At 66.2% G+C, this 56724-nt stretch carries 53 protein-coding genes and 2 tRNA genes (2 of these 55 only partly in view); 15 read left to right on the plus strand and 40 right to left on the minus strand.

Features of this window, described 5'->3' with window-relative positions; all coding sequences use genetic code 11:
* The 7 genes from coaD to AB0O71_RS08275 all read right to left on the minus strand — a co-directional run.
* Positions 1 to 332, minus strand: the 5' portion of a protein-coding gene (gene coaD, locus AB0O71_RS08245; RefSeq protein ID WP_363744119.1) for a pantetheine-phosphate adenylyltransferase. The gene continues 160 nt to the left of window position 1, outside the view; only the first 332 of its 492 coding nucleotides appear in the window; the start codon lies at positions 330 to 332; its stop codon lies beyond the left edge, outside the window.
* A 70-nt stretch (positions 333 to 402) separates the two neighbouring features.
* Positions 403 to 1383: a siderophore-interacting protein gene (locus tag AB0O71_RS08250; RefSeq protein ID WP_363744121.1), complete on the minus strand. Its 981-nt coding sequence runs from the start codon at positions 1381 to 1383 to the stop codon at positions 403 to 405.
* 94 nt (positions 1384 to 1477) lie between these two features.
* Positions 1478 to 2167 carry a response regulator transcription factor gene (locus AB0O71_RS08255; protein WP_363744123.1) on the minus strand — a complete coding sequence of 230 codons (690 nt, stop codon included), beginning with the start codon at positions 2165 to 2167 and terminating at the stop codon, positions 1478 to 1480.
* Positions 2164 to 3585, minus strand: a complete 1422-nt coding sequence (locus AB0O71_RS08260; RefSeq protein ID WP_363744125.1) for a histidine kinase — start codon at positions 3583 to 3585, stop codon at positions 2164 to 2166. The genes AB0O71_RS08255 and AB0O71_RS08260 overlap by 4 nt, the downstream gene beginning before the upstream one ends.
* Positions 3586 to 3626: 41 nt before the next feature.
* Complete coding sequence (locus tag AB0O71_RS08265; protein WP_363744127.1) at positions 3627 to 4529, minus strand: ABC transporter permease subunit; 903 nt, start codon at positions 4527 to 4529, stop codon at positions 3627 to 3629.
* Between the two features lie 62 nt (positions 4530 to 4591).
* Complete coding sequence (locus AB0O71_RS08270) at positions 4592 to 5500, minus strand: ABC transporter ATP-binding protein (RefSeq protein WP_363744130.1); 909 nt, start codon at positions 5498 to 5500, stop codon at positions 4592 to 4594.
* 146 nt (positions 5501 to 5646) lie between these two features.
* On the minus strand, positions 5647 to 7860 hold the full coding sequence (locus AB0O71_RS08275) for an ATP-dependent DNA helicase RecG (RefSeq protein WP_363744132.1): 2214 nt from the start codon (positions 7858 to 7860) through the stop codon (positions 5647 to 5649).
* Between the two features lie 43 nt (positions 7861 to 7903).
* Between AB0O71_RS08275 and rsmD the strand changes: the two genes are divergently transcribed.
* Positions 7904 to 8494 (plus strand): 16S rRNA (guanine(966)-N(2))-methyltransferase RsmD, encoded by a 591-nt coding sequence (gene rsmD, locus AB0O71_RS08280; protein WP_363744135.1) that lies wholly within the window; start codon positions 7904 to 7906, stop codon positions 8492 to 8494.
* An 89-nt stretch (positions 8495 to 8583) separates the two neighbouring features.
* Here rsmD and AB0O71_RS08285 read toward each other — a convergent pair whose 3' ends face one another.
* Positions 8584 to 10053, minus strand: a complete 1470-nt coding sequence (locus AB0O71_RS08285) for an NAD-dependent succinate-semialdehyde dehydrogenase (protein ID WP_363744137.1) — start codon at positions 10051 to 10053, stop codon at positions 8584 to 8586.
* 44 nt (positions 10054 to 10097) lie between these two features.
* Positions 10098 to 11435: a 4-aminobutyrate--2-oxoglutarate transaminase gene (gabT, locus tag AB0O71_RS08290; RefSeq protein WP_363744139.1), complete on the minus strand. Its 1338-nt coding sequence runs from the start codon at positions 11433 to 11435 to the stop codon at positions 10098 to 10100.
* A 130-nt stretch (positions 11436 to 11565) separates the two neighbouring features.
* On the opposite strand from gabT, the gene AB0O71_RS08295 reads away from it, so the two are divergent.
* On the plus strand, positions 11566 to 13194 hold the full coding sequence (locus AB0O71_RS08295; RefSeq protein WP_363744141.1) for a PucR family transcriptional regulator: 1629 nt from the start codon (positions 11566 to 11568) through the stop codon (positions 13192 to 13194).
* A gap of 24 nt (positions 13195 to 13218) precedes the next feature.
* Here the strand turns inward: AB0O71_RS08295 and AB0O71_RS08300 are convergent, their stop codons facing one another.
* From AB0O71_RS08300 to AB0O71_RS08335, 8 genes are all read right to left on the minus strand, one after another.
* The gene (locus AB0O71_RS08300; protein WP_363744143.1) at positions 13219 to 14205 is read right to left on the minus strand and encodes an Ig-like domain-containing protein; all 987 of its coding nucleotides are present in this window, start codon (positions 14203 to 14205) and stop codon (positions 13219 to 13221) included.
* A gap of 278 nt (positions 14206 to 14483) precedes the next feature.
* Entirely contained in the window at positions 14484 to 15071 is a 588-nt protein-coding gene (locus tag AB0O71_RS08305) for a signal peptidase I (RefSeq protein ID WP_363744145.1), read from the minus strand.
* 37 nt (positions 15072 to 15108) lie between these two features.
* The gene (locus tag AB0O71_RS08310; protein WP_363744147.1) at positions 15109 to 15780 is read right to left on the minus strand and encodes a hypothetical protein; all 672 of its coding nucleotides are present in this window, start codon (positions 15778 to 15780) and stop codon (positions 15109 to 15111) included.
* Positions 15777 to 16412: a hypothetical protein gene (locus AB0O71_RS08315; RefSeq protein WP_363744149.1), complete on the minus strand. Its 636-nt coding sequence runs from the start codon at positions 16410 to 16412 to the stop codon at positions 15777 to 15779. Before AB0O71_RS08315 ends, AB0O71_RS08310 begins: the two co-directional genes overlap by 4 nt.
* Complete coding sequence (locus AB0O71_RS08320; protein WP_363744151.1) at positions 16409 to 17035, minus strand: hypothetical protein; 627 nt, start codon at positions 17033 to 17035, stop codon at positions 16409 to 16411. The genes AB0O71_RS08315 and AB0O71_RS08320 overlap by 4 nt, the downstream gene beginning before the upstream one ends.
* Positions 17032 to 17655 (minus strand): hypothetical protein, encoded by a 624-nt coding sequence (locus tag AB0O71_RS08325; protein ID WP_363744153.1) that lies wholly within the window; start codon positions 17653 to 17655, stop codon positions 17032 to 17034. The genes AB0O71_RS08320 and AB0O71_RS08325 overlap by 4 nt, the downstream gene beginning before the upstream one ends.
* Positions 17656 to 17700: 45 nt before the next feature.
* Complete coding sequence (locus tag AB0O71_RS08330) at positions 17701 to 18393, minus strand: hypothetical protein (protein WP_363744155.1); 693 nt, start codon at positions 18391 to 18393, stop codon at positions 17701 to 17703.
* A 48-nt stretch (positions 18394 to 18441) separates the two neighbouring features.
* A complete protein-coding gene (locus AB0O71_RS08335; RefSeq protein ID WP_363744157.1) occupies positions 18442 to 20142 on the minus strand; it encodes a hypothetical protein in 1701 nt (566 codons plus the stop codon).
* Positions 20143 to 20588: 446 nt separating this feature from the next.
* Between AB0O71_RS08335 and AB0O71_RS08340 the strand changes: the two genes are divergently transcribed.
* The gene (locus tag AB0O71_RS08340; RefSeq protein ID WP_363744159.1) at positions 20589 to 21293 is read left to right on the plus strand and encodes a lysostaphin resistance A-like protein; all 705 of its coding nucleotides are present in this window, start codon (positions 20589 to 20591) and stop codon (positions 21291 to 21293) included.
* Between the two features lie 29 nt (positions 21294 to 21322).
* Here the strand turns inward: AB0O71_RS08340 and thiL are convergent, their stop codons facing one another.
* Complete coding sequence (thiL, locus tag AB0O71_RS08345) at positions 21323 to 22408, minus strand: thiamine-phosphate kinase (protein ID WP_363744161.1); 1086 nt, start codon at positions 22406 to 22408, stop codon at positions 21323 to 21325.
* 81 nt (positions 22409 to 22489) lie between these two features.
* Here thiL and AB0O71_RS08350 point away from each other — a divergent pair, with 81 nt between their 5' ends.
* On the plus strand, positions 22490 to 22984 hold the full coding sequence (locus AB0O71_RS08350) for a DUF3515 family protein (protein WP_363744163.1): 495 nt from the start codon (positions 22490 to 22492) through the stop codon (positions 22982 to 22984).
* A 30-nt stretch (positions 22985 to 23014) separates the two neighbouring features.
* Here AB0O71_RS08350 and AB0O71_RS08355 read toward each other — a convergent pair whose 3' ends face one another.
* The 7 genes from AB0O71_RS08355 to AB0O71_RS08385 all read right to left on the minus strand — a co-directional run bounded on the left by AB0O71_RS08355 (position 23015) and on the right by AB0O71_RS08385 (position 31039).
* Positions 23015 to 24154 (minus strand): D-alanine--D-alanine ligase family protein, encoded by a 1140-nt coding sequence (locus tag AB0O71_RS08355; protein WP_363744165.1) that lies wholly within the window; start codon positions 24152 to 24154, stop codon positions 23015 to 23017.
* A complete protein-coding gene (locus tag AB0O71_RS08360) occupies positions 24151 to 25272 on the minus strand; it encodes an NAD(P)H-dependent glycerol-3-phosphate dehydrogenase (protein ID WP_363744167.1) in 1122 nt (373 codons plus the stop codon). The genes AB0O71_RS08355 and AB0O71_RS08360 overlap by 4 nt, the downstream gene beginning before the upstream one ends.
* A complete protein-coding gene (locus tag AB0O71_RS08365; RefSeq protein ID WP_363744169.1) occupies positions 25269 to 26045 on the minus strand; it encodes a lysophospholipid acyltransferase family protein in 777 nt (258 codons plus the stop codon). The genes AB0O71_RS08360 and AB0O71_RS08365 overlap by 4 nt, the downstream gene beginning before the upstream one ends.
* Positions 26046 to 26124: 79 nt before the next feature.
* Positions 26125 to 27585: a UDP-N-acetylglucosamine 1-carboxyvinyltransferase gene (gene murA / locus AB0O71_RS08370; protein WP_363744171.1), complete on the minus strand. Its 1461-nt coding sequence runs from the start codon at positions 27583 to 27585 to the stop codon at positions 26125 to 26127.
* Positions 27582 to 28184, minus strand: a complete 603-nt coding sequence (gene leuD, locus AB0O71_RS08375; RefSeq protein WP_363744173.1) for a 3-isopropylmalate dehydratase small subunit — start codon at positions 28182 to 28184, stop codon at positions 27582 to 27584. The genes murA and leuD overlap by 4 nt, the downstream gene beginning before the upstream one ends.
* A 3-nt stretch (positions 28185 to 28187) precedes the next feature.
* On the minus strand, positions 28188 to 29726 hold the full coding sequence (gene leuC, locus AB0O71_RS08380) for a 3-isopropylmalate dehydratase large subunit (RefSeq protein WP_363744175.1): 1539 nt from the start codon (positions 29724 to 29726) through the stop codon (positions 28188 to 28190).
* Between the two features lie 260 nt (positions 29727 to 29986).
* On the minus strand, positions 29987 to 31039 hold the full coding sequence (locus tag AB0O71_RS08385) for a TerC/Alx family metal homeostasis membrane protein (RefSeq protein ID WP_363744177.1): 1053 nt from the start codon (positions 31037 to 31039) through the stop codon (positions 29987 to 29989).
* Positions 31040 to 31363: 324 nt separating this feature from the next.
* Here AB0O71_RS08385 and AB0O71_RS08390 point away from each other — a divergent pair, with 324 nt between their 5' ends.
* From AB0O71_RS08390 to AB0O71_RS08400, 3 genes are all read left to right on the plus strand, one after another.
* Positions 31364 to 32134: a TIGR00645 family protein gene (locus tag AB0O71_RS08390; RefSeq protein ID WP_363744179.1), complete on the plus strand. Its 771-nt coding sequence runs from the start codon at positions 31364 to 31366 to the stop codon at positions 32132 to 32134.
* A 30-nt stretch (positions 32135 to 32164) separates the two neighbouring features.
* A tRNA-Leu gene (locus tag AB0O71_RS08395) sits at positions 32165 to 32246 on the plus strand.
* Positions 32247 to 32309: 63 nt separating this feature from the next.
* Entirely contained in the window at positions 32310 to 32468 is a 159-nt protein-coding gene (locus AB0O71_RS08400; RefSeq protein WP_363744181.1) for a hypothetical protein, read from the plus strand.
* A gap of 307 nt (positions 32469 to 32775) precedes the next feature.
* Here AB0O71_RS08400 and AB0O71_RS08405 read toward each other — a convergent pair whose 3' ends face one another.
* From AB0O71_RS08405 to AB0O71_RS08415, 3 genes are all read right to left on the minus strand, one after another.
* The gene (locus AB0O71_RS08405; protein ID WP_363744183.1) at positions 32776 to 33423 is read right to left on the minus strand and encodes a hypothetical protein; all 648 of its coding nucleotides are present in this window, start codon (positions 33421 to 33423) and stop codon (positions 32776 to 32778) included.
* A 235-nt stretch (positions 33424 to 33658) separates the two neighbouring features.
* Positions 33659 to 35371 (minus strand): ParB/Srx family N-terminal domain-containing protein, encoded by a 1713-nt coding sequence (locus AB0O71_RS08410; RefSeq protein WP_363744185.1) that lies wholly within the window; start codon positions 35369 to 35371, stop codon positions 33659 to 33661.
* 145 nt (positions 35372 to 35516) lie between these two features.
* The gene (locus AB0O71_RS08415) at positions 35517 to 36470 is read right to left on the minus strand and encodes an endonuclease/exonuclease/phosphatase family protein (RefSeq protein ID WP_363744187.1); all 954 of its coding nucleotides are present in this window, start codon (positions 36468 to 36470) and stop codon (positions 35517 to 35519) included.
* A 351-nt stretch (positions 36471 to 36821) separates the two neighbouring features.
* On the opposite strand from AB0O71_RS08415, the gene mgtE reads away from it, so the two are divergent.
* Complete coding sequence (mgtE, locus tag AB0O71_RS08420) at positions 36822 to 38180, plus strand: magnesium transporter (protein WP_363744189.1); 1359 nt, start codon at positions 36822 to 36824, stop codon at positions 38178 to 38180.
* A gap of 107 nt (positions 38181 to 38287) precedes the next feature.
* Here the strand turns inward: mgtE and AB0O71_RS08425 are convergent, their stop codons facing one another.
* The 12 genes from AB0O71_RS08425 to AB0O71_RS08480 all read right to left on the minus strand — a co-directional run bounded on the left by AB0O71_RS08425 (position 38288) and on the right by AB0O71_RS08480 (position 49702).
* Entirely contained in the window at positions 38288 to 41290 is a 3003-nt protein-coding gene (locus tag AB0O71_RS08425) for an aminotransferase (RefSeq protein WP_363744191.1), read from the minus strand.
* A gap of 146 nt (positions 41291 to 41436) precedes the next feature.
* Entirely contained in the window at positions 41437 to 42036 is a 600-nt protein-coding gene (locus AB0O71_RS08430) for a non-canonical purine NTP pyrophosphatase (RefSeq protein WP_363744193.1), read from the minus strand.
* Complete coding sequence (gene rph / locus AB0O71_RS08435; protein ID WP_090148360.1) at positions 42033 to 42779, minus strand: ribonuclease PH; 747 nt, start codon at positions 42777 to 42779, stop codon at positions 42033 to 42035. The genes AB0O71_RS08430 and rph overlap by 4 nt, the downstream gene beginning before the upstream one ends.
* A gap of 55 nt (positions 42780 to 42834) precedes the next feature.
* Positions 42835 to 43674, minus strand: a complete 840-nt coding sequence (gene murI / locus AB0O71_RS08440; RefSeq protein ID WP_363744196.1) for a glutamate racemase — start codon at positions 43672 to 43674, stop codon at positions 42835 to 42837.
* Positions 43671 to 44354: a ribonuclease HII gene (locus AB0O71_RS08445; protein WP_363744198.1), complete on the minus strand. Its 684-nt coding sequence runs from the start codon at positions 44352 to 44354 to the stop codon at positions 43671 to 43673. The genes murI and AB0O71_RS08445 overlap by 4 nt, the downstream gene beginning before the upstream one ends.
* Before the next feature lie 3 nt (positions 44355 to 44357).
* Positions 44358 to 45077, minus strand: coding sequence for a signal peptidase I (lepB, locus tag AB0O71_RS08450; RefSeq protein WP_363744200.1), 720 nt, complete (start codon positions 45075 to 45077; stop codon positions 44358 to 44360).
* A gap of 150 nt (positions 45078 to 45227) precedes the next feature.
* Positions 45228 to 45575 carry a 50S ribosomal protein L19 gene (gene rplS, locus AB0O71_RS08455; RefSeq protein ID WP_363744202.1) on the minus strand — a complete coding sequence of 116 codons (348 nt, stop codon included), beginning with the start codon at positions 45573 to 45575 and terminating at the stop codon, positions 45228 to 45230.
* Positions 45576 to 45701: 126 nt separating this feature from the next.
* Entirely contained in the window at positions 45702 to 46307 is a 606-nt protein-coding gene (locus AB0O71_RS08460; RefSeq protein ID WP_363744204.1) for a dihydrofolate reductase family protein, read from the minus strand.
* A gap of 278 nt (positions 46308 to 46585) precedes the next feature.
* On the minus strand, positions 46586 to 47590 hold the full coding sequence (locus tag AB0O71_RS08465; protein WP_363744206.1) for a DNA-formamidopyrimidine glycosylase family protein: 1005 nt from the start codon (positions 47588 to 47590) through the stop codon (positions 46586 to 46588).
* Positions 47590 to 48081, minus strand: coding sequence for a ribose-5-phosphate isomerase (locus AB0O71_RS08470; RefSeq protein WP_363744208.1), 492 nt, complete (start codon positions 48079 to 48081; stop codon positions 47590 to 47592). Before AB0O71_RS08470 ends, AB0O71_RS08465 begins: the two co-directional genes overlap by 1 nt.
* A 26-nt stretch (positions 48082 to 48107) precedes the next feature.
* On the minus strand, positions 48108 to 48728 hold the full coding sequence (locus AB0O71_RS08475) for a DsbA family protein (RefSeq protein WP_363744211.1): 621 nt from the start codon (positions 48726 to 48728) through the stop codon (positions 48108 to 48110).
* A 17-nt stretch (positions 48729 to 48745) separates the two neighbouring features.
* Positions 48746 to 49702: an aldo/keto reductase gene (locus tag AB0O71_RS08480; protein WP_363744213.1), complete on the minus strand. Its 957-nt coding sequence runs from the start codon at positions 49700 to 49702 to the stop codon at positions 48746 to 48748.
* 141 nt (positions 49703 to 49843) lie between these two features.
* Between AB0O71_RS08480 and pepN the strand changes: the two genes are divergently transcribed.
* The 7 genes from pepN to AB0O71_RS08515 form a co-directional block, all read left to right on the plus strand.
* Complete coding sequence (pepN, locus tag AB0O71_RS08485) at positions 49844 to 52429, plus strand: aminopeptidase N (protein ID WP_363744215.1); 2586 nt, start codon at positions 49844 to 49846, stop codon at positions 52427 to 52429.
* Positions 52430 to 53344, plus strand: a complete 915-nt coding sequence (locus AB0O71_RS08490) for a mechanosensitive ion channel family protein (protein WP_363744217.1) — start codon at positions 52430 to 52432, stop codon at positions 53342 to 53344. It abuts the gene before it with no gap.
* Positions 53341 to 53781, plus strand: coding sequence for a globin (locus AB0O71_RS08495; protein WP_363744219.1), 441 nt, complete (start codon positions 53341 to 53343; stop codon positions 53779 to 53781). Before AB0O71_RS08490 ends, AB0O71_RS08495 begins: the two co-directional genes overlap by 4 nt.
* A 24-nt stretch (positions 53782 to 53805) precedes the next feature.
* On the plus strand, positions 53806 to 54384 hold the full coding sequence (locus AB0O71_RS08500) for an HhH-GPD-type base excision DNA repair protein (protein ID WP_363744221.1): 579 nt from the start codon (positions 53806 to 53808) through the stop codon (positions 54382 to 54384).
* Positions 54385 to 54436: 52 nt separating this feature from the next.
* The gene (locus AB0O71_RS08505; RefSeq protein WP_363744223.1) at positions 54437 to 55369 is read left to right on the plus strand and encodes a GGDEF domain-containing protein; all 933 of its coding nucleotides are present in this window, start codon (positions 54437 to 54439) and stop codon (positions 55367 to 55369) included.
* Positions 55370 to 55482: 113 nt separating this feature from the next.
* Positions 55483 to 55555 (plus strand) — tRNA-Arg (locus AB0O71_RS08510).
* A 47-nt stretch (positions 55556 to 55602) separates the two neighbouring features.
* A protein-coding gene (locus AB0O71_RS08515) for an MFS transporter (RefSeq protein ID WP_363744225.1) crosses the window boundary here: on the plus strand, positions 55603 to 56724 show its 5' portion. Its footprint extends 96 nt past the window's final position; only the first 1122 of its 1218 coding nucleotides appear in the window; the start codon lies at positions 55603 to 55605; its stop codon lies beyond the right edge, outside the window.

The following is a 56724-nucleotide window of genomic DNA, read 5'->3' on the forward strand; positions in this document are numbered from 1 at the left end:
CGGTTCATGATCGCCATGGGCGTCTCGTACGACACATCGATCTGTGAGCGAATACCCTTCACGAGCACCGATGCCCCGACCTCAGTGCAGTAATCCACGAGCAAGCCAACTGACCACGAGGCGACGGTGATGTTCGTCGGTGCTCCGGCCTCCTCGAGCGACTTCTGAATGAGCGTCATGCGTTCGGAAATGGGAAGCATCGCGTGTTTGTTCGGGTTGTGCACCACCAGCACGTGCACTTCATCGAATATGCCAGCGGCTCTGAGAATGACATCGAGATGCCCCATCGTCACCGGATCGAAGGAGCCCGGAACCACAGCGATTTTCGTCATGGCTTCAGCCTAGGGTTCGACACCGCAGGATTTCTTGGGAATGCACCGAACCCGCGCGAACACCGCCCGCTCAGTTCTCCGCGCGCCCGCGGCGCCAGTACCCCATGAAGGCGACTGATTGGCGATCGATACCGCGTTCCTGCACGAGCTGACGGCGGATGAGTTTGATGGCTCCCGCCTCGCCCGCGAGCCAGGCATACCCTTCCGAATGCCGCGAATCAGTGGGGAGCGGCGCGCCGGTGATGGCGTCCATGCCCGGCACCTCCCAGAGGATCTCGCGATCTACATCGATCTCTTGCCACTCAGCGGCGTTGACCTCGTCCGCCTCGCCGGCGGCCTCTCGAATCGGCGCGTCTGCTCCTGGAAACACGTCGGAGAGCGCCCGAACTGCGGCCACGAGAGCAGCCCCGCGATCCGACTCCTCGCGTTCGAGCACGGTGAGCTCCAGGCGCCCTTCGGACTGCATCGCGCCGGCCTCGAGCAGCCCGGCGTCGGCTGCGTCGCTGACTTCGAGTATCACTCGGGCGCAGGCGTCGCGGTCGAGCGACGCGAGGATGCCCGCGATGGCGGGGAGCGCCGTGTCATCGCCAACGATCAGGAAGCGGCGCGCGGCGCGCGGCGGGATCCAGCCGACTGCCGAGTTCGGTCCGTCGTATTCGGCGTCGGGCCCCAGGATCGCGATCGCATCGCCCACGACCGCAGCCTCCGCCCACGCGGAAGCGGGGCCGGGGTGCGCGTCGTGCCGGGCGAAATCGATGGTCAGCCGCGCTCCCCTGGCATCCCTTGAGAACGCTCGCGGCGTGTACGTGCGCATGGGCGGCCGTTCCTCGTCGTCGAGTGCGCACCAAGACTGATACCAGCCGTCGCCGCCTTCGAGCTGGGGAATCGTTCCCCGCCGGTTCGGCAGCAGCAGCTTGACACGCTGGTCGATGCCCACGAAGCCGAATCGCTCGAGGTCGGGGCCAGACAGCACTACCCGCACGAAGCCCGGCGACGGTCGCGACACCTCCGAGGCAACGACGTCGAAGAGGCGATATGCGGACGTGCTCATAAAGAACTCCCTGTGGCGAACGGGGCGGGTGGGACAAGGTGGCAGATCGGTATGGTGCGGGGACCCCGGTGCGGCGGACAGCTCCGGTTTCAGCTCACAGACCGTGCTGCTTGGCGAAGATGACCGCGTGCACACGATCGCGCAATTGCAGCTTCGCGAGCACGCGACCGACGTGCGTCTTCACCGTCGACTCTGACAGATACAGCTCGGCGCTGATTTCGGCGTTGTTCATTCCGTCAGCGATGAGCCGCAACACGTCCAGCTCCCGTTCAGTGAGCGCGTCGAGAGCCGCATCGGTCACCGGTGCAGCCCCGGCCGCAACTCCGCCAAGCCCGGCCGAGCCCCCGGTGCGCAACTGATCGAGCAAACGACGAGTCACACTGGGCGCCATCGCGGCATCGCCAGCGGCGACCCTGCGGATCGCGTCGACCAATTCGGTCGGGCGCGCGTCTTTCAACAGGAAGCCGCTCGCTCCAGCCTGGATGGCTCCAGTCGCGTACTCGTCGAGATCGAAGGTGGTGAGCACGACGACGCGCACATCGGGAAACCGACGCACGATCTCCGCTGTCGCGTCGATGCCGTTCATGCCCGGCATGCGCACATCCATGAGCACGAGGTCGCACCCGTCGGCCCCGAGCGCATCGAGACGCTGCAGGGCGGCGGCGCCGTCCGCGGCTTCAGCGATGACGTCGATCCCGGGTTCTCCCAGCAGTACCAGCTTGAAACCGGTGCGGATCAGCTCTTGATCATCGACCAGCATCACGCGGATCGCATCGGCGCTCATCGGCGCTCCTCTCCTCGAAGTGTTGGGTGTTCTGCGCGTGGCGCGGGCGCGGTTTCGACAGACCCGTCGGCACCACTGGCTTCGGCGCTCACCGGCAGCGCGGCCCAGAGCCGCCACCCCCCGCCTTCGCTCGACGGAACCGGACCCGACTCGATCTCGCCGCCGAATACGCGGGCTCGCTCGGCGAGACCGGCGAGGCCGCGGCCGGATCCCAAGCCGGCGACCGGCTGCATGGTGTTCGGGGCCGGACCGAAGTCGCGCACCAGCACCGTCGTGCGATCGATCTCGCGCTGCACTTTCACGCGTGCACGAGCACCCGTCCCCGCGTAACGCAGCACGTTCGTGAGGCCTTCTTGGACGACGCGATAGACCGCGAGATCCTGCCCGCGATCCCCCGTCGCCTCTCCCGTCACCTCGAGGGCGACGTCGAGGCCTGCATCGACGAACCCGCTGACGAGCTGGGGCAGATCTTCGACGCCGGGCTGCGGCAGCAGGTCTGCCTGATCACCCGTGGAATGCAGGGCTCCGAGCAGTCGACGCATCTCCGCGAGCGCGGTGCGGCCGGTCTCTGCACTGCGTCGCATCGCGTCCGCCGCTGCATCGGGGGCCCGCTCGGAGGCACGCGCTGCTCCTTCGGAAAGGGCGATCATCACCGAGACGGAGTGAGCCACGATGTCGTGCATCTCCCGAGCGATGCGCGATCGCTCCTCTGCGACTGCGAGCTGCGCGAGCTGGTCGCGTTCGCGCACCAACTGATGCGCTCGGTCGATCACCGCTTCGATGTATCTGCGCCGATTGCCGAGATTGATACCGAGCATGAGGATCGCCAGCAGCCAGACCGAGCTGACGACGTTGATCGTGATGAGATCGCCGATGCTCTGCACCGCGCTCCCATCAGCTGCGAAGAGATTCGCGGGGCTTCCCGCCTCGAACGCCGACGAGCCCCGCCACAGTGACAGTGCGGACTGCAGCAGGCCGCCTCCGACTGCGATGCCGTACGCCACCCATCCCGCAGCAACGCTGCGGTACACCGGCACGGCGTAGAGCAGGAACAGGAGGGCGACGCCATTGGCCCCTCCTTGCAGGCCCTGCTCGCCGAACGTCACGACGACGATCACGATGAGGCCGAGCAGCGGGAAGCGGCGGCGGAACAACAGGACCACGGCGATGATGAGCGATCGTACGATCGCGATCAGCACCCAGGGCCAGGTGAGGTGCTCGGGCACACCGAGCCACGTGGTCGACCCGGTCGCCTCATCCCAGGTCGCCGTGGTGGCGATATCGAAGGCCGCCCCCAGCGCGCTGCCGATGAAGTACCAGACCACGATAGTGATGTCGACGGCGCGAGGGTGCGCGGCGAACGCCCGCCGGATCACTCCGGGCGGGCGAGGGAGGCGCACCTCGGCGTCCGGCGTCATACCGTTCACTGTACTGGCACGCCTCCTCGTGGGCAGGGAGATTACTGCGCGTCCCGGCGCTTGAACACGACGGAGGCGGGCACCAGAACGACTGCGACCCAGATGACCATTGCGACCGTTGCGACCGCAAAGCCCGGGCCGCTCGCGAGCTCGATCGCGCCCTGCGACATGATCGTGCCCAACTGTGCGGGAAGGTACTCACCGACGGTCGGCACCCATTCCCAACCGGTCATCGCCAGCATCTGGAAGGCGATCGGCAGCACGAACGTCACGCCCGCAACCACGGCGATGCCCCCGGCGGTGGATCGCAGCAGCACCGAGACGCCGAATGCGAAGAGCGAGATCAGCACGAGGTAGGCGATCGTTCCCAGTGCGCCCGAGATCACTACGGAGGTGGCGAGCTGCGACGCGCTTTCGGGATAGCAGAGCACGGCGACGATGAGCCCACCTGCGACGAGCACCAGCGCGGTCAGCGCAGCGACGATGCCGAGCACGACCGCTTTGCCCGCGAACACGGGCGTGCGCTTGGGGACCGCCGTGAGCGTGGAGAGAATCATGCCGCTCGAGTACTCGCTCGAGATCGTCAGTACGCCGAGTACCCCGAATATGAGCGCGAGAAATGGCGCCGCGAAGGTCGAGACCGTCAGCAGGTAGTACTGCAGACCGTCGTCTCCGCCGCCGAAGATCGGCTCGCTCACTCCGGCTGCAGCGTCTCGCATGTTGCTGCTGAACAGCAGTCCGATCATGGCACTCAAGCCGATCCCGACCACGACCGTGATGAGGAGGGTGAGCTTGATGCTTCTGAGCGACGAGAGCTTGATGCGCTCAGAACGGAGGATGCCGGCGAAGCCGACCCCGCGTCGGGCTGCGCCTCCTGCCGCGCGAGCCTGCGCGGGCGGTGGCGTCGCAGCTGCGTTGGCGTCGATAGTGATAGTGGAAGTCATGGGAGTCTCTTTTCTGCGTGGAACAGTCGGGTCGAAGTCTGGTGGGCGCGTCTCCGGCGCCGTCACGACGTGGCGTATTCGACCTCGCCCCGGGTGAGTTCGAGGTACGCGTCCTCAAGACTCGCCGTCTGCGGGCTCAATTCATGGAGCTCGATCTGGTGGGCCGCCGCAATCGCTCCGATGTCTGCAGCGGTGAATCCGCGAGCCGTGAAGCCCTCGTCGCCGAGTGGCTCGAGAGCCGCGTCCTCTCGGTGAGCGTTCATCAAGAGTGAAGCGAGCTTGGTCGCTTGCGGGCTGCGCACCACGACGCCGGCGGTGACCCCGCCGATGAATTCCGCGATGGGGGCATCGGCGACCACGCGCCCTCGTCCGAGCACGATCACGTGATCGGCGGTCTGAGCCATCTCACTCATGAGGTGGCTCGAGAGCAGTACCGTGCGCCCCTCTGAGGCGAGATGGCGCAGCAGCTGCCGCACCCAGAGCACCCCGTCAGGGTCGAGACCGTTGACCGGCTCGTCGAGAATCAGGATCCTCGGGTCGCCGAGCAGTGCCCCCGCGATACCGAGGCGCTGCCCCATCCCGAGCGAGAATCCGCCGACCCGCCGATTGGCAACGGCCGACAGCCCGGTCTGCTCGAGCACCTCCGAGACCCGGCGATCCGAAATGCCGTGGGTCGCAGCGAGCGCGCGCAGGTGGCTTCGCGCACTCCGCCCCGGGTGCACGCCCTTCGCGTCGAGCAAGGCGCCGACCTCGGCCAACGGCGCCGCCGTATCGGCGTAACGCGACCCGTTCACGGTCACCGTGCCCGAGGTGGGTCGGTCGAGCCCGACCATCAATCGCATGCTCGTCGATTTGCCGGCGCCGTTCGGGCCGAGGAAGCCGGTGACCTGCCCCGGCTTGATGCTGAAGCTGACGTCGTCGACCGCCGTCTTGCTGCCGTACTGCTTCGTGAGTCCGCGCGCTTCGATCATGATGTCTCCGTTTCTGCCGCCGCCGTTCTTCGGCGATAGATCAACGGTAGGTTCGGTCGATCGCGCGCACATCCGTCGCGAGTGCCGAGCCGCGTGGTACCCGAGTACCGTCGGCGATCAGCCGCACAGCGGAGGATCGCGCAGCGCTAGGATTTCGCAAGGTTGTCGAGCAGGCCCGCCTCGTGCTCTCTTGCGAGCAGCGCGGCCAGTCCCGGCGCGCTGGTGAGTGCGGGATCACGATCGAGGAGATCTCCTGCGACCTCCCTCGCATGAGCGATGAGCGGGCCGTGCTCGGCGACGCGCAGCAGCCGGAGCGTCGAGCGCCCGCCCGACTGGGCAGTGCCGAGAATGTCACCCTCCCGGCGCAGTTCGAGGTCGATCTCGGCGAGGGCGAACCCGTCTGCGGTCGCAGCCACCGCCTCGATGCGCTCTCGCGCCACGCTGCCGGCCTCGGCCGTCGTCATGAGGAGACAGAGACCCGCATGCTCGCCGCGGCCGACACGACCGCGCAACTGGTGCAGCTGAGAGATGCCGAAGCGGTCGGCGTCGCGCACGATCATGATCGAGGCGTTGGGCACGTTCACGCCGACCTCGATGACCGTCGTCGCCACGAGCACCCCGATCGCACCCGACGCGAAGCCGCGCATCACTCGTTCTTTCTCGTCTGAGGCCATGCCGCCGTGCAGGGCCTCGATCGTCACACCCGCGAATGCGGGGTGCCCGCGCAGTTCTTCGACCGTCTCTGCGACGTTGGCGAGGCGACGCGTCTCGCCGCTTCCGCTCGCCGCGCCACGCGCACGAGTCGAATCGGCGCCGTCAGGGTTCTCGAGCCCGTCTTCGACCTCGCCGGGCGCGATCGCCGGACACACCACGTAGATCTGCCGGCCCGCCGCGAGATCCTCACCCGAACGCGCCCACACGCGCGCGGCACGATTGGGCATCTCGATCTCGGGGACAGCGAACGTGGAGATGCCCTGTCGGCCGGGCGGCAACTCCCGAATCGTGGTGATCTCGAGGTCCCCGAACGCAGTGAGCGCGACGGTTCTCGGAATCGGCGTCGCGGTCATCGCCAGCACGTGCGGCTGCGCGCCCTTCTGGCGGAGCGCCTCGCGCTGTTCGACGCCGAACCGGTGCTGTTCGTCGACGACGATCAGCCCGAGGTCGAGGAACGTGACGCCTGCGCTGAGGAGCGCATGGGTCCCCACGGCGATGCGTGAGGCCCCCGACACCAGGGCGAGCAGCACGCGTTTGCGCTCTGCCGCGGGCATGCGACCGGTCACGAGCACCGGTCGCAACTCGTCCGTGAGCTTCGGCCCGAGGGCCTCGACGATCGAGCGGTAGTGCTGCGAGGCGAGCACCTCGGTCGGTGCGAGCAGCGCGCTCTGCCCCTCGCCGTCGGCCACCTGCAGCATTGCGCGCAGCGCGACGAGCGTCTTGCCCGATCCGACCTCTCCTTGCAACAGCCGATGCATGGGGTGAGCTTCGGCGAGCTCGGCAGAGATCGTTGCGCCGGCACGCTGCTGGTCTCCCGTCAGCTCGAACGGCAGCGCAGCATCGAACCGCGCCGAGGGGCCATCTGGAGCGCCGCCTGGTCTCGGAGTGCTGGACTCGAGTCCGGCTCGTCGCCGCCGGTCAAGGAGGGCGAGCTGCAGCTCGAACGCCTCGCGAAACCGGAAGCTGTCTCGCGCGGCTCGCCAGTCGGCGTCGTGCTGCGGCCGATGGATCTGCTCGAATGCCCGACCGAGACGCTCGACACCTTCCGACGCCCTGATGTCTTCGGGGAGCGGATCGGGCACGTCCCCCAGCGCGTCCAAGGCGAGCTCGACCGTGCGCTGCAGATTCCACGTCGGCAGCTGCGCCGTTGCCGGGTAAATCGGAACAGGCGTTTCCGACCAGGCCTTGGCAGCAGCCTCATCGAGCTGCTCCCCGCCCGGCGCATCGTCTCGATTCTCGAACAGCTCGTACTCGGGGTGCTGCAGTTGCAGTTGGTTGCGGTACTCGCTGACCTTGCCGGCGAACAGCCCGCGCTTGCCGGGAAGCAGTTCGCGGCCGCGCCACTGCTGATTGAAGAACGTAAGGGTGAGTGAACCAGTGCCATCGGTGATGCGCACCTCGAGCAGCTTGCCGTTGCGTCGCTGCATCTGGCGCTCGCGCACGTCGAGCACCTGCGCCACCACCGCGATCTGCTCGCCCACGGGCAGGTCGTTCAGCGGCGTGAGCTCACCCCTGCGCGAGTAGCGACGTGGAAAGTGGTACAGCAGGTCGCCGACGGTGCGCATCTCGAATGCGCGTTCGAGCGGCTTCGCGGTGCGGTCGCCCACCACTCCGGCGAGAGGCGTATCGAGGGTCGCGCGCGTCATGCTTCCAGCGTATCGCCGACCTCCGACGCGCTACGCTCGAACCGTGACGAGAATCATCTCCGGAGCAGCCGGATCCCTTCGGCTCGAGGTTCCCAAGTCGGGCACGCGACCCACGAGCGATCGCGTGCGCGAGGCGATCTTCTCGACGCTCACGTCGTGGGATCTCATCGAGGGCGTGCGCGTGCTCGACCTGTACGCGGGATCTGGCGCGCTCGGCCTTGAATCGGCGAGCCGAGGCGCCGCTACGGTCACCCTCGTCGAGAAGCACGCGCAGGCCGCCGAGATCGCGAAGCGCAACACGCGCATCGTTCTCGGCGCGTTCTCACGGTCGTCAGACGAAGCGCCGCGGATCGACGTTGCTCGGCAATCGGTGCAGGCGTTTCTGGCGGCCGAGGGCGAACGCTCGGTGACGCCGACCTGGGACGTTGTGATGATCGATCCGCCCTACGATCACTCCGAGGCAGAGATCGCGGACGTGCTCACCGCTGTGGTGCCCCTGCTCGCCCCAGGCGGCGCTGTGCTTGTCGAACGCAGCACGCGCTCCCCCGAGCCATCGTGGCCGTCGGGAATCGAACGGATTCGGGAGAAGCGCTACGGTGAGACCGCCCTCTGGTGGGCCGAGCCTGCTGAGTAGCAGCTCCGCTGGTCGCTCGTACCGCTCGCGTCATGCACGAACGGGCCCGGGATCTCGCGACCCCGGGCCCGTTCAGCGAACTGCGGCGCTCAGGAGCGCGGCAGCAGGGTGTACTTCGACGAGAGGAACTCGTGGATGCCCTCGAACCCGCCCTCACGGCCGATGCCCGACTGCTTGACGCCGCCGAACGGCGCCGCCGCATTCGAGACGAGGCCGGTGTTCAGGCCCATCATGCCGGTTTCGAGCTTCTCGATCATGCGGTGACCGCGACCGATGTTCTCGGTGAACACGTAGCTCACGAGACCGTACTCGGTGTTGTTGGCGATCTCGACCGCCTCCTCCTCGGTGGAGAAGCGGATGATGCCGAGCACCGGCCCGAAGATCTCCTCGCGCATGATCGCAGCCTGCGGGCTGATGTGGTCGATGACGGTGGGCTGGAAGAAGTGCCCCGGCCCGTCGACGACTTCGCCGCCCGTGACGATCGTCGCACCGGTCTCGACCGCGTCGGCGACGAGACGCGCCGTGTTGGTCACGGCCTTCTCCTCGACGAGTGCGCCGATGTCGTTGCCCTCGTCGGCGCCGCGACCGATAGTCATGGCGGCGACCTTCTCACCTACGCGGCGCGCGAACTCGTCGGCGACCGACTCGTGCACGATGATGCGGTTCGCTGCGGTGCACGCCTGGCCAATGTTGCGGAACTTCGCGAGCATCGCCCCTTCGACGGCCTTATCGAGATCCGCGTCCTCGAAGACGACGAACGGTGCGTTGCCGCCGAGCTCCATCGAGGTACGGAGCACGTTCTGCGCCGCGGCCTGCAGCAGCTTCACGCCGACCGGCGTCGAGCCGGTGAAGGAGAGCTTGCGCAGACGCGGATCGGAGAGCAGGGCGCTCGACTGGGCGCTCGACTTGGAGGTGGCCACGACGTTCACGACGCCCGCCGGCAGGCCCGCTTCTTCGAGCAGCTGCGCGAAGAAGATCGTGGTCAGCGGAGTGAGCGCCGCCGGCTTGATGACGACGGTGCAACCCGCAGCGAGCGCGGGAGCGATCTTGCGGGTGGCCATGGCGAGCGGGAAGTTCCAGGGCGTGATGAAGTAGCAGGGGCCCACAGGCATCTGCGAGACGATCATCGTGCCGGTGCCCTCGGGGTTCTGGCGGTAGTCGCCCGGAACCCGCACGGCCTCTTCCGAGAACCAGCGGAGGAACTCGCCGCCGTAGACGACCTCGCCCCGAGCCTCGGCGATGGGCTTGCCCATCTCCATGCTCATGAGAAGCGCGAACTCCTCCTTGCGCTCCATCAGCAGGTCGAATGCGCGACGCAGAATGTTCGAGCGTTCGCGACTCGAGGTCGCCGCCCACTCGGCCTGAGCATCGACGGCGGCGTCGAGCGCGCGAACCGCGTCCTCGACCGTCGCGTCGGCGATCGACTTGATGACGGCGCCGGTGGCCGGGTCGTGCACATCGAGCGTCGCACCGGAGGTCGACGGCTCCCAGGTGCCGCCGATGCCGAGGCCGGAGGCGACACGGTCGAGCAGATCCTGCTCGTTGGGCTTCAAAGCCATATTCGGTGTCCTTTCAGAGAATTCTGGATCGGAGTGTGCGCGCGTCAGTTCGCTGCGAGAGCATCGGCGACGACCTGCAGGCCTTCGCGCAGCAGCTCGTCGGAGATCGAGAGCGGCGGGAGGAAGCGGATGACGTTTCCGAAGGTGCCGCAGGTGAGCACGACCACTGCCTGCTCGCCTGCCGCCTTGGCGATCGCGCCGGTGAGCGCGGCCGCGGGCTTCTGCGAACCTGACTCGACGAGCTCGATGGCCTTCATCGCACCGCGTCCGCGGATGTCGCCGATGCGGTCATCGGACTTCTGCAGTTCTCCGAAGAAGTCGTCGATGATCGCGCCGATCTCGCGGGCGCGCTCGGTGAGGTTCTCGCGCTCGTAGGTGTCGATCGTCGCGAGTGCCGCGGCGCAGGCGATCGGGCTGCCGGCGTAGGTGCCGCCGAGGCCGCCCGCGTGCGCCGAATCCATGATCTCGGCGCGGCCGGTCACAGCCGACAGCGGCAGGCCGCCGGCGATGCCCTTCGCCGTGGTGACGAGATCGGGCACGACGCCTTCGTGGTTCGCGGCGAAGAGGTCGCCGGTGCGGGCGAAGCCGGTCTGCACCTCGTCGAGGATGAAGACGACGTTGTTCGCGGTCGCCCACTCCTGCAGCGCGGGAAGGAATCCCTCGGCCGGAGCGATGAAGCCGCCCTCGCCCTGGATGGGCTCGATGATGATCGCGGCGAGGTTGCCGGCACCGACCTGCTTCTCGATCTGGCTCAGCGCGACCGACGCGGCGTCGGCGCCCGAGAGGCCGTCACGGAACGGGTACGACGTCGGCACGCGGTACACCTCTGGAGCGAACGGACCGAAGCCGTCCTTGTACGGGATGTTCTTCGCGGTCATGCCCATGGTCAGGTTGGTGCGACCGTGGTACGCGTGATCGAAGACGACGACGGCGTTCTTCTTCGTGTAGTGGCGCGCGATCTTGATCGCGTTCTCGACGGCTTCTGCGCCCGAGTTGAAGAGTGCTGAGCGCTTCTCATGGTCGCCAGGGGTGACCTCGTTGAGCTTCTCGGCAACGGCGACGTAGCCCTCGTAGGGAGTCACGGTGAAGCACGTGTGCGTGAACTGCTGCACCTGCTGGGTCACGGCCTCGACGACGGCTGGCGCCGAGTTGCCCACACCGGTCACTGCGATGCCGGACCCGAGGTCGATCAGTGAGTTTCCGTCGACGTCGACCATGACGCCGCCGCCCGCTGCGACGATGGAAACGGGCAGTGCGACGCCGACGCCGGCGGCCACAGCGGCGTTCTTGCGTGCGAGCATCTCCTGCGACTTCGGGCCGGGGATGCTGGTGACGAGCTTGCGCTCCTGCGGAAGCGAGGGACCGCCGGTGACTGCTGTCATGACTGATTCTCCTTATGAGTCTCGGTGTGCCCGCCGTGGCGGGTTCGTGGTGATTCGGGATCAGCCTACGGCCTGCGCCCCGTTTCACAATCTGCCAGAATGGTGTTTAGGCACCTGAAGTTTCACCAGCATGGCACTACCGATCGGAGACGTCATGGAGAAGTCCGCTCGCCACGCTCCGGCGGCCCCGCCCCTCCTCAGTTCTCCCGGAGTCGTGCAGGCGCCCACGATCGAGCTGGGCGAGTTGTTGCACCAGTACCAACTCGAACTCTCGCTCATCGCCGGCGCCAGTCGCGCTGCTTCGACGCGCCCCGTGCAGTGGGTGCACGTGAGCGAGCTCGAGGATCCGGCACCTTTTCTCACTCCGCGCACCGTGCTGCTCACCACCGGCGCTCGATTCGGTTCGATGCAGTCAGATCAGGATGCCGGCGACTATATTCAGCGCCTGGTCGACGCCGGCGTGACGGCGCTGGGCGTCGCCGTCGGGCTGCATTGGGATCGGGTTCCGGCGTTGGTGGTCTCCGCCTGCGATCGGCTCGGCCTGCCACTCTTCAGGGTTCCGTACGACACCGCCTTCATCGAGATCGTGCAGACTGCTGCGCGGCTCCTCGAAGCGAAGGCGCGAGATCGAGACATCTGGTCCCTCGAATCGCAGCGGGCTGTTGCGAACGCATCCCTGCACCGCGATGGTCTCGGCGCAGCCGTGCGCGAGGCCGCGTCACGACTCGGGCACTGGGTCTGCGTCACCGATCGCTTCGGGCGGGTCGTCGAATTCGCGCCCGAGCGCGAACGCCCGGAGTTTCCCGTCGACTGGGTCAGGCGCGAAGCGCGTCGCCTCATCGAGCGCGGTGTGAGCGCCGGGCGCATCGAGACCGAGTCGGGTACGGGAATGCAGTTGCAATCCCTCGGCCGCCAGGGCCACGTGCTCGGCGTGCTCGCAATCGAAGAAAGAGGCGTGCCCGACAGCGCGGAGCGCGCTCTGCACGGCCTTGTCGCCGCGCTGGCCACGGTGCAGCTGGAGCATCGCAGCGGAATCCGCTCTGCACAGGCGGTGCTGCGCGACGCCATCGTGGAGCTGCTGCTCTCCGGGCAGCTCCCGCTCGCCGAACGACTCTCCGCCGGTGCACTCGCGCGTTTTCCGCAGGGTCCGATCGTCGTCGTGCGCTATGGCGTGCCGGATCACCTGGACCCGACCTTCGCCGAAGATCTGCAGTCGCTCGACGCCGGCAGCCCCGGCCTCTTCACCGCAACGACCGACGCGAATCCGCTGATCGTCGCTGAGTCACGTCACCTTCCCGCGATCCGGCGCCTCTTCACGTCTCACGACCTCCCTGCGGGAATCTCGGATCGCGTCGGGCTCGCGCAATTCGGTGACGCACTGATCCAGGCCGAGCTCGCGCTCGACCGGGCGACATCGAGCTCGGTGCACGCTCCCGTCGAGTACGCACCGGCGATGCACGAAGGCGTCATCCATCTGCTCGACGCCCATCCCGAGGCGAGGCGCCGCGCCGAACTGCTGCTCGCGCCCATGCGGCATCACGATGATCGCCACCACGATCACATCGAGGAGGCGCTGACCGCTTGGCTCTCGCACCACGGGCAGACAAGCGCGGCGTCCACCCATCTCGGCTTGCACCGCCATACCCTCAAAGCGCGAGTGCAGACGGCCTCCCAGTTGCTGCAGCTCGATCTCGACTCCCCTGACACGCGCGCGGAACTCTGGGCAGCGCTTCGCCTGACCGCGCGGACTCCTGACTAGCAGCGCTCCGAGTCGCCGGACGGGCTATCGGCGAACACGCAGGCGAGATGCGGCTGCGACACCGATCACACCGAGGAGGAGCAGTCCGCCTCCGAACATCGCGCCTACCGAAGGGTCACCGGCTCCCGTACGTGCGAGCTGGGTGTGCGTGGCGCCCGCACCGGCGTGGGTACCCGACGCCGCGGGCCGGCCTTCGGGAGCGGGACTGGGCTGCGCGGGCGGCGCAGGTTCGGCGGGAGCGCCGCGTGGCGCAGGCGCCGGATCGACCGGGGTTCCAGGGTCGGGCACGGGGACCTCCGGCGCGGCGACATCGATCGTGATGATTGCCGTCGAGAACTGTCCATCGGGGTTCTCCACCCGATACGTCGCCTCAGCAGCGCCGACGAATGCACTCGCTGGCGTGAACGTCACGGAACGCGAGGGTTCCACAACCCAGTCGCCTTGCGCATCGGTCGATTCGATGATCGTCACCTCTGCCTCAGCGTCGATCTCCGAGTCGTTGTCGAGCACGGCAACGGTGACCGGCGTGCCCGAAACCGTTGCAGCGCGGTCGTCGCGGGCCACGGGCGGCTCGCCGACCGGAACCGCCTGCACGTCGACGCTGATCGTCGACGTCGAGCTGTATCCGCCGATCCCTGAGGCCGTGTACGCGACGGAAGCGATCCCGACGAAGTCGTCCGTCGGCGTGAACGTGATCGTGATGGGCTGCCCGACGGTCGTGGCGCAGCCAGAGTCATCGACCGTGATGGGGACGGCGTAGATCTGCCAGCTCCACCCGAATGTTCCTTCGAGACCCCGCGCTTCATTGCCGACCGTGTACGGCACGCCGACGACCTGAGTCGTCGGCGGCACTCCTTCCCCCGCGGCGAGCACGCGGTCTTTCGCGAGCCCCTCCGCGTCCGCCCACGAGGCGTCGAAGTAGGCGTTGATATATGGAGCGATGTCACCGCCGACCACGGCTTCGACGGGGCGCACGGCGAGCGAGTACTCCGTGTCGTTGTCGAACCCCATGCGAACCCCCGCATAACTATCGGAAGTCAGCCCTGGGAAATGGGCCTGCGAATAGTCGAGGTCGCCTGAAGACGGCAGGGTCTCGGAGAGCGGTGCCGTTCCTGCGTCAACGGTGCCGATGTGATTTCAGTAGAACTCCTGCTGAATCGCCGGCGTCCAGATCGGAATCGGCGCCGCGGCCATGGCCGGAGCCCCGATCCCGGCGATGAGCGCCGTCGTCGTGGTGACCCCAAGCAGCACGGATGCAACTCGCCGTCGAAACGTTTGGGGCTGAGCTTTCATCGATTCGTCTCGCTTCCGTCGGGGCCCGAAAGTGGGCGCGCTGGCACGTGTGTTGCAGGGTCCGCCGCGACTGCACGAGTTCGCTTGGCCTTCGCGGTCGGCCGGGCGGGCTGGACGAAGTAGAGCAGCACGAGTCCGACAAGCACCGTGCCGACCCCTGCAAGACCGAGCGGGCTTCGCAGTCCCTCCACGACGACCCCGAGCCCCGGCACCGTGAGTTGGAGCAGACCGGCTTCGTTCACCACATACGGTTGCGGGTCTTTCGCAGCATTGGCGTCGCCCTGCAGCTCGAGTTCGACGGGCCCCTGCTCCATCTCGTCGATCTCGACGACTCGGTGGGTGACGGGGCCGCGACCATCGGGGCGCGGTACTGTCACCACGTCACCGATCTTCAGGTCGGCGGCCGGAACCGTACGCGTGAGAATCAGCGAGCCCGTAGGAATACCCGGCTCCATCGATCCGGATATCACGACGAGTGGACGGAGCCCGAATGCGAGCGTCGCGATCACCAGCAGGATCGATCCTGCTCCTACGACCGCGCCGATGGTGAACAGGATCGAACGCACGATCCGAAAGACTCTCATGCCACCTCTGACCTCTGCTTCGTCGTTCATCGCCGTGTCACGCACCCGAAGTAGCGGTCAACGCAATCGACAGGTTCAACGCTCCGCCCTCACGATCGCGGAGTTCGGGGAGGTCGAGCACATGCACGTAGACGCGGAGGGTTGCGGCGCTGCCGTCGGGCCCAGACCACGTCTCTCCATCGAGCAGTGGCGGCGCATCACGAGCGGCGAGCGCGAAGCCCGCTGTCGTCGCGTCGCTCAACGGCACTCCATCCCCGGGGGAATCCGGGTTTCCGAGCACGGTCTCGACACCGCCATCCTCGCGAGTGACCGTGGCCGAAACTCGAATCGCCGCACTGAGATCGCCCTCTCCGGATACCGTAGAAACGAGTGTCAATGGCACTCGAGCGCTGTTGTTGCCGACCCGCAGCGAGGTCACCGCGGTGGCTCCCGGAACATAAGGTTCGGCTCCCGTGAGTGCCGCGTCAATGCCATCGGACCCGAACCCCGTCACGGTCTCGTCGCCGTGGATGAGCAGCACATCGAACTGAGTCTCGGCGGTCAGGCCGACCTCCGCATGGTCGGCGAAGGCAGCCATTGTCGAACCGACCATCGCGCCACTGGCCACCAGTGCCCCGGTCACGATGAGCACCAGTGCCCAAGTGCTGCTCGGCACCCGATGAGTGAGCCGCGCACGAGCTCGGCGCAAGGTCATTCGAGTTGCGCTCATGAGTCCTCTCGTTTCTTGAGCGGGCGTCGCGCTGCACACGAGAGCAGCACGCCAGCGAGTCCAATCGCGATCCCCCACGCAGCGATCGCGGCTGGGCTTGACGTGCCTGTCACTGGTAGCCCCGGCTGCTCGGGCGCGTCGGGCTGACCGGGCTGTGCGGGCGGCTGAGCCGTCGGAGATTCTGGGGCGAATGCGGCGTATTCCCAGTGCACCACCCCCGTCGCGGTGCGATACTCATCACCGGCTGCGGCAGGCAGGTGCACCGATGCGGAGACCGAAACGACCTCGTCGACGGCAACCTCCCCGACCTCGATGACTTCTCCGACGAGGCTCTCGGCGTTCCCGGTATACAACACATCGTCATCGGTTCTCAGCTCGAGAGTTGCAGGATTCGGCCCTTCGAAGATGTCGCCAGTAATTTCCGTGACCCGGAGTGTCGGCGTGATCACTGCGCTGGCGACGTTTCGCGCAGACATGTCCCATGCAACACCGTGACCGGGCCCTGCCACACGAACTTCCACGCTCGTGAGCCCCTCGGGCTCGAGCACCCCGGCAGCGAGCGCCGGAGATGCAACGGCACTGCTCAGCGCAAGAGCGATGACCGCGGTGAGAGCGATGCGGCACGGTCTCATTGCAGCGTGACCTCCAGTTCGAATGTCGTTCCGGCGGTCGTTTCACCGATGATCGTGACGTCCACGGGAAGCTGTTGGGCGTATGCAGCCTGAGGTGTATCGGGTGCGAGCCACACCTTGATCAGGATCTGTGACTCGGGGGCGCCCGCCTCGCGCGTACCGATGAGGATGCCGTTTGCGTCGTTGACCTGCTGCATGCTTCGGGGAATGCCGTCTGGATCCTGATTCACGCCATCGACCTCGATTCCGAATCGCAGATATGGCGCGATCCAGGCTGCGTCGCCCTCGGGGGCGCTCAGCATCGCGCGCAGATCCGCAGAAGCTGATCCTTCGAGCAACGCGGCCTGAACCGCGAAGCTTGCCGTAGGACGAGTCGGGTACGCACGCTGATCGTCATAGAGCGTCGCAATCCCGCGAGAGTCGGGGGTGACTTCCGCGACGATATTCGGCTGCGCTGGATCCTCGTAGCGATCAGCGGGATCTGTCCCCTGAGCGACTGCGACCGAACCGGAGAGCGACCCGTTCGCTTGAAGCGTCTGCGTGAATGCGGCGGTCGTCGTGCCGATCAGAAGCACAGAGCCGACGCCAAGCAAGACAGCCGCAAGCCGCATCGAGCGCTTCATTGCGAAACTCCCCGCATCGCCACCTGTACTCGCGCCGTCTCACGCTGCAGCTCGTTGCCTGCGTCTTCGGGCATCGTGACCGTCATCGTGAGAGTCTTCGCATCTTCCGATTCGAAGTACCCGAGGTTCACCGGCGTCATGACGTCGAGCTCGTCTCCAGGAACCCGATCGAGCAGCACATCACCGCGCATCTCGACCGTGTAGAGGAGTCGATCGAAGAGCGCCGATTCAGCGGCATCCCGGTTCAGGATCTCCATGCTGATCGTGCCAGGCAGTACCGGGCTCGCGTTACGCACGCCCAATGTAAAGACGCGCGAAGCTCCTGGTCCGAATCCTTGTTCGAGGTCCATGGGCACATCGAATCCGTTCGTGCGGGCGAACACCCAGTCCGATGCAGTGGGCTCCCACCCTGCGCCTTCGCGGCCCGCCACTTGGATGGCGAACGCGTCAGCTCCAGCTGCGCCGATGACGGCTCGACCGCCCACCCTTCCAGTTTCGGCCGCGCCAGTGACCAACGTGGTGGCTGCAACGAGGAGCAATCCGATGGCGATGACCGCGCAGGCGATGATCGCGGCGGCGATGTCACGACGGACACGTCGTTGCGAGCGGATCTGAGCCATGGATCACCTGCTTTCGAGTCATTCGACTTGCGTGGTTGCCGGGAGTCAGTTGACGGAGGTGCCGTCGAAGCGCGCTTGCAGATTGACCATGCCTCCGTTTGCAGCATTCGTCTCTTCTTGAGTAGCCCCTTCGATCAGCTCGACTCTGACGACGGTCACGACGCCGGCTTCCGCAGCGAGATCGTTGAGTGCCGTATTGGCCGCCGAGATCGTTGCGTCTTCGATCACCCACGAAGTCGGCGTCGTGGAGGCGTCCGCTACTTGAGCGATGCTGATCCTCACGAGACCCGCGTACGCATTGTTCCGAGTCTCCTGCGCGCCATCGGGGTTGACGGGCGTGGTGTCTTCGATGGAGACCTCCAACGTCGAACCGAACGTCGGAGACGCGTTGAGAACGGGAATGCTGACGTCGACCGGAGCCCCGCCCGGAATGAGCGAGTCAGCGCCTGCAATCGGCACGACATCCACTGCATCGGGATTTGCCTCGATCCAGCTTGCGACATCGCCAACCGTGTCCTCCTGACCAGCAGAAACTTGGATGTTGTAGACGTTGTCGGGGCCACCGAAACCGCCATCGCCGCCGAGATTCAGTAACCCGAAATCGGTGAAGGCAGCAACGGTCGCGAGAGCTCCGACACCGATCAGTGCGCCGCCCGCGATGATGAGGCGCTTCTTTCCGCGCCGACGTTCGGTGGGAGCTTCCGAAGGAGCGTCTGAGGACAGCAGCGTTTCGTTCATGAGTTTCGCCTTTCGCGTGATGAGTGACTGGATATTTTCTTGATGGGACTATTCGAGAACAGGTGTCGTAGCGGTGGAAGTCGCGGTGATGGGCGCGCCGAATGGCGTCGAAACGGTTGCGGCACGCTGGTCGTGGATCTTGTAGGTGGCTCCTGCCGTGCCGCAGGTCACCCACCCGGTGGCTACGATCGTGCCGCCGCCCCATCCCCACACGCCTCCGTCTGCGGAGGTGGCCCACGCTGCGCACTGCGTCGAGCTGAGCCTGGCAATGGGAACGTCGTCGGGGATCCCGCCTACGGGCCTGGGAAGCGTGACGATATCCGCAGACACATTGCTGCTGCATGCATTCGAGCCAGACGTGCGCTCGCCGACGGCTTGGCAGAAGTTATTGCGACCCCAGCCGTACACGAGGCCATCGCGGGTCAGCGCTTGCATCGATCCCACGCCCGAGACGGTCGAATCGACGTTCGAGAGCGCGAGCGCGGGTCGGTTGCGAAAATTCGGATCGGCTGGGCTCGTACTGCTGGGGCGTCCGAGAAAATAGAAGCCGTACGTGGTGTCCGTCGAGACCATCCAGGTGTACAGGTCGCCGTTCTGCAGCAGCAAACGAGGGGCACGAGTGGAAAAACCCAGTTGACGCACCGGGCACTCACTGGCGTCAACGCCGTTCGTTTTGCGCACCGGCGCGCTGCATGGGCCAGGCGCAGCGAGAGAGGCTGCGTGAGCGACGATGGCCTCGTAGCGTGCGGTCCGCTCCGCTTCGGTAGGCAAGGATTGCGGATCATAGGTGAGCCCGTCGGCGGTTTGGTAGAGGTCCGGATAATTCTCGAACAGCACACGGTTAGCGCCCTGATTGAGAATCGGGCACCCCTGGTTCGTCTGGGTAGTAGATACCCCGTTGGAGTTGTCCCAGCCCCAGGTGTAAATCAGTCCGTTCGTTGCGACTCCCCCCGCGGAGACGTACCCGCCCCACACGGTGTGCCAGACGACATCGCCGGTACTGTTCGAGACGCACGAGCCCAGTCCCGGTGTGGCCGTCGTGGTGTTCGCGCGCGACGGAAGCGGTTTGTTCCCGGTTGTGGGCGTCGGCATGTTCTCGCCCCCGTACCCCCAGGCCCACAGGGTGCCGTTGACGTCGAGGGCATACACCTGGTTCTCGATCTGCTGGAGGTCGATGATCTCAGGCAGCGCTTCACCCGTGTCGGTCGTAGTGACCTGCCCCGGTGTCCTCGATTCGGCAGCGGAGATGGACCCGCGCCCGATGAGTGTCGGTCCGCCCCAGGCCTGACCCCAAGTCCAGACGCGCCCCTGGTCGTCGAGAGCGGAGAACAACGTCTGCTGCCCCCAGTTGAAATCGTTGCCAGAAGATCCCGCGTCGACAATGCGGACCCCTTCCGGGAAGACAACCTGGTTCGGGGGCGCGAGATTCAGCGCTGTGCTCGCGACCCCAGCCCCGTTTCCGCTCCGGCGGTCGCCGGTGACGTAGAGTTCGCCGAAACGATTCAGATACAGCGCCGAACCGGGCGACATGTCTTGACGCACCGGGTATGCCGCGACCATGGCCTCGGTTGCGAGTTCAGCTCTCGCATGACTTGACGACTGAAATCCCGCTGCCGTGGTCGATGCCGTGAGCGCGAACGCGCACAGCGCCGCTGCGCTTGCGATCGCGGCCCCGATGATCCCCCGCCTGCTGCCCACTCGCTTGCCCTCCTGCCCGTGCTCCGACGCTGGTGCTGCAGTGCCTGGCATCGAGTGCGATTCCGTCCGAGTTTCACGGGAAGTGCCAGGTGCCGAATCACCATACGTACGTCGGTTACCGATAGTCAATGATGTTCTCGGGGGCACCGAGAACATCATTTTTCCCTCGTCAGAGCATCAATTCAGTATGACGCCGTACGGCTTTAAGTAGCGAGCACTGCAGAGCTAAGTAGCTCGCGTGCGTAGGTACGAGCAGACGCACGCCGTCACATGTCACCGCACGAGAATCTCAGTAGCGACGCCGAAAATCAGGTTGATTTGCGGCAGCCGTCCTGCTCCCCAGAGCTCGCTTGCCGGCTTGCCCAGAGAGGCCAGCACGTCCAGTACTGCAAGACGTGAAGATCGTTACTCAACATTGTGATCCGAGGACGTCTTGCGCGGTCACAATGCAAAGCTCGACTGTCTGCAGCAGGCCGCACCAATTCATGGAGACTATCTTGCCGAAGGACCAGTCGATCATCGATTCCGAGCGCAGCGCGCTCTCGTACACACAAATGGCCGCTATTGGCGCATTCATCGTTTACGTCCTGTTCGGTCATGTCTTCGGAGACAGACTCGCTCGGGAGAGCACTGCTATGACACGACTGGTCGTGTACGTGTTGATCGGAGTCGCCGCTTTCTGGTGTTTCCGTCGAGAGCTCGTTTCAGGTTGGAGGGCGACTCGTATTGCCCCATGGCGGTTCGTGGGATGGGGAGCGTTCGGATTCGTCGCGGCCTACTTATTGGGAATCATCACTACGACCATCTTCATCCACCTGGGAGTATCACCCGACGGAGAAAACGCGCAGTCGACAGCCCAGTTGCAGATGCTCGCGAAGAGCTCCGCGCTACTGGCTAGCCTGCTTTTCGTCGCATCAGGAATCGTTGGGCCAGTGCTCGAAGAGGTCATTTTTCGCGAAGTGCTGATCGGAAAGCTTGCCCACCGGATACCGTCGTGGATGGCGCTCATCGTTTCCAGCGCCCTGTTCGGTGCGATGCACCTCCGAAGTATCGCCGAGTGGCCGCTACTTCTAAACTACGGCCTCGTTGGGCTACTGCTCGGAGCCCTCTACCTACTTTCGCAACGAAACATCTTTGTTCCGATTGCGGTGCACGTTGCATGGAACACAATGGGGTTCGTATCGAGCATGTCTCTCAGCTGAATCGGCGGATAGCCGAGCTTGGCCAAACGTCACGCAGCACCTGGATACTGCACGGTGTAGGGATCCCAGCCGCGCGCGATGAGCGTTTCGCCATCGAGCGACAACCTTGCGACGTCCTGTCCGGGCACCTGTGATGTCGCGGTCGGGCCGGCTTCGTCCGAGGATCCTGCTTTGGACGCCTCCAGCACCACTCCGACCGGCAGGAATCCGGCGGGCAGCGCCACAGCGGCAGGGAAGGTCGCCAGTAAGCCGTGATCCTCACCGCCATGCAGCATCGCTTCGACCGGCACCACCACTCCGCTCTGCTCACCGAAGCCGCGTTCGAGCAGCGCAGCGGAGAAGTCGATATGCACGCCGCTCGCGCGAGCGAGACGCTCACTATCGATCGAGAGAGCGTCGGAGACGTCCATCATCGCCGTTGCCTTGCCCAGCGCAGCTGCGACGCCGAGGGGTATTGGAGGCGCCGGCGCGAGCTGGGCGGCAAGGACCTCCGGATGCGCGGCCCAGAGCCCGGGAACGGCATCCGCACTCGCGGTGCCATCGGACGCGAGACCTTCCGCGAAGAGCAGCGAGAGACCGAGCCCCGCGAGCCCCAGCTCCCCCGCATACGCCACGACGTCGCCAGCGCGGGCGCCGGAACGCAGCACCGGCACCCGCCCCTCGAGGTCGCCGAGCGCCGTGACCGCAGCAGTCACGACGGGTGCTCTCCCGAGGTCTCCGCCCACCACGCCGCAGCCCGGCGCCAGCGCGCGACAGGCAGCATCGAGGCCCTCGGCGATCCGCTCGAGCAGGCGCACGGGAGTTTCGAGCGGCACCGCAAGCGCCACTGTCAGCGCGGTCGGACGCGCCCCCATGGATGCGACATCTGAGAGGTTCGTGGCCGCCAGCTTCCAGCCGAGCTCGAAGCCGTCGTGCCAGGCGAGACGGAAATCGGGGCCCTCGATCATCGTGTCGGTCGTCACGACGATGTCGCCCTCGTGCCGCAGCACCGCGCAGTCGTCGCCCGGACCCAGCTCGACGGCGCTCGCCTCCGAGAGCTGTGCGAGCACGCGCGCGAGCACACCCGACTCCCCCAGTTCACCGACGGTGGTTTGCGGCTTCTCTCGTGGTTCCACACTTCCAAGCTACCGTCGCCCATGCACCAGCGCCTACGCGCACTCGGCGCTCGACCAGCCCGCGACGAGTAGGCTGGAACGGTGAAGTCTCGGGCCGTCAAGATCGTCGCACTCTCAGCAGCACTCGCGAGCACCGCGACGCTCATGACCGCATGTGCGCCGATCGTGCCGATGCAGGCCGCAGAAGATGCGAACAATTCGGCGTGTGCAAACGTGGTTGTGCGATTGCCCGATGTCGTCGCGGGTGAGGATCGGCGCTACACCAATGCTCAGGCGACCGGTGCCTGGGGCGACGGCGCCGTACAACTCGTCTGCGGAGTGGAGCCGAGCGGGCCGACTACCGACACCTGCGTCAATGTCAATGGCATCGACTGGGTGATCGACGACTCGGCAGCGCCGATCTATCGCTTCGAACCGTACGGCCGCACACCCGGCATTGCCGTCTACGTCGATTCCGAGCAGGTCAGCGGCACCGAGACCACGGTCGACCTGAACGCCGTCGTGCAGCAGCTGCCGCAGGATCGTCAGTGCACCACCCTCTCAGACACGTTCGACGTGCCCGAGGCGAAGCAATAGCGCGATCGTCGCCCGCCGCCGGAAGGCGACTCAGTAGGCGGGGCGGCGCTCGATGGCGAGCTCGACGAGCTCGGTGATGAGTTCGGTGTAGCTCATCCCAGACGCTTCCCACAGTCGCGGGTACATCGAGATGGGCGTGAACCCAGGGAGCGTATTGATCTCGTTGAGTACTGGCCCGTTCTCGGTCAAGAAGAAGTCGACGCGCGCGAGCCCGGCGCACTGAGCGATCTCGAACGCGAGAACCGCATCGCGTCGCAATGACTCGAACTCGTCATCGTTCACGGCGGCTGGCAGATCTAGACGCACCCCTGAACCGTCCAGGTATTTCGAGGCGAAGTCGTAAAAGCCCCCATCCGAGATCACGATCTCCCCGATCACGGTGCTCGTGCGCGGCCCCGCATCTCCGCGCCCCTCGAGCACGCCTATCTCGACCTCGCGGCCGACAACGCCGGATTCGATGAGCACCGTGCGATCCTCGGCGAATGCGACATCGAGCGCTCCGGGAAGATCCGCGGCCACAGCCACCTTGGTAACGCCCATGCTCGAACCCGCACGTGCGGGCTTCACGAAGAGCGGATAATTCAAGCCGGCATCGAGCCGCGAGATGAGTGACGGGTCGGCATCGAGTTGAGAGCGGGTGACGGTGTTCCACGGTGCGACGGCGATGCCCGCATCCGCGAGCACGGTCTTGACTGCGTGCTTGTCCATGCACAGCGCTGATCCGAGCACGCCGCTTCCCACGTACGGCAGGTCGACGAGGTCGAGCATGCCCTGCACCGTCCCGTCTTCGCCGTAGGGGCCGTGCAGCATCGGCAGCACTGCATCGGCGTGCCCCAGGCTGCGCAATGCTCCGGACTGATCGATCACCGTGAGCACCCGCGTAACGGTCGACGCAGGCCACAGCACACGTGTGCCGTTATCGGTCACCTCGGGAAGCGCAGCGGCGTCGAGGCGGTAGCCATCGAGGTCGTCCTCCTGCATCAGCACGGTGGCGCCCTGCTTCGTGATGCCCACCGGGATCACGTCGAACTTCGTGCGATCGATTGCGCGCAGCACGCCCGCGGCAGTGACGCAGCTGATTCCGTGCTCGCTCGAACGCCCACCGAACAGCAACACGACCGCGCGCTTCGTCGACGTTTCTTGATGCAGTGCGGTCGCGGTTTCGGTCACGCGCGGGTTCCCTTCATACGGTCGAGCAGTCGTCTGATTCGACCGGTCTGAGGTGAGCCCAAGCTGAGTTCGGCTTGCGGCACTTCATTCTCCGTGGCGAGGTGCGGGCCCAGGTACTCGGGCTGCATCTTGCCGCTCAGCACCATCTGCACCTGCTCGACGATCGGCATGGCGACACCGCGCTTACGAGCGAGTTCGAGCACGGGTGGTACCGAAGTGATGCCCTCGGCGACCTGCTGCATCTGCTCGCGGGTCTCCTCTTGCGTGTACCCCTGGCCGATCAGGCGCCCGGCGGTGTTGTTGCGCGAGAGCGGCGACTGGCACGTCGCGATCAGGTCGCCGAGACCGGCGAGGCCCGAGAGGGTGGCCGGATCGGCGCCTGACGCGACGGAGAACTCGGTCATCTCCGCGAGACCCCGCGTGATAATCGCTGCTTTGGTGTTCTCTCCGTAGCCCACGCCGTCGACGATGCCGATCGCGAGCGCGATGAGGTTCTTCAGCACACCGCCGAGCTCGGTGCCGATCACGTCGGTGTTGACGTACGTTCTGAAGTACGGGGCGTTCGCGGCCATCGCCACCTCTTGTGCGACACCGAGATCAACGCATGAGGCAACGGCTCCCGTCGGCTGCTCCTTCGCGATTTCAAGCGCGATATTCGGGCCGGACACGACCGCGATGCGCTCGGGACCGAGGTCGAGCGTGTCGGCGATGACCTCCGACATACGCATGGTCGTCGTCTTCTCCACGCCTTTCACAAGGCTGACGAGCACCGATCGACGATCGAGATACGGCTCGAGGTCGATGAGATTCTGACGCAGCGTCTGACTCGGCACGGCGAGGAAGACGAGTCGTGCGCCCTGCAGCGCGATCGCGAGATCGTCGGTCGCGGCGAGCGTCTTGGGCAGATTCACCCCGGGAAGATACTGGCTGTTCCGCCGCGCGACCTGAATCTCATTGGCGATCTCAGGGCGGCGGGCCCACATCGTGACGTCGCAACCCGCGTCGGCGAGCACCTTGGCGAACGTCGTCCCCCAACTGCCTGCTCCGATCACGGCGACTTTGCGACCCCGGTTGCGTTCGGCGTGCGCCGACAACGCTGATCCGGATCGTGTACTCAAAAGCGCCCCGTTTCGCTCTGCTGGTGCTTGCTCGGATCCCAGCGCTCTGCCGGCGGCTGTTCGCCTCGAAGGCCGGCGAGCAGCCGAGTGATGGCGTCCATCAGCTCGCGCGTCGCCTCATTGATGGTTCGCTGATCGACCGGCTTGCCCGCGAAGCGGCTCAGATCGAGCGGCTCGCCGATCGCCACCTCGATCGTCTTCCGCGGAAACGGATGAAGCCGCTTCGCGTACCGCGGCATCAATCGGTGCGTGCCCCAGTGCGCGACGGGTATCAGGGGAATGCCCGCCTCGAGAGCGAGGCGAACCGCACCGCTCTTGCCCCGCATCGGCCACAGATCTGGATCGCGGGTCAGCGTTCCCTCGGGGTACACGATCACACCGTCTTGACGTTCGATGATCTGCGAAGCCGCGCTCATCGGGTTGCCGTCGCGACTCGCCGAACGCGCAACGCCATCGCGCTGCACCGGCACCTGTCCCGATGCCCGCATGAGCCATCCCAGCACCGGCACCTTGAACAGGCTCGCCTTCGCCATGAAACGAGGCAACCGCCCCAAATGCCACACTGCGGCCCCCATCGCGATCGGGTCGACCTCGCTGTAATGATTGGGCGCGAGGATGAACGGCCCGCGCTCCGGCAACTTCGACTGAGGCGTGAAACGGTACCGCACCATGAGCGACCAGAACGGCAAGATCAGTGACGCCAGCACCCAGAACGCCGAGGGCCGACGCTTCTCCGGCGAGAGGCGGCTCCGAAACTTCACGGTGTCAGTCATGCATCCATTATCTCGAAAGCGGCGGTTGCCCAGGTGCATACGCCCCGGACAACCACCGCATTCTCAGAAGCGATTCCGCTCAGCTCTCGTAGACGAAATCGGCGCCGAGCAGGTGCAGTTTCTCGATGAAGTTCTCGTACCCGCGCGAGATGATGCCGAGGTTCGTGACCTTCGACTGCCCCTCGGCTGTCAGCGCCGCGATGAGGTGGCTGAAGCCGCCGCGCAGGTCGGGCACCTCGATATCGGCGCCGTGCAGCGGGGTCGGGCCGGTGATGACGGCGGCCTGCTCGAACTCGCGACGCTTGACGCGGCGCCTCGCATCGTGCAGCCCCTCCTTGTACACCTTGATGTCAGCGCCCATCTTGACGAGGGCGTCGGTGAATCCGAATCGGTTCTCGTACACCGTCTCGTGGATGGTCGACTGGCCCTCGGCCTGCGTGAGCGCCACGACGAGCGGCTGCTGCCAATCCGTCATGAATCCCGGGTGCACATCGGTCTCGATGGTGACCGGCTTGAGCGCTCCGCCCGGGTGCCAGAAGCGGATCCCGTCGTCATGCACGTCAAAGTCGCCGCCGACCTTGCGGAAGACGTTGAGGAAGGTCATCATCTCTTCCTGCTCGACGCCGCCGACAAACACGTCGCCCTTGGTTGCGAGCGCTGCAGCGGCCCAGCTGGCGGCTTCGTTGCGGTCGAAGATGGCACGGTGGTCGTACCCGCGAAGCTCGGGAACTCCCTCGATGAAGATGACTCGGTTCGGCTCCATCGAGATGATCGCGCCCATCTTCTGCAGGATGCAGATGAGGTCGACGATCTCGGGCTCGATGGCTGCGTTGCGCAGCTCGGTCTGGCCCTCCGCGAGCACTGCCGTGAGCAGCACCTGCTCGGTGGCGCCGACCGACGGATACGGCAACTCGATGTTCGCACCCTTGAGCCCGTCGGGCGCGGTCAAGCTGATTCCGCTCGGCAGCTTTTCGATGACGGCGCCGAAGTTGCGCAGCGCGTCGAGGTGGAAGTCGATGGGGCGATCGCCGATCCGGCATCCGCCGAGATCGGGGATGAAGGCCTCGCCGAGGCGGTGCAGCAGCGGCCCGCAGAAGAGGATCGGAATGCGCGACGAACCAGCGTGGGCATCGATGTCGGCCTGGTGGGCGACCTCAACGTTCGACGGATCCAGGCGCCACTCCCCGCCCTGTTCGCCGCGCGTGATGAGCACCCCATGGAGGGCAAGAAGACCCGCGACGACGCGCACGTCCGAGATGTTGGGCACGTTGCGCAGCACGCTCGGGGTTTTGCCGAGCAGTGCAGCAACCATCGCCTTCGTCGCGAGGTTCTTGGCCCCGCGCACCTCGATGCGTCCCTTGAGCGGGCGGCCACCGTTGATGATGATTTCATCGGAGGTGAGCCCGACCCGAGCGCCGGCCTTCTGCGCATCGAGCTTGCGCCCGGCGGCCTCGGTCTCGTCGGTCGATGCGGCGGACACTGCCTCGGTCGCGTCCTCCATCGGCTCCAGCTCGGCCTCGTTCACAGTGTGCTTGGTCATGCGGCCTCCACGGGGGTCGTTGTCGGCATCCAGCTCGGGCGGTTCGCCTCGAACCTGGTGATGGCGTCCGCATCGCGGAGCGTCAAAGAGATATCGTCGTGCCCTTCCATGAGGCGCCAACGCGTGTATTCGTCAACCTCGAAGGGGATCGTGAGATCACCCGCTGTGATCGTGCAGTCTTCAAGACTCACGGTGACCTGCATGCCGGGGTCGGCGTCGATCGCGGCCCAGATCTGCTTCACTTCGTCTTCGGTGACCTGAGCGGCGAGCAGCCCCTGCTTGCCCGAATTGCCGCGGAAGATATCCGCGAAGCGAGGCGAGATGACGACTCGGAACCCGAAGTCCCGAAGGGCCCATACCGCGTGCTCGCGCGACGAACCCGTACCGAAATCCGCGCCGGCGACGAGAATCTCGGCACCCTGGAACACAGGCTGGTTGAGCACGAAGTTCTCATCCTGCCGCCAGTGAGAGAACAGCGCGTCCTCGAATCCGGTCTTCGTGACGCGCTTCAAGAACACCGCGGGAATGATCTGATCGGTATCCACATTCGAGCGCTGCAGCGGGGCGGCGATGCCGGTGAACGTCGTGAACTTCTGCATGGCTCAGGCTCCTGCCTTCTCGGAAACGGGCATGATCGGAATGCGTCGGCGCACCGGCAATTCCGCGCCCTCCGGCGCATCGTGCGTCACGCCCTGCTCCAAGTCTGCCTGCAGATCCCAGGGGCTCGACAGCGTGCCCCTGATCGCTGTCGCAGCTGCGACCAGCGGAGAAACCAGGTGCGTGCGCCCGCCCTTGCCCTGACGCCCTTCGAAGTTGCGGTTCGAGGTCGAGGCGCAGCGCTCGCCCGGGGCCAGCTGATCCGGGTTCATGCCGAGACACATCGAGCAGCCAGCGAAACGCCATTCTCCGCCGAACGCCTCCACGATGCGGTCGATCCCCTCGGCCTCGGCCTCCGCGCGCACGCGAGCCGACCCCGGAACCACCATGAGCCGCACGCCCTCGGCCTTCTGCTTGCCCTTGATGATCTCAGCGAAGGTGCGCAGGTCGTCGAGACGACTGTTCGTGCACGAACCCATGAACACGGCGTCGACAGGGATCTCCTTCATCGGAGTACCCGCCTCAAGATCCATGTACTCGAGCGCGCGCTCGGCGGCAGCGCGCTCGTTGGGATCGGCGATGGTCTCCGGATCGGGCACGGTCTCGCTGAGCAAGACGCCCTGGCCCGGGTTCGTGCCCCAGGTCACGAACGGCTCGAGCGAATCGGCGTCGATGAACACTTCCTTGTCGAACACCGCGCCCTCGTCGGTCGGCAGCGTCTTCCAGTAGGCGACCGCCTCGTCCCAATCGGCGCCGCGCGGCGCGTGCGGCCGACCTTTGACGTACGCGAACGTCGTCTCGTCGGGGGCGACCATACCCGCACGGGCGCCGGCCTCGATCGACATGTTGCACATCGTCATCCGGCCGTCCATCGACAGTCCGCGGATCGCAGAGCCGCGGTACTCGAGCACGTATCCCTGCCCACCACCGGTGCCGATCTTAGCAATGACGGCCAGAATGATGTCTTTCGCCGTGACGCCGGGGCGCAACTCGCCCTCCACGTTGATCGCCATGGTCTTGAACGGCTTCAACGGGAGCGTCTGCGTCGCCATGACATGTTCGACCTCGCTCGTGCCGATGCCGAACGCCAGCGCGCCGAATGCTCCGTGCGTCGACGTGTGGCTGTCGCCGCACACGACCGTAATACCCGGCATCGACAGCCCGAGCTGCGGCCCGACCACGTGCACGATGCCCTGCTCACGATCACCCAGAGGGTGCGCGCGAACCCCGAACTCCGCGACGTTCTGCCGCAGCGTCTCGATTTGCAGTCGGCTCGTCGGATCCTCGATCTGACGCGTGATGTTGAGGGTCGGGGTGTTGTGATCCTCCGTCGCGATCATCAAGTCGACCCGGCGCAGCGGGCGATCAGCGACGCGCAAGCCGTCGAATGCCTGCGGACTCGTCACCTCGTGAATCAGGTGCAGGTCGATGTAGATGAGATCGGGCTGCCCGTTCTCGCCCTTCACGACGACGTGATCGTCCCACAGCTTCTCCGCCAGGGTACGGGGCTTCACAGCCGCCTCCGACGCATTCTGCTCGCTCATGTGTGCTTCTCTTCCCGGTTCTGTGCACTCAGCACTGTGCTGTTCAACACCGCGCGGCACGAAAATATTTCGCGGGCCTCGACGCGGCGGATCGACCATGCGAGAACCCCGCGACGGGCGGCCGATGGACTAGACCCCGTCGCGGCTGTGAAGAAGCAGAGCCCGCGAACGCATGGCGAGAGTCTATCACCGCACGATGGAGAGTGCCCGCTGTTGCGGGATCGGGCGACGGCGAGCGAACGCGCCGCCACCCGAAATGCTCAGTGGCGGTTGGCGCGCTGGTGATCCTGCCCCACCTGATCCGGCCCCTCGGCAACGCCGAGATGCAGGTGCTCGCCGCGCGCTCGCGCCTCACGGTTCGCTTTGATCAGGCTCGCAACGGTCGCGATCAGCATCGAAATCAAGATGAAGCCGAGCGACATCCAGGTATTGATCTCGGGCACCGGTACGTGCTCACCGCCATTGATGAACGGGAGCTCGTTCTCATGCAGCGCATGCAGGATCAACTTGACGCCGATGAACGCCAAGATGGCCGCGATGCCGTACTTCAGGTATTCGAGACGCTCGAGCAGACCTCCGAGCAAGAAGTACAGCTGCCGCAGCCCCATGAGCGCGAACACGTTCGCCGTGAACACGATGAAAGGGCTCTGCGTGATGCCGAAGATCGCCGGAATCGAGTCGAGGGCGAAGAGGAGATCCGTCACACCCAGCGAGATGAGCACCAACAGGAACGGAGTGAACATGCGCTTGCCGTCGACCGTGGTGCGCAGCTTGCCGCCGTCGTAGTGGTCGCTGAAGGGCAAGACCTTCTTGACCTGGCGAATGACCCAACTCTCGCCCTGCTCATCGTGTCCGCCCGGCTTGACCTGCTGCCACGCCGTCCAGATCAGCCACAGGCCGAAGATGAAGAAGATCGCGATGAAGCGCTCGATGATCGCAGCGCCCACCAGGATGAACGCGCCTCGGAAAATCAGGGCGAGTACGATCCCGATCATGAGCGCGCGCTGCTGGTAGGCGCTCGGCACCTTGAAACTGGCGAGGATCAGCACGAACACGAAGAGGTTGTCGATCGAGAGGCTGTACTCCGTGAGCCAGCCGGCCAAGAACTCGGTGCCGTGCTGCACGTCACCCAGCAGGAAGATCGCGCCCGCGAAAATCAAGGCGAGCAGCACGTAGAAGCCGACCCAGAGGCTCGCCTCGCGCATGGAGGGGACGTGGGGGCGGCGAACGATCAGGGCGAGATCGATGATGAGGATGATGACGAGTGCAATCATCGACCCGATCTCGAACCAGAGCGGGAGAACTGAAGTCACCGGTGTGTACTTCCTTCGGCTGGGGCGCAGAGCGCAAGGTGTGGCCGAAAGTCTCTTCCCGGCGCTCGACTCCGTCGAATGCGCCGCGCCCGCACCGGCGCCGCTTCGGAGCGACACGTCTTGACGACACGGGCGAATCGGAATACTCCCCTTCGCTCTCGCCATCATAGTCGCGCTGCGACTCCCTGCTCGCTCGCTGCCCACGAACGCACAACGACGCTGCGCTAGCATATGGTGCACTTCATCAGCATGTGGTGCACTTCACCAGCATGTGGTGCACTTCACCAGCGCGAGAGGGCCACCCACGTGAGCAAGCGACCCAGTATGACCGAACGCAGCGCGCAAATCGGGCCTGGGCCCGCATCCCGCACGCTCGCCGCCTTCATCTTCGCGAGCCGCTGGCTCCAAGCGCCGCTGTACCTGGGTCTCATCGTCGCGCAGGCCGTCTACGTCGTGCTCTTTTTCGTCGAGCTCTGGCACCTCGTTGAGAACGTCATCGCCACCGGGCACATCACCGAGACCGATGTAATGCTCAGCGTGCTTGCGCTGATCGACATCGTCATGATTGCGAACCTGCTGATCATGGTGATCATCGGCGGCTACGAGACCTTCGTCTCGAAGATCCGTGTGCAGGGGCACCACGACGAGCCCGAGTGGCTGTCGCACGTCAACACGAACCTACTCAAGGTCAAGCTCGCGGTATCCATCATCTCGATCTCATCAATCCATCTGCTGAAGACCTTCATCGAGGTCGGCCGCATGGACGGCGGCGTCGTGCTCAATGCCGACGGCACCGTGCTCTACTCGTCGGAGGGCGTGATGTGGGAGGTTGCGATCCACCTTGCCTTCATCGTCTCGGCCATCGCGCTCGCTTGGATCGACCGCATGAGCCAGCACCATGGGACCGGTCAGACGGGCGGGCTGAGCGTCGGCAAGATCGAGGCCGGGCTGCGCGGGGATGATTCGCGGGCCGCCGTTTCCGACGGCGCTCCTGCACCTGCGCCTGCGCCTGCAGACGCAGACTTCGTCACGGTTCGCCTCCCCGCCGGAACTCGCCTTCCCCAGGGCGCCGAGATTGTGTCGAGCGACCGCTAAAGTGGTTCTCGGTCGGCTTCGCCGGCCCACGCGCGAGTGGCGGAATTGGCAGACGCGCTGGATTTAGGTTCCAGTGTCCTCGGACGTGGGGGTTCAAGTCCCCCCTCGCGCACTCCCCCTCGGCTTACGGTCCACGGACCTGCAGCGGGATTGCCTCCGTCGATATTCTGAGCGGATGGATAGTGCTCAGCTTCTACTTTTCATCTACATCGCGGCCGGAATCGTCGGCTTCATTCTCTGGTGGCTCATCCTCTGGGCCGTCGTCAGAGCTGGCGTTCTCTCCGCACTTCGCGCCCACTCCGAGGAGCAGCGAGAGATGGGTCGACCTCGCTAGCACGGGCGAGTTCGGACCAGCGTGATCCACAAAGACTGGGGAGAGGGTTCACATGAGCGCACATTGGCGGTTTCGACCCTTGCGCACGTATGAGCAGGACTTGCTGGCGCAAGCGACCCTGGGAAACGTGAATTGGTCGGGTCCCCGATTCCTCAGTCTCAGTGTGGAAACCGGCAATCCGGCGCGATCGCTCTACGAGCGATTCGGGTTCGCACCCGCTGGGCCCGAGTTTGACGCCGGCGCCCTCGTACTTCGCTTCCGACCGTTCGTCCACCTCAAGCTCGGTGATGCCCCGATCTGCACTGCGTCACTTGCTCGCAGAACGGGGGTACAACGATACGAAGCCCTCCCTCAGCGACTGCAGAACCAGTATTCCTCCCGCGAGCAGCACGAGACCCGCTGCTCCGAGCGGGATACCGCCGAACCGGACCGAAACTCCAGCACCGACCCACGGCAAGATGAAGCCCGCAACGACCGCGGATATCCCTTGAATGAGAGCGAGAACGCCGGTGCACACCACGGCCCACCGCTGCTTCACGAAAATGATGAGCAATACGCATTCCATCACGACGAGCATTGTTACGGCGAAGAAGCTGCTTCTGCTGACATTTTCGGGGGTGAATGATGCTGCGGGGATGTGCTGAGCCGACCATAGCGGCGCCAACACCGAGAGTATTGCGAGGACGGACGCCGCGAGAACGAGCATCGGCGCGCGCGCGATCAACCTATTGACTCCGTTCAGGGAGTGGACAGGCATCGGCTGCGGTTGCAGTGTAGGCCGCTGCGCCATTGCGCGCTGGCCGATTATCCAGCCCCCCGGTGCGGCGTAACAACTCGGGTGGCGCAGAATCGCGTCCCAGCATTCCGGATGCGTTGCCGCAATGTGCGCCAGTACATCCGGCGGCAGGTTCGGGTCGTCGAGAAGTTGCACCGAGAATGGGCGTCGTTTCATCAAGCTGTTCTTCTGGTCAGGCCCGCCGTCCACTGACCAAACGGGTGGCGCGACAGCGCCCCCGCCGGTACGTCAGCGACCAACAGTGTGGCCCCCCTTCCCAGAAGGTTACTCCGAGGTGCTGTCATACCACCGCATGCATCAGCACGAACGCCGAAGCGGGGTCACTTTGCGTGCGTGTCGGGATGCGACGCGCACGCAAAGTGACCCCGTTCGCAGGTTGGGCGGCGGGCGGCGCCTATTCGGCCACCCGGCGGCGGGCGCGCAGTGCGATTGCGGCTCCTCCGGCGAGCATCAGCGCGAGACCCGCCGTGGCTGCGGCGATAGCCGAGCTGCCGCCGGTCTGGGCGAGCTTCGCGCCAGCTGCGGCAGGCGCTTGGCCCGAACCCTGCGCTGCACCAGCACCAGCACCAGCATCAATGCCACTCCCTGCAGCGCCGGCTGCACCCGCGCCATTGGCCCCCGACTCTGCGGCACCCGCTCCGTCGGCAGCGGCCGCACCACCGTCGGCAGCGGCCGCACCACCGTCGGCCGCGGCGATCGGGTCGATCTGCACCGCAGCCGCACCGACCTCGGCGCCGTTCCACAGCAGCACGACGCGGTGCGCGCCATTCACGTTCGCCGGAAGCGTCGCGGTGAGCGCGAATGCGCCCGTCGCATCAGTCGACACGTCAGCAAGCTTCACAGGCTCCGAGTGCAGCTCGAGTGCATACCCCGCGGTGGAGGGCGCGAAGCCGCTCCCGCTCACCGCAATCTCGCCGCCGGGACGCAAGTCGTCGCTCACGAGTACGGTTCCAAGTACCGTTGCGGGATCCACAGGCGGCTCCTCACCACCCGGCTCCTCACCGCCCGGCTCCTCACCGGGAGGCAGCTGCGCCTTGTACGCCATGGCATACGCGAGCTTGCCCGGCTTCTCAGCTTCGTAGGGCTGCGAAAGCTTGTTCCACTCCCCCTTCGTCTCCGCTTTGCCGTCGTTCCACTCCGCGAGCACACCGAGGTCGGCTGCCGTGAACCCTCCGCCGATCGACGTCGCGGGATCGAGTGCCACCTGCGCTTCCGAGAGCGAGCGCACGGTTGCAAGATAGCTGTCACGATCGCTCGTGTTCCACGCCGCGAGATCGATCGGCTGGGCGTCGCGCACCCAGGCGCCCCAGTAGAACTCCAGGAACGGAATCTTCCCTGCCTCGAAACCAATATCACGCGCGAAGTACATGAGGCTTCGGTAGCGGTCATCGGTGAAGCTCGAGAGCCCGACCGACGCGGGAAGCTCGTCGGGAGTCATCGCCGTACCGTCGGGCGCTTCGAGCCACGTCCACTGATTCGCGATCATCGTCTGCCAGAACTGCTCAGGCGTCTGATCACTCAGGTTCGCAGTGACACGAAGACGCACGTGCAGGTCGAGCCCGCCGTCCGCCGTCTCCGCGAACGAGGTGAGCGTGTGGTGGCCATCGGTCAGGTAGAGCGCGCCTTCCGGCCCGATCACGACCGTCTTCATCGCTGCGATGCTCTTCTCCGTCTCGCCGCCGACCGGCAGCTCGCACGTGAATGACGCCGGATCGTGCAGAGTCGCGTCGGGCTCGGCGGCGACCGCATCCAGCTGCCCATTGGCCTCGCACCAGTCGCCGAAACGCTTGTTGACCGCGTCCTTGCCGAGCTCGGAGTAGCGGCCCAGCTTGTAATAGATCTGGTCGTATCCGACGGACGGCTGCGTCGGATGCACATCGCCAATGCGCACATCGAGGAGGTCGTCGACCTGCGCGTCGAGGTGGGAGGAGGCGCTGACCGACGTGACGGGGACGGGGACGGGCACTGCGGGCGCGCCGGTTGGTTCTGCGGCTGCCGGCGTCGCGGCGGCGAGAGTGAGCGGGGCGGCGAGCAGCGCGACCGCGAGCCCGAGGGCTGCGAACCGGCCACGCGAGCGTGGTCCGGTTGACGTCGAGGTGAGAAGCACGTAAGCCTTTCTGTCAAGGGTCGTGGCGGCTCGACCGAGAGAGGCAGCGCGAGCCTCGACCATCCTCGCGACCGCGGGTGAACCGATCGTGTCGGAAACGCGTCTGGGCAATGAACGGCGATATTCACGCAGCTACCCAAGACAGCTACGACAGCGAGAACTCCGCGGATATGCCCAGATGATCGCTGGCGCCCGGTCGTTCGGTTTCGACAGAGGTGGCCGTGAGTCCCCTGACAAACACGTGGTCGAGCCGCACCACCGGAAATTTTGCGGGCCAGGTGAACCCGAAACCGCCAGCAGACTGCCGCGGTTCGACGAGCAGATCGATCAACGGTGCAAGCGCACGATCATCGCTGCCCGCGTTGAAATCGCCGAGGGCGAGAATACGCGGACTGTCATCGGAGCGGATCAGATCGGTCAGTTCAGTCAGCATGCGGTCACGCGGCCCGTGGTCGCCGATACGAACGGATGCCGCATGCACCACGTAGACCTCCACCTCTCCTCCCGGAGCCGCGACTGTGGCGCGCAGCGCTCGATTCCATCCGAGCCCGAGGTCGAGCGGCTCGTCGGCGGTGATGGGGTGGATGCTCCAGAGAGATACCGACCCCACGCGCGAGACATACGGGTAGTGGGGGCCGAGCACAGCGTCGATGGCGTCGCGCGATGCGCCATCGATCTCCTGAAACGCGATGAGATCCGGGGCGGCCGCGAGTGCGGCGTGCGCCGCCGCTTCGGGATCGCCCTCCGAGCCGTGCAGGTTCTGACTGATCACGCTCAGTCGCGTCATCGCCGATGCCTCGGCCGCCGCCGCACGGGGCACTGTGAGCGGCAACGCACGCGGCACGAAGGCGACGGACCACGCGATCACGGCTGCAAGAGCGACGAGCGTTCCCAGCCAGCGTCTGCGTGCTAGTGCCGAGATCAGTACCAATGCGATCGGGATACCCACCCACGGGAGTATCGCCTCGATAACGAGAGCGAGCCCGAACGGGTCGGGAAACCTGTCGGGTACGCTCACGAGCGCAGCCAGAAGCAGGGCGATAATCGCAAGAAGGATCCCAGCGCGTCTGCGGTCGCGACGTCGTTCGGCGCTCGCCATCGCGTCTCCCTCCATGAAAGATCTGATCGTACCCGTCTGATTCAGGCGCTTCCTGAGTTCGCGCGGTACCGCGCACTCGCGGCGGAATGCGCCCGCACGGTTGCTGATCCTCGCTCGCTGCTGTTAAGGTTCCTCCGGGTCAGACCGGCCCCTGACCGAAGCGAGGTGAGCCCGATGTCCAGTGACAGTTGCAGTCATCAGCCGGGTCTCGCGCACGCTCCGACGCGTTCCCTCTAGCGATCGTTCTCGTCGCCCGCCGCGCCCGCCCGGCTCCGCACGTTCCATACGTTTCAGGGCGCTCCCGTGCGCCCGTCGAGCGGCGCCAGCGGCGCCCCTGCGAGGAGACCCGTCATGACCACTCAGCAGATTCCGATCATCGAAGCCTCGTTCGACGGCATCCTGCAGCATCTCGCTGCAGGCGATCTTCCCGCGCTCACCCGCGATCTCGCCCCCTTCTCCGCTACGGAGCTCGTGCCGCTCTTCGAGCGACTCGATCTGCGGCAGCGCGCCGTGCTCTTCAGGCTGCTCTCCAAGCAGCGCGCCATGGAGCTGTTCGAAGCGCTTCCCCCGTCGTTGCAGGGTGATCTGCTCGCCGGGTTGCAGAACACCGAGGTGAGTCGGCTCTTCACCGAGCTCGACCCCGACGATCGGCTCTGGCTGCTCGACGAGGTGCCGTCGGTGCTCGCGACCCAGATGCTGCGCGGCTTGCCCGAGCAGGATCGCCTGCAGACCGCCGAGCTGCTCGGGTATCCGCAGGGCAGCGTGGGTCGGCGCATGACACCCGAGTACGTGTCGACTCGCGCTTCGCTGACCGTCGCTGAAACACTCGAACGTGTTCGCGCCCACCTCGCGGACGCCGAGACGGTGTATACGATTCCGGTGCTCGACGGCACGCGGGTCGTGGTCGGCATCATCAGCCTGCGCGAGCTGCTGGCCGCGAGCCCCGACGACTTCGTCGCCGACTTGATGCAGTCGGCGCACACGGCCGTCGCGACCGAGTCGGATGAGTTCGCCGCACGTCGATGCGCGGATCTTTCCCTGCTGGCGCTGCCGATCGTCGACAGCGAGGAGCGGCTGGTCGGCATGCTGACGATCGACGACGCGATCCGAATCATTGAGCACGTCGAGAACGAGGACGCAGCGCGTCAGGGCGGCTCCGAGCCGCTGCGCCGCCCGTACCTGTCCACGCCGGTGCGCACGCTCGTGCGCTCTCGCGTGGTGTGGCTGCTCGTCCTGGCCGTCGGCGCCACACTCACCGTTCAGGTGCTCGAGATCTTCGAGGCGACGATCGAACAGGTCACCGTGCTCGCGCTCTTCGTGCCACTCCTCATCGGAACCGGAGGCAACACGGGCAACCAGGCCGCGACCACCGTCACACGCGCTCTTGCGCTGGGAGACGTGCGCCCGCGCGACATCCTCCGCGTGCTCGCGCGCGAGTTCCGCACGGGGGCGCTGCTGGGCCTGCTGCTGGGCTCACTCGGGTTCGGAATCGCCTGGGTGTTCTACTCCGTTCAGATCGGTATGGTGATCGGCCTCACCCTGCTCGCCGTCTGCACGGTCGCCGCGGTGGTGGGCGGGTGCATGCCGCTGCTCGCCCGGACGGTGCGCGTCGACCCGGCCGTCTTCTCGAACCCGTTCATCTCGACGTTCGTCGATGCGACAGGCCTTCTGGTCTACTTCGGGATCGCCTCCGCCGTACTGGGCCTGTAGCCGTTGTCTGGGGCCGCAGGAACGCCGAGCCTCCGCTCGCGCGCCGAGCCCCTGCCCGCGCGCCGAGCCCCTACCCGCGGGCAGGGGCTCGACGAGACGTTGCGCCGCTACCAGCCTTCGGTGAGCACCCGGTCGAGGGCTGCGAGCACGGCGTCGGCGCTCTCCTCGGAGAGGCAGAGCGGCGGCTTCACCTTCAGCACGTTCGAACGCTCGGAGGTCGTGAGGACGATCACGCCGAGTTCTCTGAGCCGCTCGCAGATCGCGGCGGCCTCAGCCGTGGCGGGCTCGAGCGTTTCGCGATCGCGCACGAGTTCCACGCCGAGATACAACCCCTCACCGTGGATCGGCCCGACGATCTCGTGGCGTTCTGCGAGTGCGCGGAAGCCGTCGGCGAGTCGCCCGCCGATCCGGAGCGCGTTCTGCTGCAAGTCCTCCTGCTCCATCGCGTCGAGTACCGCGATGCCCACTCGGCAGCTCAGCGGATTGCCGCCCGCTGACGAGAAGAACTGGCCCTGCGTGGCAAGAGCGTCAGCGATCCGCTTCGTCGTGATCACCCCGCCGATCGGAAATCCGTTGCCCATCGGCTTCGCGATCGTGATGATATCGGGCAGCACACCCGACTGCTCGAAACCCCAGAAGCTCGACCCCATCCGCCCGAACCCGACCTGCACCTCATCAGCGATGCAGAGGCCGCCCGCAGCGCGCACACGAGCGTAGGCGTCGGCGAGGTACCCATCGGGCAGCAGCACCCCACCGGCGTTGCCCAGCACCGATTCGCAGATGAAGGCGGCCACGTCGCGCCCCTCGTCCGCGAGTCGCTGCAGGTCGGCGCCGAGATCGGCCGCGTACTTCGCACCGGTGCCCGCACCTCGGTAGGTTCCTCGAAAGCGGTTCGGGACGTCCGCGACGTGCACCCAGTCCGGTCGATTCTCGAGCGCGTGCGGGTTGTCGTACGCGCTCGTGGTCACCGCATCGGATGCCATGGTCCACCCGTGATAGGCCTCTCGCAACGCCACGATGGTGTTTCGCCCGGTCGCCGCCTGCGCCAGGCGCAATGCGAGATCGACTGCTTCCGAGCCGCTGTTCACGAGCAGCACCGTGTCGAGAGCCGAGCCTTCGGGCAGGAGTGCGAGCAGACGCTCGCTGTACTCCGCGAGCTCCCGGTAGAGGAAGCGCGAGTTCGTGTTGAGTCGCCGGATCTGCCGATTGACCGCGTCGGCGACGCCCGGATGCCCGTGCCCCAGCCCTGTCACGTTGTTGACCATGTCGATGTACGACCGACCGGTCGTGTCGACGAGGTGATGGCGCCAACCGCGCTCGATCTGCATCGGGCGTTCGTAGTACCGCTCCTGTGCGCTCGCGAAGATCTCCGAGCGGCGAGCGAGCTCGTCCGCGGATGCGTCGTGCTGGGCGAGCGATGGGAGGCCGAGCAGCCTCGCGGGATCCTGAGTGAAACGGCGCCACGCCGGAACCCGCTCGGGAGTGACGAGCGGAGCGCATCCTGCTTCCGGCTCGTCGACCGCCAGAATCGGCGCGTCGGCACCGGTCAGCGCGTCGGCGCGGACCAGGGTCACCGAGATCACTCGCGCTCCGGTCGAGCCCTGAACACGGGCGACGGGAGCGCCTGCCGCGACGGGAGCGCCGGGCTCCACCACGGCATCGACTCCGTCGATCGCGAGGTGCCAGCCGCCGGCGAGTTCGAGCAGCACGCCTTGACTCGTCGCAACCGCGACGGACCCGGAGGTCGGCGCCGAGACCCCCAGGGAGTCGCCGGGCGCCAGGTGGATCTCCGTCGCGATGGGCCAGGTCTCGCTTGCTCGCTGCGCATCGACCCGGGTGCGGGTGAGACGGTACACGCCGTACGGGAAGACGGCGCTGCCATGACCCGATTCGAACGCTGCGCGTACGAGCCGCGCTTCAGCATCTGCGTCGAGCCAGGCGCCCGATGCGAGATCATCAGATTCGACGCCAGGATCGAGTACCGCCGCATCACCGCCGAGCTCTGGCAGTAGCGAGCGCAGCGGCGGTGTCGAGACGCGGGCCGGCGCAGCGACCAGCTGCAGACCGCTACCCGCGGCGACTCCCGCGAATCCGAGCGAGGCGAGCACGGACTCCGTCGCTTCGGCGAGCGGTACCGATGTGGCCGCGTCGAAGATCGCGCGTTCCCCGTCGACGCGCTCGCGTGCGTACGCGTTGTCGCCGTCGATCTCGAGCTGCCGCCAACCGCTCGCGACGAGCAGAGCGGCACGGAGTACGATCAACGGCCATACCGCTCGAGCCTCTGCGACGGCGAGCGGCGCCGCGCGGTGGAACGCGGTGACCGTCTCGAGCACCCGAAGGGGTCGATCCGCTTCGTGATGCAGCAGAGAGCTCGCCGTCACCGCGAGCTCGGCGACGCGCCACCCGTAGGAGAGGTCGCCGAGATCCAGCACAGTCGACGGGTAGACGCGAGTGTCGGCAGCGCGTTCACCCATCACATTGTCATCGGTCAGGTCGCCGTGGATCGCCTGGATCGGCAGCGCGTCGACGAGCGGCTCCAGCGCTTCGTCGGCTGAGGCGGCGGCGAGAACGACGCGATCCCGCAGTTCTTCATCGCTGATCGAGCCGGCGAGGCGCCCGATCTCGTCGAAGGCGACACGCATGTCCCACATGTGGTCGCGATCGAGGCCGGGGTGTTCGAGGCCTGCCAGCGCGTTGGCCGATGCGGCCGACAGCGCCCCGAACGCCTCGAGCACCGGAGAAGCGAAGTAGCCGAGATCGACCATCGGCTCCCCTGCCGCGAATTCGCTCCGGCGCACGGCGAATCCGCGCCAGTGCTGCGTGAGCTCGCCGTCGAGGCCGGGCAGCACCGCGGTCGCTGTCACGCCTGCGGCGCGGTAGGACTCCAGTGCGGCGTGTTGCGCATCCCGCGCGTCGTCCGCGAAGACGGGGTTGTCGATCCGCAGCACGCTGCGGGAGCCGTCGGCGGCCGTCAACGCGAAATTGCGATCCTGATTGCTTCCGAGCTCGGTAGCGGTCACCTCCAACCCGTAGCATTCGCGTGCAATCGTTCTGGCGTCGGCCTCGGTCACGTCCGGGCGCACCAATCCACTCGCTGAAGCGTTGCTCATCGCGTGGTCTCCATCTCTGATGTCGAAGTGATGTCACTCGTGTGTTGGGTGCCGCGTCGCGACCACCACTGCGGAGCAGCAGCGGCCGCGGTGCACTCGGGCTCGGGCCGTGGGGCCGCACAAGCCGACGTCGAAGGTATGCGGGATTACTCCGCGAGCGCGCGGATCGCCGGCGCGAGGGCGGTGAAGGCGCGCGCGCGATGGGACTGCGCGTCCTTCTCGGCACCGGTCAGCTCAGCCGCAGATCGGGACTCCCCATCCGGCTGGAAGATCGGGTCGTACCCGAACCCGTGCTCCCCGGTCGGCTGCCGCAGCACCCTGCCGGGCCACACGCCCAGTTCGCAGATGTCGCCGTCGCGCGAGTCGCCCGGCAGAGCGAGCGCGGCTGCGCAGACGAATCCGGCATCGCGGTGGTCGTCTGCGACATCGGTCAGCTGCCAGAGCAACAGCTCGACGTTCGCGCGGTCGTCGCGCGCCGGCCCGCCCCACCGCGCCGAGAAGATGCCGGGGCTGCCGCCGAGCACATCGACGGCGATGCCGGAGTCGTCGGCGATCGCTGGAAGCCCCGTGCGGGCCGCAGCTGCGCGAGCTTTGATGAACGCGTTCTGCTCGAAGCTCAGGCCGTTCTCCACCGGCTCTGGCCCGTCGTATCCGACGAGTTCGACGCCGGGGATCAGCGGGCCGAGAATGCGGCGGAGTTCTTCGAGCTTGTGCGCATTGTGCGAGGCGAGTACCACGGTGGTCATGGTCGGCGCGCCTCCGCCAGCGCTGCTCGCTGCAGCTCGGCCAGCTCGGTCGTGCTCACGAGCGCGAGGTCGAGCAGCGCGTCGAGTTCGGCACGGTTGAACGGAGCACCCTCGGCGGTGCCCTGCACCTCGACGAAGTCGCCGGAACCGGTCACGACGACGTTCATGTCGGTCTCGGCGCGCGAATCCTCGACGTAGGCGAGGTCGCTCAGCGGCACGCCGCCCACGATGCCGACCGAGATCGCAGCGACGCTGTCCGTGAGCGGCTTCGCCTTCTTCGCGATGAACCCTCGCTCACGAGCCCACTCCAGTGCGTCGACGAGCGCGACGTACGCGCCGGTGATCGAGGCGGTGCGCGTTCCGCCGTCGGCCTGCAGCACGTCGCAGTCGATGACGATGGTGTTCTCCCCCAGCGCTTTCGTATCGATGACGGCGCGGAGGCTGCGACCGATGAGACGCGAGATCTCGTGGGTGCGCCCGCCGACCTTGCCCTTGATCGACTCGCGCTGCATGCGCTCGTTCGTGGAGCGGGGCAGCATCGAGTACTCGGCGGTCACCCAACCGGTGCCCTTGCCGGTGAGCCAGCGGGGCACCCCCGGCGTGAACGAAGCGGTGCACAGCACCTTCGTGCTGCCGAACGAGATGAGCGCGCTGCCTTCGGCCTGGGCGCTCCAACCCCGTTCGATCGTGACGGGTCGGGTCTGCTGCGGCGTGCGCCCGTCGGCGCGGAGGGTCTCAGTCATTCAGGTCTCCAGAGGTTGCGGCGGATCAGGTCGGCGAACGCACAGCGAACGCGAGTCAGTTGGGCAGGCGGATCGCGCCGGTCTCCAGGCGATCGACGGCATCGATGCCGATCCCGAGCATCCGGCGAGCGAGCTCGACGAAGGCTGCCGTATCATCGCCGGTCGCCTCGTAGCGCAGTTCGGGTTCTGCCGAGCCGGGTGGGCGCAGCAGGTGCAGCTCGGTGAGCACCTGGAACACGGCATTGGCGGTCTCGATGTCACTCGACACGAGCGCGACGTCGGGCCCCACCACTTGACGGATCGCTCCGCGCAAGAACGGGTAGTGCGTGCATCCGAGCACCAGGGTGTCGATGCCCTGCGCGACGAGCGGAGCGAGATACTGCTGAGCGACCTCGTGCACCGCGGGACCGCTGGTCTCGCCCGCCTCGACGAGATCCACGAACCGCGGGCACGCCGCAGAGCTCAGCGCGATCTCGGGACGCATCGCGAACAGGTCGTCGTACGCACGGGACTGAATCGTGCCCTGGGTGCCGATCAGCCCGACGCGGCGGTTTCTCGTGATAGAGGCAGCGCTGCGCACCGTCGGGCCGATGACCTCGACCACGGGCACGTCGTAGCGCTCGCGGGCGTCTCGCAGCACCGCCGCCGACGCCGTGTTGCAGGCGATCACGAGCATCTTCACACCCTGCTCGACGAGCCCGTCGAGAATCTCAAGGGCGAACCGGCGCACTTCAGCGATCGGTCGCGGGCCGTAGGGCGTGCGGGCCGTGTCGCCGACATAGATCATCGACTCGCCGGGCAGCTGGTCGCGAATCGCGCGCGCCACCGTCAAACCGCCGACTCCGGAGTCGAACACCCCGATCGGGGCGGACGCGTCTGGCTGCTGCGAACTCACCCGCCCAGACTACCCGAGCCGACCGCCGCGAGCTTGATCCACGTGTGCCGATGCAACTCGGTAAGACCGCGGCTCGCAATGCCGTCGAAGTGCGCCTTCGCACCATATCCCTTGTTCGACGCCCAGGCGTACTCGGGGTGCGCCTCATCCGCTTCCCGCATCACAGCGTCGCGCGCGACCTTCGCCCGCACAGAAGCGGCGGCCACGCTCGCGCACTCGCGATCCGCCCCCACGCGCGTGCGCACATCAAGCGGAGCGCGCAGCACGGCCGAGAGCCAATCGTGCGCGCCGTCAAGCAGGATCACCGATCGCTCGACCGGCACACCCGTTGCACGGAGCTCGAGCAGCGCGCGTCGGGCAGCGTGACCGAGCATCGCCGTGATGCCCTGGGCATCGATCTCCTCTGCGCTCGCGTATCCGACGGCCCCGGCGCCCCACGCATGCACGAGCGGCGCCATCGCATCTCGTCGCTTCTCGCTCAACAGTTTCGAGTCGCGCAGCCCCTCGGGAAACGTGTTCGTGCCCGCGATGACCGCGTGCACGCCGACCGCGACCGGGCCCGCGATCGCTCCACGGCCGACCTCGTCGATGCCGATTACCATTTCGGCTCCGGCCGCGAAGCACGCCAGCTCGACATCGAGCGTCGGATCCTTGGAGAGTGTGGCGGCCGTGACCGGCACGATTCAGTTCTCCTTGGCTGCGTCGACGCCGGTGAAGGTGCCCTCGGGAGTGCCCAGCCACGTGAAGCGGTTCAGCGGCCAGTTCAGTACGAAGGCGCGACCGACGACTTCTTCCTCTGGCACGAAGCCCTTGCCCGGCTGATCCTGGTTGTAGCGGGAGTCCTTGCTCTGGTACCGGTTGTCGCCCATGACCCACAGCGAATCAGCGGGAACCGTCACGTCGAAATCGATCGCCGAGGCGCGGTTCTCCCCCGCCGGCTTCACAATGTACGGCTCGTCGATGGGAACGCCGTTCACCATCACGCGACCCTGTGCGTCGCAGCACTCGACGCGGTCGCCTCCAACACCGATCACGCGCTTCACCACGTACTCGTTGCTCGTATCGGCCGCGAGCCCGATCGACTGAAGCACCCGCTCGAAGCCGCGGGGCGGCTCCGTGCCGCGGGGGTACAGCCACCCGCCCGGATCCTTGAACACCACGATGTCTCCACGCTGCACGTCGATGAGGTTGGGAACCAGCTGGTTCACGAGAATGCGGTCGTCGATCTGCAGCGTGTTCTGCATCGATTCCGAAGGGATGAAGAAGCTGCGCACGAGAAACGTCTTCAGCAGGAACGAGGCGAGGAACGCGACCAGCAGAATGACGAGGAGATCCCGCAAAAAACCGAGGAGGCCGTTTCGACGCGTCTGCTGCTGAGAGGTCGGTGCCTCGGCTTCACTCATGTGTGGTCCCCTGTCGGTGGGAGCGATCGTGCGATGGATCCAGCGCTCCGGCCCCACCCGAGCGGTGAGACACTTCAGGCTCCCACCCTATTCCAGGGGGGAGCCTGAGAGCGTCACGGGCGCGTCGAGAACGGCCCGGAAAAACGCGACTTAACGGTCGCGCTTCTCCTTGATCTTCGCCTTCTTGCCGGTGAGGCCGCGCAGGTAGTAGAGCTTCGCACGGCGCACGTCGCCGCGGCTGACGATCTCGATCTTGTCGATCGCGGGCGAGTGCACCGGGAACTTGCGCTCCACACCCACCTGGAAGCTGATCTTGCGCACGGTAAAGGTCTCGCGAACACCTTCGCCGTGGCGGGAGATCACGACGCCCTGGAACACCTGAACACGCGAGCGATTGCCCTCGACGATGTTCACGTGCACCTTGACGGTGTCACCTGCGCGGAAATCGGGGATGTCGCTCTTGAGCGACGCGGCATCGACGAGGTCGAGCTTCTGCATGATTGTCTACTCTCTGCGCCCGCCGCAAGTCGGGAACGCGGATATCGAAAAGTACTGAAGTGTTCGGCTCACGGTCCGTGCGGACCCTCGCGGCAGTACCGCACCGTGGCACAAGGATCAATTATGTCACACTTCTGCCGCGCGCCGGGCGCTCGACAGCGACGAGCCCTCCCGATCCTCCAGGAGGGGCCCGGCAATGCGATGCCGCGCGACGATGAATGCTCCATTGCGCTCGACATCCATCAACTCGAGATCGAGGCGGCGCGGAAGCAGTGGGCGCCCCGCGCCGAGCACCACCGGCGCAATCGAGGTCACGATCTCATCGAGCTGCCCCAGATCGGCGAACTGACCGGCGAGATCTCCGCCGCCGACCACCCACAGGTCGTTCGCTCCCGCGGCCTCGCGCATCTCCTGTCCGAGCTCGGCGATGCTTCCCTGCCGGAAGCGGACGTCGGCTGGCTCTCCGTTCGTCGTACTCCGGGGGGACGGCAGGTTGCGATGCGTGAGCACGAAGGTGGGCAGCTCGTAGCTCCACACGCCCTGATCGTGCTCAAGCACCCACTCGTACGTCGTCGCTCCCATGACGATCGCTCCGATACCCGATATGAACGCCTCGTAATCGCCGGCACCGCCCGCCTCCTGCGGCTGGCGCATCAGCCAGTCGAGGGAGTCGTCGTCGTCTGCGATGTACCCGTCAAGGGTGGTGGCCGTGTAGAAGATTGTGCGAGTCATGCGGAGCTCCTTCGGTCGATGCGGTCGATGCGGTCGACCACTCCAGTCTGATCGGCACCACCGACAATCACCAGAACCCCGACGCACCCGACGGTTCACGTCGAACGCGACCGGCGATCAGGGGAAAATCTGCTCGAGCTCAGCACAAACTCTCAGGCGCGGCGCAAGTGGAGGTCAGGTCTGGCAGCCACACGCGCACCGCGCAGCGCGCTGCACCGGCACCGAGACGGCGCCGCGGGCTGCATGAACGGCCAGAAATGGCCGTTCACCTGACTGCGTCAGGTCTGGCAGCCCGGGCACCAGTAGAGCTTGCGAGCACCGAACTCCTCCAGGGCGATGTTCGTGCCGCAGCGCTTGCACGGAGTGCCCTCGAGCTTGTACACGGAGTGGCGCTCGTCGCGGTCGACGAGCGCTCGCTGATACTCCTCACCGGTCAGTCCGTCGATCGTCATCATCTGCCCGACCGTGATACCGATCTCGAGCAGATGCGCCCAATCGTCCCAGAGCGCCTCGAGCACGGTGCGGTCGATCGTGTTCGCCGGGGTGTGCGGGTTCAGCTCCGCCCGGAAGAGCATCTCGGCCCGATACACATTCCCGATGCCGGCGATCACCGACTGGTCCATGAGCACCAGACCGATGGGCGTCTTCTTGCGCAGTGCGCGCTCGACGAAGCGTTCGCGCTCCGTCGCCGTGTTGACGTTGGCGGGATCGGGCCCGAGCTTGTGCATGACGGCGTCGACCTCGGCCGGAGTAAGTACCTCGCAGGCGGTCGGGCCGCGCAGGTCGGCGCACACAAGGTCGTTCAGCAGCCGCACGCGCACCTGCCCGACGGGCTCAGGCGGAAACGCGATGGGTGCAGCGGTCTCTCGATCAGTCTCGGCCATGCGCACGCGCGTGCGGCGCGGGGCCCCGATCGACGTCACCGAATCCTCACCGTCGCGGTCGAGCGGCCGCGCGCGATCCGGGCGCGAGTACTCCCCCGTCTGGCCCAGCTTCGTGCGCCCCGGCGCCTGGCCGTGGATCTGAATCGATGGGTCGACGCGCACGTCGCCCGCGAAGTCCCATGCACCGTAGATGCCGAGATGCACACGCAGCCAGCGGTCCCCAGCGAACTCCAGGAACATCTGCTTGCCGACCGCACGAGCATCGACCATCTCGCGCCCGCTCAATTGCGCCGCCCCCTGAGCGAACCGACCCTGCGGGCTCGTCACCTCGGGAGCGGTACCGACGAAGTTCACCGCGAACTGACGAGCAATGCGATGAACGCTGTGCCCCTCAGGCATTAGAGGCTGTCGACGTGCTTGCCGCTGATGCCACCGGTGCGCTCGTACTCGCCGAGCTGCGCGATGCGGCGCACGTGGCGCTCCTCGCCGGTGAACGGTGTGTCAATGAAGAGCTCGATGAACCGGATCGCGTCGGCGACGTCATGCTGGCGGGCCCCGATGGAGATCACATTCGCATTGTTGTGCTCGCGCGCGAGCGTCGCCGTGGAGTCGTTCCACACCAGCGCGGCTCTAATGCCGTCGACCTTGTTCGCCGCCATCTGCTCGCCATTGCCGGAACCGCCGAAAACAACGCCGAGTGCTTCCACTCCGTCGCGCTCGTCACGCGCGACGCCGAGCGCCGCGTTGATGCAGAACGATGGGTAATCGTCGAGCGCATCGTACTCGGCTGGGCCATGGTCGATGACCTGATGGCCCTGCCCGCGCAGGTGATCTTGCAGCTGCTGGCTGAATTCGAGTCCGGCGTGGTCAGTGGCGACGTGAATACGCATGGACCCGATTCTATCGGAGCAGCGACTCAGAACTGCGGGTCGGCGGTACGCCCCCGCTTCAACTCGTAGAATCCCGGCACGCTCGCCGCCGCGACGATGCCGTCCCAGAGTCGAAGCGCCTGCTCTCCCTGAGGGGCCGGCGTCACCACGGGACCGAAGAACGCGACGCCGTCGACCGAGATCACGGGGACCCCCACATCCGGCCCAGCGATATGCAGCGCGTGCGCGGTGTTCTTGCGCAGATCGGCATCGTACTGATCGTCGTCTGCGGCAGCTGCGAGCTCGGCGTCGAGTCCGACTGCGGCGAGCGCGTCGGCGAGAATGCCGTCGAAGTCGTCGCGGCCTCCCGGGTGGATCGCCGTGCCGAATTCCGTGTAGAGGCGCCCGACAGTGCTCGGATCCTGCGCGCGAGCAACGGCCGCGGCTACGCGTCCGAGGCGATGGCCCTGGCGCATGCCCTCCTCGTGGTCGCCTGCGTCATTGCCCTCGTTGATGATCTTGAGGCTGACGGGATGCCAGGCGATATCGAACCCTCGCGCTTCCGCAACGTCAGAGACCCAGCGGCTGGTCATCCAGCACCACGGGCAGATCGGATCGAACCAGAACTCGACGACGGGCTGTGCGGATTCGGGGCGTTCGATGCTCATGCGGATCAGCCTACTCTTCAGGCCGCCGGCACCGGGAAGAGGGCTTCGATGCGTTCGCGCTGGGCGTCATCCGGGCGCCAGCGCTCACCGGCGATCGCATTCTGACGGACCTGGTCCGGGGTCGATGCTCCCGCGATGACGCTCGCGACCGGCGCATGATCGAGCAACCAGCCGAACGTCGCTTCGAGCATCGTGACTCCCCAGTCGGCGCAGTGCGCCCGGTACGCGTCGAGGGCATCCCAGTCGGCGTGCTCCGCGACGTGGGGGCGCTGCCGCATGATGCGCGAGTCCTCGGGGAAGCGATCGCGGGCGAACTTGCCCGTGAGCAGCCCGTTGGCCAGCGGGAAGTACGGGAGGAACCCGAGTCCGAGCTCCCGGGCGGCTGGTACTACTTCTCGGTCTGCCTCTCGCCGCACCAAGCTGAGCTCGTTCTGGGCCGACACGAAGGCCGTAACTCCCCCTGCTGCCGCTGCGCCCGCGGCCTCATGCATCTGCGCTGCGGAGAAGTTCGAGTGGCCGATGCTGCGCACCTTCCCCTCGCGCACGAGCTCGTCGAGCGCGGCGAGGGTTTCAGCGATGGGCGTCTCCGGATCCGGGACATGCATCTGGTAGAGGTCGATGCGGTCCGTCTGCAACCGCGTGAGCGACCCCTCGATCGAGGCTCTGATGAACTCTCGTGAACCTCGGCGTCCGCGGTACGGGGCCTGCGCATCGGGATGCCCGAACTTGGTGGCGAGCACGATCTCGTCGCGCCGCGCTCCGAGTGCGCGTCCCATCATCTCTTCGCTGCGCCCGAAGGCGTACCCGTAGAGGTCGGCGGTGTCGAAGAATGTGATGCCAGCGTCGATCGCCGCTCCGATGACGGCGTCGGTTCCGTGCTGGTCCTCGGTGAAGGCTCCCGGCCGGCCGAAATTGTTGCAGCCGAGCCCGACGGACGAGACGAGGAGATCTGAGGTGCCGAGTGCGCGTTCCATGACTCCACTGTAAGGCGACGGCGCGGGCGGCCATCAGCCCTCGCGCCCGCCTTCACACAGCACGTTCAGCGGTTTCATCACCTATGTCGAAGGTCGGGCCTAGGCTGGAGCCATACGTATTCCCCATCGTCAGGAGCATCAGTGCCAGGAACGAATCTCACCCGTGCAGAAGCCCAGGAGCGAGCCGCCGTCGTCGCGACGCAGCGCTACGAGGTGGCGCTCGATCTCACGGCTGGAGCCGAGCGCTTCGCGGCGGTCACGACCGTGCATTTCAGTGGCACGCCCGGTGCGGCGACCTTCATCGACCTCATCGCCGACTCAGTCGACAGCGTCGATCTGAATGGCGAAGCACTTGATCCAGAGGTGGTATTCGCCGACTCGCGCATCCAGCTCCCCCGGCTCGCGGAGCAGAACGTGCTGCGCATCGCATCGACGCAGCGCTACACGAACACGGGCGAGGGGCTGCACCGCTTCGTCGATCCGGCTGATGGCGAGGTCTACCTCTATTCGCAGTTCGAGGTGCCCGATTCGCGCCGCATGTTCCCGGTCTTCGAGCAGCCCGACCTGAAGGCGACGTTCTCGTTCACGATCACAGCTCCCGCGCGCTGGCAGATCGTGAGCAACCAGCCGACTCCCGCACCCGTCGGCGCCGGCACGAAGGCCGCTGCCCAGGGCGAGGACTGGCCGGAGCAGGAGATCGCGACCTGGTCGTTCGATCCCACCCCGGTGATGTCGAGCTACATCACCGCGCTCATCGCCGGCCCCTACCACGTGGTGCGCTCCGAGCTCACGAGTCGTGACGGCCGCACCATCCCTCTCGGCGTCTTCTGCCGGGAGTCGCTCGCGGTGCACCTCGACGCTGATTACATCTTCGAGAAGACCCGGGAGGGGTTCGAGTTCTTCGAGGAGCAGTTCGATTACGCCTACCCGTTCGACAAGTACGACCAGCTCTTTGTTCCCGAGTACAACATGGGCGCAATGGAGAACGTGGGCGCCGTGACGTTCACCGAGGCATACGTCTTCCGCAGCCAGGTGACCGATGCGACGCGCGAGCGCCGCGTCGTCACGATCCTCCACGAGCTCGCCCATATGTGGTTCGGGGACCTCGTGACGATGCGGTGGTGGAACGACCTGTGGCTCAACGAATCGTTCGCCGAGTACATGTCGACGCTCGGCGTCGCAGAGGCGACCGAATGGTCCGATTGCTGGACGACGTTCGCGGCCTCTGAGAAGTCGTGGGCATACCGGCAGGATCAGCTGCCATCGACCCACCCCATCGTCGCCCCCATTCGTGACCTCGAAGACGTGCTCGTGAACTTCGACGGCATCACGTACGCAAAGGGAGCCTCGGTGCTCAAGCAGCTCGTCGCGTGGGTGGGCCGTGAACCCTTCATGCAGGGCGTGCACGACTATTTCGTGAAGCACCACCACTCGAACACGGAGTTGCCCGACCTCCTCACCGAGCTCGAAGCCCGCAGCGGCCGAGACCTCGCTGGCTGGTCGAAGCTCTGGCTGGAGACCGCAGGCGTCAACACGCTCCGCCCCGTCTTCGAACTCGACGACGATGGCCGTTACGCGAGCTTCGCCGTTGCGCAGACGGCGCATGCCGATCATCCGACACTCCGACCGCACCGCATCGCACTCGGGCTCTATGCGCTCGACGGCGACGTGCTGCACCGCACGCAACGCATCGAGCTCGATGTCGACGGCGAGCTCACCCAGGTACCCGAACTGGTCGGCACGTCACAGCCAGCGCTGCTGCTGCTCAACGACGATGACCTGACGTACGCGAAGATCCGCCTCGACGACCGCTCGCTCGACACAGCGGCGCAGCACCTCGGCAAGGCTGAGGACTCCCTCACCCGCGCGCTTCTCTGGGGCACGCTGTGGGACGCCACGCGCGACGGCGAGTTCCCCGCCAGCCGCTTCATCGACATCGTGCTCGCCCACGTCGGCAGCGAAACCGGCTCCACGACCTTGCGTACCGTGCTTGGCCAGCTGACGCTTGCGTCGGCGAGCTACGTCTCACGCGATCGCCGCGATGCCATGCTCGAGAAGGCGGCGGAGGCTCTCTGGACCCTCGCTTCGAGCGCCGAGCCCGGATCAGACCGCCAGTTCCAGTTCGTGAAGTCGTTCGCGCAACTCGCCTCGAGTGACGCGCAACTCGATACCGTGCAGGCGGTGTTCGATGGTACTCGGCAGCTCGACGGGCTTGCCATCGACACCGACCTGGGCTGGGAGCTGCTCGTCGCGCTGGCGGCCGGCGGACGGGCGACGTCCGAGCAGATCGATGCCAGACTCGCCGAGGACCGCACGGCCAACGGTAATCAGTCCGCTGCGCACGCGCGGGCCGCTTTACCCGGCGCAGAGGATAAGGCGCGAGCGTGGGCTACGGTGTTCGACGAGTCCGATCAGCCGAACGCGATCGTGCGGGCGACCGCTGCCGGGTTTACCCGCGTGCACGACGTCGCACTGCTCGAGCCCTACGTCACGCGCTTCTTCGACGCGTTGCTGCCGGTGTGGGAGTCGCGCAGTTACGCAATTGCAGAAGAACTCGTCGAGGGCTTCTACCCCGCAGAGCTCGCGAACGAGCCGCTGGCGGTTTCGACGCGCGCTTGGCTCGACGACAACACCGACGCTCCGGCTGCCCTGCGACGGATGATCACCGAGCACCTGTCGGGTGTGGAACGCGCCCTGCGCGTTCAGGCAGCGGATCAGGAGGCCTGAGTGGACGGTGTCGACGACGTGGAGGAAGTGGTCGGGAACGCATTCCAGAGCTTCCTGACCACGTATCAGGTGCCGCTCGCGATCGCAGTGATCGTGACCGCGGCGCTGCTGCTGAACTGGTTGCTGCGGAAGCTGCTCATGCGCACCGTGACGCACGTGGTGCGCGGTGTGAAGAAGGCGCAGGACGTCGACACCACGTCCGAAATGCGGGCCGCCCCGTACGTCAGCGCGCGCGCCGTGCAGCGCACGCGCACGCTTGGCACGGTCGGGCGTGCCGTGATCACCTGGGTCATCGTCGTCATCGCGGTGATCCTGATCCTCGCGCAACTCAACGTCGATCTCGCGGCGCTGCTCACCTCCGCGGGCATCGTTGCAGCAGGGCTCGCCTTCGGCGCGCAGAACATCGTGAAAGATCTGCTGAATGGCATCTTCATGGTCTTCGAGGATCAGCTCGGCGTCGGCGACTTCGTGACGATCGGCGCGATCAGCGGAACCGTTGAAGACGTCGGCATTCGTGTGACTCAGGTGCGCGCGATCGACGGCACGCTCTGGTTCATCCGCAACGGGGAGATCTTGAACCTCGGCAACGCCTCTCAGGGCTGGGGCCAGGCGATCATCGACTTTACAGTCGATGCCCGACAAGACATGTCGCGCGTCTCAGACGTCGCACTCGACGCAGCGCGCGAATTGCTCCGATCAGAGAAGTACGCGCGCAAGGTGACCGGCTCACCCGAACTCCTCGGTCTGGAGAGCATCTTCGGCGACCGCGCGACGCTGCGGCTTATCGTAAAAACACGACCCGAAGCGCAGTGGGAGGTGCAGCGAGGCATTCGAGCCGAACTGCGCCGCAAGTTCGGCGAGCACGACATCACGCTCGCTGATCAGCTGCCGAAACAACCTGGAGGTGCTGAATGAACGACACGCCTCAACCCGGCCCCCGCCTCACCCTTCGTTCTGGGGAAACCGGCGATGCCGTTACCGAGACTCTGTGGTCGCAGGTCGGCGGAACGCCCACCTTCGAGCGCATCGCGACCGAGTTCTATCGCGGTGTGCGCGAAGACCCCGTGCTCGCACCGATGTACCCCGACGAGGACTGGGAGGGGGCGACCTGGCGTCTGCAGGCGTTCCTCGAGCAGTACTGGGGAGGCCCGACGACGTATTCCGAGCAGCGCGGCCACCCGCGACTGCGCATGCGGCACCAGCCATTCGCGGTCACACCCGATGCACGCGACCGCTGGCTTCGGCACATGCATGCAGCCCTCGACGCCGTGGAACTCGCGCCCATGCACGACGCCGCGTTCCGCGATTACGTGGAGCGCGCGGCGCTCGCCATGGTCAATCGGTTCGAATAGCCCCGGCGTCACTACACTGACATCATGAGTCTGCACCTCACCGACGATTCAGCGGCCGACGAGCTGTTGACGCACAATCCGCTCGCCCTGCTCATCGGCATGCTGCTCGATCAGCAGATCGCCATGGAGGTCGCCTTCGTCGGTCCGCTCAAGATTCAGGAGCGCTTCGGCCCAGTCGACGCCGCGGCAATCGCCGGCGCCGATCCCGAGCGCTTCCTCGCCGTGTTCAAGGAGACCCCGGCAGTGCACCGCTTCCCAGGTTCGATGGCGACGCGCGTGCAGACGCTGTGCCAGACCATTGTCGACGAATGGGACGGCGATGCCGCCGCCATCTGGACCAATGGGTCACCCGATGGGAAGACGGTGCTCAAACGACTCAAGTCGCTTCCGGGCTTCGGCGATCAGAAGGCCCGAATCTTCCTCGCCCTCATCGGCAAGCAGCTCGGATTCTCCGGCGAGGGCTGGGAAAGTGCCGCTGGCGCATACGGCGAGCCCGGCTCATTCAGAAGCGTCGCCGACATCACATCGCCCGAATCGCTGCAGCGGGTGCGAGAGACCAAGCGGGCGGCGAAGGCCGCCGCGAAAGCGGAGCGTGCCACATGAGCGCGCTCTCACGGTCCGTCCGCTGCGACTCCCCGATCGAGACGACGCGCCGATGACCGAGCCGCTCAACGGTGCGCTCAGTTTCACGCAGTCGGCGGAGCGCGTGGTGGCCTACTTGAACGAGCACACGCCGCTCACCGACTGGTCGGTCTCCCGAGTCACGAACGGCGAACAGATTCACGTTCACGTGCATCATGATCAGGTCATCTCGGTCGGCGACCGCGTCGACTGGCACGAGTCGTTCTGCAGCAGGATGTCGGCAGGCGCGGCGCATGTGGTGCCCGATTCGCGTCAGGATCCGCAGTACGCCGACCTGCGAGCCTCTCAACGCGTCGGATCCTACGCCGGGTACACGATTCGCGACGACGACGGCGCCCTGTTCGGAGTGCTCTGCGGCGTGCGCGAGACGCCGCTCACCGAGGGCGAAACGGTAGACGAAGAACTCATCCGACTCCTGAGCGAACTGCTCGCCTCGCAGCTGGAACTCTCTCGCGGCATCGACCGGGAACGACGCAGGATCGCTATCGCCGACGCCCTCGCCCACACCGACGCCCTGACCGGGCTCCTGAATCGCCGAGGCTGGAATCGTGTACTCGCGGATGCCCAGGAACGTGTCGATGCGTTCGGCGACCCGGTCTCCGTCGCGATCATCGACCTCAACGGGCTGAAGGGCGTCAACGATACCCAGGGGCATGTGGCGGGCGATCGATTGCTCACGCAAGCCGCCGAGGCGCTCAACGCGGCGACGACCCAGGTGCACCGCGTCGCCCGCATCGGCGGTGACGAGTTTGCGATCCTCGCCAACGGGGTCACCACTCGAGAGGCGGCCTCCCACTTCGCCCGTTTCAACGCCGAGCTCGAGAACGCGGGCGTGTCCGCCGCAATGGGTGTGGCCGCCGCCGTTCCTGGTCTGGCAACGCTCGCCGATGCGGTCGCGCTCGCAGATCGCGCGATGTATGAGCGAAAACCCGAAGCGCACCGCTGAGCCGACCGCGAGCGCACTGAACTCGGTGTACGCTCGCCGACCGCGAGCGCACTGAACTCGGTGTACGCTCGCCGACTGCGAGCGCACTGAACTCGGTGTACGCTCGTAGAGTTGCCTCCGTAGCTCAGTGGATAGAGCAACGGCCTTCTAATCCGTTGGTCGCAGGTTCGAATCCTGCCGGAGGCACTGGGAGTTCCGCGATCGCTGCGGCGAGACCGAAGGGACGTGACCGCGTGCGCACCCGAAAGCAGGCGAAGCTTCCCTTCGAAGTCTGGGCCCTGGTCGCGGGCGGCTTCACCGTCGCACTCGGATACGGTGTCGTCGCCCCCGCCATCCCCCAGTTCGCGCTCGAATTCGATGTCTCGAATTTCGCCGCCTCGGCCATCGTCAGCGCGTTCGCACTCATGCGCCTCGTCTCGGCGCCGATGGCCGGCTGGGTGGTGGGCCGGCTCGGCGAACGGCGCACCTATATCATCGGGATCCTCATCGTCGCGGTGTCGACGGGGGCCGCTGCGCTCGCGGCGAACTACACGCAGTTCGTGGTGCTGCGCGGGATCGGGGGCATCGGATCCGCCATGTTCACCGTCGCCGCGACCGCTCTGCTCATCAAGGTCAGTCCTCCTTCAGCCCGTGGACGCGTCGCGAGCGTCAACGCCGCCGGCTTCCTGCTCGGCGGTCTCCTCGGCCCCGTACTCGGGGGCGCCGTCGCGATATTCGGGCTTCGCGCGCCATTCGTCTTCTACTTCTTCACCCTCATCGCCGCGGCGACCGTCGTCGCCATCGCGCTCAGGCGATCGGCGCTCGCCGACCGCGCCCCGCGCGGATCCATAGACGGGGACGAGTCCATGACGCTGCGCGCCGCGCTGCGCGTGCCGCAGTACCGCACGCTGCTGCTGTCGGTGTTCGCGTTCGGGTGGTCTTCGTTCGGGGTGCGGGTCTCCGTCATTCCACTCCTCGTCGCCGCGACGTTCCACGGCGACGCGACGATGGCCGCCTGGGTGCTCGCCGCCTACGCCGCCGGCAATGCAGTGCTCATCTTCCCGTCTGGCAGGTGGAACGACTCGATTGGTCGCAAGCCGTTGCTCATCACGGGTTCGGTGATTCTCGCTTTCACATATGCGGCGTTCCCATTCGCCCCGGAGCTCTGGATCGCGCTGGTCGTGATGTTCGCCGCCGGCGCGGGCTCGGCGCTCGTGAATCCGGGCCAGCAGGCCGTGCTCGCCGACATTCTCGCGCAACGGCGCGGCGGGTCCGTCGTGGCGGCGTACTCGATGACCAGCGATCTCGGCGGGGTGCTGGGCCCGCTCATCGCAGGCGCCATCGTCGACCTCGCGGGATTCGGCTGGGCGTTCGGA

This window comes from Leucobacter sp. NPDC077196 (assembly GCF_040687075.1).
Classification (GTDB): Bacteria; Actinomycetota; Actinomycetes; order Actinomycetales; family Microbacteriaceae; genus Leucobacter.

Bases quoted from the DNA above. Each gene is read 5' to 3' on its own strand.
- AB0O71_RS08325 (WP_363744153.1), bottom strand. From the start codon at position 17,655: ATGGCTCAGATCCGCTCGCAACGACGTGTCCGTCGTGACATCGCCGCC.
- AB0O71_RS08260 (WP_363744125.1), bottom strand. From the start codon at position 3,585: ATGACGCCGGACGCCGAGGTGCGCCTCCCTCGCCCGCCCGGAGTGATC.
- AB0O71_RS08285 (WP_363744137.1), bottom strand. From the start codon at position 10,053: ATGGCTTTGAAGCCCAACGAGCAGGATCTGCTCGACCGTGTCGCCTCC.
- mgtE (WP_363744189.1), top strand. From the start codon at position 36,822: ATGACCACTCAGCAGATTCCGATCATCGAAGCCTCGTTCGACGGCATC.
- AB0O71_RS08460 (WP_363744204.1), bottom strand. From the start codon at position 46,307: ATGACTCGCACAATCTTCTACACGGCCACCACCCTTGACGGGTACATC.
- AB0O71_RS08320 (WP_363744151.1), bottom strand. From the start codon at position 17,035: ATGAAGCGCTCGATGCGGCTTGCGGCTGTCTTGCTTGGCGTCGGCTCT.
- AB0O71_RS08250 (WP_363744121.1), bottom strand. From the start codon at position 1,383: ATGAGCACGTCCGCATATCGCCTCTTCGACGTCGTTGCCTCGGAGGTG.
- AB0O71_RS08495 (WP_363744219.1), top strand. From the start codon at position 53,341: ATGAACGACACGCCTCAACCCGGCCCCCGCCTCACCCTTCGTTCTGGG.
- AB0O71_RS08255 (WP_363744123.1), bottom strand. From the start codon at position 2,167: ATGAGCGCCGATGCGATCCGCGTGATGCTGGTCGATGATCAAGAGCTG.
- AB0O71_RS08295 (WP_363744141.1), top strand. From the start codon at position 11,566: ATGGCACTACCGATCGGAGACGTCATGGAGAAGTCCGCTCGCCACGCT.
- leuD (WP_363744173.1), bottom strand. From the start codon at position 28,184: ATGCAGAAGTTCACGACGTTCACCGGCATCGCCGCCCCGCTGCAGCGC.
- AB0O71_RS08365 (WP_363744169.1), bottom strand. From the start codon at position 26,045: ATGACTGACACCGTGAAGTTTCGGAGCCGCCTCTCGCCGGAGAAGCGT.
- AB0O71_RS08270 (WP_363744130.1), bottom strand. From the start codon at position 5,500: ATGATCGAAGCGCGCGGACTCACGAAGCAGTACGGCAGCAAGACGGCG.
- AB0O71_RS08265 (WP_363744127.1), bottom strand. From the start codon at position 4,529: ATGACTTCCACTATCACTATCGACGCCAACGCAGCTGCGACGCCACCG.
- gabT (WP_363744139.1), bottom strand. From the start codon at position 11,435: ATGACAGCAGTCACCGGCGGTCCCTCGCTTCCGCAGGAGCGCAAGCTC.
- AB0O71_RS08275 (WP_363744132.1), bottom strand. From the start codon at position 7,860: ATGACGCGCGCGACCCTCGATACGCCTCTCGCCGGAGTGGTGGGCGAC.
- AB0O71_RS08480 (WP_363744213.1), bottom strand. From the start codon at position 49,702: ATGGAACGCGCACTCGGCACCTCAGATCTCCTCGTCTCGTCCGTCGGG.
- murA (WP_363744171.1), bottom strand. From the start codon at position 27,585: ATGACCAAGCACACTGTGAACGAGGCCGAGCTGGAGCCGATGGAGGAC.
- leuC (WP_363744175.1), bottom strand. From the start codon at position 29,726: ATGAGCGAGCAGAATGCGTCGGAGGCGGCTGTGAAGCCCCGTACCCTG.
- AB0O71_RS08390 (WP_363744179.1), top strand. From the start codon at position 31,364: ATGACCGAACGCAGCGCGCAAATCGGGCCTGGGCCCGCATCCCGCACG.
- rplS (WP_363744202.1), bottom strand. From the start codon at position 45,575: ATGCAGAAGCTCGACCTCGTCGATGCCGCGTCGCTCAAGAGCGACATC.
- AB0O71_RS08330 (WP_363744155.1), bottom strand. From the start codon at position 18,393: ATGAACGAAACGCTGCTGTCCTCAGACGCTCCTTCGGAAGCTCCCACC.
- AB0O71_RS08470 (WP_363744208.1), bottom strand. From the start codon at position 48,081: ATGCGTATTCACGTCGCCACTGACCACGCCGGACTCGAATTCAGCCAG.
- rph (WP_090148360.1), bottom strand. From the start codon at position 42,779: ATGACTGAGACCCTCCGCGCCGACGGGCGCACGCCGCAGCAGACCCGA.
- AB0O71_RS08335 (WP_363744157.1), bottom strand. From the start codon at position 20,142: ATGCCAGGCACTGCAGCACCAGCGTCGGAGCACGGGCAGGAGGGCAAG.
- AB0O71_RS08415 (WP_363744187.1), bottom strand. From the start codon at position 36,470: ATGGCGAGCGCCGAACGACGTCGCGACCGCAGACGCGCTGGGATCCTT.
- AB0O71_RS08315 (WP_363744149.1), bottom strand. From the start codon at position 16,412: ATGAGACCGTGCCGCATCGCTCTCACCGCGGTCATCGCTCTTGCGCTG.
- AB0O71_RS08300 (WP_363744143.1), bottom strand. From the start codon at position 14,205: ATGGGGTTCGACAACGACACGGAGTACTCGCTCGCCGTGCGCCCCGTC.
- AB0O71_RS08400 (WP_363744181.1), top strand. From the start codon at position 32,310: ATGGATAGTGCTCAGCTTCTACTTTTCATCTACATCGCGGCCGGAATC.
- AB0O71_RS08430 (WP_363744193.1), bottom strand. From the start codon at position 42,036: ATGACCACCGTGGTACTCGCCTCGCACAATGCGCACAAGCTCGAAGAA.
- AB0O71_RS08500 (WP_363744221.1), top strand. From the start codon at position 53,806: ATGAGTCTGCACCTCACCGACGATTCAGCGGCCGACGAGCTGTTGACG.
- AB0O71_RS08475 (WP_363744211.1), bottom strand. From the start codon at position 48,728: ATGAGCATCGAACGCCCCGAATCCGCACAGCCCGTCGTCGAGTTCTGG.
- AB0O71_RS08465 (WP_363744206.1), bottom strand. From the start codon at position 47,590: ATGCCTGAGGGGCACAGCGTTCATCGCATTGCTCGTCAGTTCGCGGTG.
- AB0O71_RS08310 (WP_363744147.1), bottom strand. From the start codon at position 15,780: ATGAGCGCAACTCGAATGACCTTGCGCCGAGCTCGTGCGCGGCTCACT.
- AB0O71_RS08425 (WP_363744191.1), bottom strand. From the start codon at position 41,290: ATGAGCAACGCTTCAGCGAGTGGATTGGTGCGCCCGGACGTGACCGAG.
- lepB (WP_363744200.1), bottom strand. From the start codon at position 45,077: ATGAGTGAAGCCGAGGCACCGACCTCTCAGCAGCAGACGCGTCGAAAC.
- AB0O71_RS08505 (WP_363744223.1), top strand. From the start codon at position 54,437: ATGACCGAGCCGCTCAACGGTGCGCTCAGTTTCACGCAGTCGGCGGAG.
- AB0O71_RS08305 (WP_363744145.1), bottom strand. From the start codon at position 15,071: ATGAGAGTCTTTCGGATCGTGCGTTCGATCCTGTTCACCATCGGCGCG.